A 56,089-nucleotide genomic window follows, 5' to 3' on the forward strand; every position below is an offset into this window, starting at 1 on the left:
GGCGGGGCGGGGCCGCTCCACGTCAATGCAGTGGCGCGCCTCATGGGATCATGGCCCGCGATCTCGCCGGTCAGTCCCGGCGTGCTCTGCGCGCTTGGCGATGCCACCACCCGCATGCGCACCGAAACCGCCCGCTCGTTCAGCCGCCGCGTGGACGAGACCGAGGAGGCCGAAGTCATCGCCCTCCTCGACGAGATGGCCGCGCAGACCCGCGCCGAACTGACCGCCGAGGGCATCAGCGACGCCGATGTCACGAGCCTGTTCGAACTCGACATCCGCTATGAAGGTCAGGCCTTCGAAGTGCCGCTTTCGATCGACGCAGACGTGCTGCGCCGCGATGGCCTGAAAGGCGTGACCGACCGCTTCGATGCCGAACACAAGCGCCTGTTCACCTTCAACATGGATTGCGCGCACGAACTGGTGAACCTGCGCGCCGTGGCGCTTGGCCCCGCGCTCGATCTGCCCGCCCCCGCGCTGGAGGTGGGCAATGGCGATCCTTCGGCGGCAAAGATCCGCGACCACGAACTGTGGGCGGATGGCGCTATGGTCCCGGCCGTGATCTACGACCGCGCCCGGTTGCGCGCCGGAGACGTGATCCCCGGCCCGGCCATCGTCGTTGAGATGGACTCCACCACGCTGATCGAGGCGGGCTGCGCCGGTCGCGTCGATCATGTCGGCAACATCCTGATCACCCTTGCCTGAGAACGGATAAGCACAATGCCCGCACAGATCATCCAGGCCAACCAAACCCCCTTCGCCACCGTGCCGGTCGATCCGGTCACGCTCGACATCATCGAGAACGCGCTGAGGAACGCGCGCATCGAGATGGACGCAACCCTCGTGCGCACGGCGATGTCTCCCGGCATCCGCGAGCAGGGCGATGCCTTCCCGCTCATTGCCGATCACACCGGCAAAATGATCGTCGGCCAGTTCGGATCGTATATCGGCCCGTTCCTCGATGGATATGACGGCACGGTCGAGGATGGCGACCTGATCTTCCTTTCCGATCCCTATTCGGTGGGCGGCGCGATCAGCCATTCGAACGACTGGCTGGTGCTGCTGCCCGTGTTCAAGGACGGACGCCTCATCGCCTATACCTCGATGTTCGGCCACCAGTCAGACATCGGCGGCATGGTGCCGGGGTCAATGCCGATCCATGCCTCCACCATCTTTCAGGAAGGCGTGCGCATCCCGCCCGTCAAGATCTGGAAGAGGGGCGAATACAACGAGGACCTCATCCGTCTGGTCATGCACCAGACCCGCACACCGGACTGGTGCAAGGCCGATCTCAATGCCCTGATCGCCTCGTGCCGCGTGGCCGCGCGCCGCGTGATCGAAATGGCCGAACGCTTTGGCGACGATGTTTTCGTCTCGGCCACCGATCTCCTGCTGGAACGCAACCACCGCGCCATGAAGCAGCTCATCGAAAGCTCGATCGGGGAAGAACCGGTCAGCTTCGAGGATTACATCTGCGACGATGGCAAGGGCTTCGGCCCCTACCGGATCAAGTGCACGATGTGGCGCGAGAACGGGCGCGTCGTGCTCGATTTCGCGGGCACCGATCCGCAAAGTCAGGCATCGATCAACATGTTCCTCAACGAGAACATGATGCGCATGTTCTTCGGCATCTACATGATCATGGTCTTCGATCCGCAGATCCTGTTCAACGATGGCTATTATGATCTGATCGATGTGCGGATCCCCGAAGGATCACTGCTCAAGCCGAAGTTCCCCGCCGCGCTTTCGGGCCGCACCCACGTTCTGGGGCGTCTGTTCGATATTCTGGGCGGCCTTCTGGGGCAGAAGACGCCGGAGTTCCTCAACGCCGCCGGATTTTCGTCCAGCCCGCACCTGTTCTATGCGGGCAACGACCGGAACGGAAAGTGGTTCCAGCTTTTCCAGATCGGCTTCGGCGGCATTCCCGGACGGCCTCTCGGCGATGGCCCGGATGGCCACTCGCTGTTCCCCGGTTTCACCAATGTGCCCAACGAGTTCCTCGAACGCTACTTCCCGCTGGTGATCGAACGCTATGAAACCGTGCCCGACAGCGGCGGGGCGGGGCTGCACCGGGGCGGCAACGGGATCGACATGGTCTATCGCTTCCTCGAACCCGGCACCATCGCCATTCACGACGACCGCTGGTTCGTGCCGCCATGGGGCGTGAATGGCGGCGAACCGGGTGCGCGCGCGCGCAAGGTGCTGGTCAAGACCGATGGCACCGAGATCGTCGTCGGCAACAAGATCGAGGACTATCCGGTGGAACCGGGTGATCGCCTGCACTTCATCACCTGGGGCGGCGGGGGCTGGGGCGATCCGCTGGAACGTGATCCCCAGCTTCTGGCGAAGGAACTGAAGCAGGGCCTTGTCACCGAAAAGGGGGCGCTGCGTTATGGCGTGGTGCTGAAGGACGGCGCGGTCGACGCTGCCGCCACCGCGGCCCTGCGCGAGAGGATGCGCGCCGAGCGCGGGCCGGTGGGCGTGTTCAACTTCGGTCCCGACATCGAGACGCTGCGCGCCAACTGCCTTGCCGAAACCGGCCTGCCCGCGCCAATCCCGCCGCGCTGGGCAAACGCATAAGGAGCTGAAAACCCGTGGCAAATCCCATCCTCCGCGAAAAGCTGAACGCGGGCAGGTTCTTCGTCGTCCCCGGCATTCAGGACATGATCGCAGCGGTCATCGCCAACAAGGTCGGCTTCGATATCGTCTATGGCACCGGCTACTGGCTGACCGCTTCGGCCTGGGGGCTGCCCGACGCGGGCATCGCCACCTACACCGAAATGCGCAACCGCATGGAAACGCTGGCGCGCACCAGCAATGCCGCCGTGATTGCCGATGGCGACACCGGCTATGGCGGGCTACTCAACGTGCATCACACGGTCAGGGGCTATGAGGCCAGCGGCGTCACCGCAATCCAGATCGAGGATCAGGAGTTCCCCAAGAAGTGCGGCCACACGCCGTTCAAGCGCCTGATCTCGACCGAGGACATGGTCGAGAAGATCAAGGTCGCCATCGATGCGCGCTCGTCCGAGGACTTCGTCGTCATCGCCCGCACCGATGCGCGCGAGAGCGAAGGCCTCGACGGAGTGCTGCGGCGCCTTGAAGCCTATTCGAAGGCCGGTGCCGACGTGCTCTTCCCCGAAGCGCTGCACAGCGAGGAGGAAATGCGCAAGGCCTGCGGCGTGCTCGACAAGCCCTGCATGGCCAACATGTCGAACCACGGCAAGACCCCGGTGCCGCCCGCCGAAGTCCTCGCCGAGATCGGCTATGCCTATGCCATCTACCCCTCGCTCACCAGCCTTGCGGCCTGCGCCGCGATGGAGCGGGCGCTGCGCGATCTCAAGGACAAGGGCATCGGCCAGCCCGATGGCCTGTTCGATTTCAGCGAGTTCTGCTCGCTCATCGGCTTTGAAGATGTCTGGGCGTTTGAAAGGAAGTGGGGCAAGGCAGGCGCATGACCACACGCAAGATCGCCGCCGCCGTCCTGCATCAGAGCGGCGAAAACCCTGCGCCCTATGGCCGGCACAAGCCGCTTGAGGTGATGACACTCGACCTTGCCGATCCCCGCCCCGGCGAGGTTCTGGTCCGCATCGATGCAGCGGGGCTGTGCCATTCCGACCTTTCCGTCATCAATGGCGACAGGCCCCGCCCCATGCCCATGGCGCTGGGCCATGAAGCCGCAGCCACCGTGCTCGCGCTCGGCGATCAAGGCGACGGTTCGCTCGCGGTGGGCGACCGGGTCGTGCTGGTGTTCCTGCCTTCGTGCGGCCACTGCGTCGCCTGTGCTTCGGGTCAGGGCTATCTGTGCGCCAATGCCGCCGCCGCCAACGGCAAGGGCGAACTCATGCAGGGCGGATCGCGCCTTTCGTGCGAGGGGGGTCATGTCCATCACCACCTCGGCGTCTCGGCCTTTGCCACGCAGGCCGTGGTCGATCGCCGCTCGGTAGTGAAGATCGACAAGGACATCCCGCCCGAAACCGCCGCCCTGTTCGGCTGCGCGGTGCTGACGGGTGTCGGCGCGGTGATGAACACGGCCGCTGTCCGGCCCGGCGAATCGGTCCTGATCTATGGCCTTGGCGGGGTCGGTCTTGCCGCGCTGCTGGGCGCGCTGGCCGCAGGTGCGCAGCCGGTCGTCGCGGTCGATCCCTCGCCCGAAAAGCGCGCGCTGGCGCTTGAACTTGGCGCGGCTGCCGCGGTCGCTCCGGGCGAAGATGCAGCCCTGTCCGGCACCGATGTGGTGATTGAAACGGTGGGCAAGGCCGCCGTCCTCGCCCAGGCCTACCGCGCTGCACGGCGCGGCGGACGCATCGTTACGGTGGGCCTGCCCAATCCTGCCGAAATGCTCGAAATCAATGCACTTTCATTGGTTGCCGAAGGCAAGGTGCTGATGGGCAGCTACATGGGTTCGGCCATCCCCGCGCGCGACATCCCCCGCTACATCGCGCTGTGGCGGGCCGGACGCCTGCCCGTCGAACGGCTCCTGACCTCGGTCAGCCCGCTGGAGGAAATCAACGACCTGATGGACAGGCTCGCCGAAGGCAAGGCGATCCGGCAGGTCATTGTCCCGGCATGGTAGGGGCCGGACAGGCCGATTGTTCCGGCTTTCGGACAGATTTATCCGACAGGCGGATAAACTCTTGAACAATTCGGTCATATGACATTCTCTTGTCACTCTGTGGCCAACCACGGAATGGCAAGGGGAGTCGTATCATGGAAAAAGGCGTTCCTATCCGGTCGATCACGCGGTCCATTGCCGCGCTCAAGGCAATCAACCGCCACGGCTCGCTTTCGATGATGGAAATCGCCAAGTCCGCCGAAGTCCCCTATCCCACGGCCTGCCGCATCGTGCAGACCCTGCTCTACGAAGGGCTGATCGAACAGGAACCGGCGCGCAAGCGCTATCGTCCGACCGCGCTGGTCCAGACGCTGGCCACCGGCTTCCAGCATGACGATGAACTGGTCCGCATCGCCCGCCCGCATATCGTCGCGCTTACCGCGCGGGTTGGCTGGCCGGTTTCCATCGCCATCCGCGTGGGCCGCGAGATGATGCTGCGCGACAGCACCCACGCCAATTCCTCGCTCACCTTCGAACACTATTACCCCGGCTTCACCCTGCCGATCCTCGACAGCGCATCGGGCAAGGTCTCGATGGCCTTTGCCGACGACGAGGAGCGCGAGATGATCCTGCGCTTCATGCGCGTGTCGCAGGACATCGATCTCAACTACCTCGCCACGGCCGAAGTCAGCCTCGATGTGGAGCGTATCCGTGCCGATGGCTACGCCGTGCAGGGCCGCAACCACTTCAACCTGACGCCGGGCAAGACCTCATCGATCGCCGTGCCGATCTTCCGCAACGGCCACTACGAAGCCGCCATGACCATGGTGTTCTTCGTGGCCGCGATGAAGCTGTCGGCCGCGCTCGAAACCTACCTCGATGATCTGAAGGCCACCGCCGCCGCCATCAGCCACGATCTTTCGAACGTGCCCCTGGGAAGCGCCTAGGCTTCGGCGGGGAACCGGTTCATCGCTGCTTCTTCGTGATCGGGGCGGTGAAATCCGGTTCCTTGTTGGCCACCCAGTCAACGAACTTGCGGATTGCCGGGTTGGCCAGCAGCATGTCCACATCCATGCCGATGCGCTGAAGCTGCGAATTGGTGAAGTTGGCGATCAGGGTCTGCTGGCAGATGCCGTGCATCGGCACCACGTCGCGCCCGCCCCGGCTCTTGGGCACGGGATGATGCCATACGATCGTGCTGCCGGTCGGCCGTCCGCACAGCCAGCAGGGCACCGGCGGCGGCGCTTCTGGCGCGTCCGGCGTGTCGAAGTCGTCATGACGACCGTGCTTGGAATGCTTGCGGGCCATGGCGCTGCCTTACAGCAACCACGGCCTCATGCAATCGCGCGCGCCGATCACAGGCGCGCCGTCACCGCCTTTGTCTCAAGATAGGCGTCCAGCCCTTCCTGCCCGAACTCGCGCCCCCAGCCTGACTGGCCATAGCCGCCAAAGGGAATGTTGGTGCCCACCGCCCCGTGGCAGTTGATCGAGACATGGCCTGCCCGGATACGCCTGACCAGCCGGTGCGCGGTTGAAAGATCGCGCGTCCACACACTGCCCGACAGGCCATAGGGCGTGTCGTTGGCCAGTGCGGCAATCACTTCCAGATCGTCGCTCTCGAACTTCTGCACGGCCATGACCGGGCCGAAGATCTCCTCGCGCATCAGCGGCATGGCATTGTTGCACCCGGTAAAGACCGTGGGCCGGATGAAGTTGCCCGGCCGGTCAAGTCTTTCACCGCCCGTCACCAGCACGGCGCCATCGGCTCCGGCCCGCTCGATATGGCCCATGACTTTCGCCGCGTGCGCGGCAGAAATCATCGGGCCTTGCATGGTTGCCGGATCAAGCCCGTGGCCCAGCGTCATGCCCTGCGCAAATGCCGCCACGCCTTCGATCAGGGCATCGTGGATGGCCGCATGGGCGAAGATGCGCGTGCCCGCCATGCAGTTCTGCCCCTGAAGGAAGAACGTCGCCATCGCCACGCCCGGAACCGCCAGCGCCGGATCGGCATCGGGCATGACCACCACCGGGCTTTTGCCGCCCAGTTCAAGGCTGACCTTCTTGAGATTGCCCAGTGCTGCCTGAATGATCCTGCGCCCCGTGGCGGTGGAGCCGGTAAACGAGATCTTGTCCACCCCCGGATGTTCGGCCAGCGCCTGCCCGGCTTCGCCGCCCGCGCCGTTGACGATATTGACCACGCCCGCGGGAAGCCCCGCCTCAAGGATCATGCCGCCCAGCGCCAGCGCGGAAAGCGGCGTTTCCTCCGATGGCTTCATCACCACGGTGCAGCCCGCCGCCAGCGCGGGCGCAAGCTTGAGAATGGCGGTGGAAAGCGGCACGTTCCACGGCACGATCTGTCCCGCCACCCCGATCGGTTCCCGCAGGGTATAGGTCAGCGCTTCGGTTTCAGCGGCGATGTGGCGCGGCGGGGCGGTGGTCGTCCCTTCGATCCGCATGACCGCCCCCGCATAATAATCGACCATCTCCACGCAATTGGCCGTGGTCAGCCCGGCGATGAAGCGCGGCATCCCGTTATCGATCACGTCGAGTTCGGTCAGCAGCGTGGCATTGGCTTCCATCACCCGCGCCAGCCGTTGGAGAAGCGCGGTGCGTGTCGCCACGCTCATCCGCCCCCACGGCCCTTCGAAGGCGGCGCGCGCGGCCTTCACCGCCCGGTCCACTTCTGCCGCGCCGCCGGTGTGGAACCGGGCCAGCACCAGCCCGGTCGCCGGATCGCGCGTTTCCAGTTCGCCCGATCCGTCAACCCATTCCCCGCCAATCAGCAGCCGGTGCGCCTCGCCAAGGAAGCGTGCGGTTTCCGGCGCGATGACAAGGCCATCGAAGGGAACGGGCTGTGCGCTCATACGGCAACGGTCCTCGGATCATAGGTGAACAGGCCGAGCGATTCCTCGTCCTTCATCTCGCCCAGCCCGAACAGGTCGGTGTCCTGCCCCTGCATCCGGTCGGCATTGGCGTTCGATTCCTGCTGGATGAAAGTGGCCCTCTCGTGCCGCGCCGCCTCGTAGCGGGCCAGACCTTCGGCCGCGCTGTCCGATGCCGCCAGCGCCCGCGCCAGCACCACCGCATCCTCGATCCCGCAGGCCGCGCCGTGGCCAAGGAACGGGGTCATCGCGTGGGCGGCATCGCCGATCAGCGTCACGTTGCCATCAAGCACCCAGGTATCCATCGGCTTTCGCGCATTGATGGCCCACTTGAACAGGGGCTGCGCGGTTGCCGCCCGCAGCAGGGCTTTTGCATCGTCGCACCAGTGGCCAAAGATGCCTTGCAGTTCGGCCGGATCGGCAGGCGTGGTCCAGCCCTCCTCGTTCCAGCCTTCCTGCCGGGCGAAGAACACGAAGTTCATGATCTTCGAGCCCCTGACGTTATAGCGGTTCATCATCGCGCCGGGGCCGATGATGATGCCGGGAAAGTCGGAAAGTTCCTGAAGCTCCGGTGTCACCGGCACAAGGCAGCGCCAGGCCACATGGCCGGTGAAGTGCGGCGCATCATCGCCAAAGCGCTGCCGGATCACGCTTTTCACGCCGTCGGCCCCGATCAGCACGTCCGCGCCGAAGGTGCGGCCATCGGCCAGCGTCACTGTCGTGCCCTTGCTGGAAACGACCTGCGCCCCGGCGATCATCTCCACGCCCGAACGCTCTGCCGCGCGGGTCATCACGGCGTGAAGGTCGGCGCGGTGCACGGTGATGTAGGGCGCGCCATATTTCGCGCGCTGGGTGGAACGGTCCATCTCCACCAGGGTGCGGCCATCGCGCCAGTGCTGGATGCGCTGGCGGGTGGGTTCCACCGCAACCGCGGCGGCCTCCTCGCAGATGCCGATGAAATCAAGGCCCTTCATCGCGTTGGGCGTCAGCGTCAGCCCCGCGCCGATCTCGCCGAACTGGGGTGCGCTTTCCAGCAGCGTGACCCTGAAGCCCTGCTGGGCAAGCGCGGCCGAAGCGGTCATGCCCGCAACACCCCCGCCCACGATCAGGATGGTTTCGGGCCGGCTCATTTCGCGCCGCCTTCAAGCTGGCCGGGAATATGCGATTCATGGTTGGCCAGATACCACGCGGCAATCTCCTCGCGCGTGGCCCACCACACGCCGGGCAGCGATTTGGCGTGTTCGATGAACTCGCGCAGCGCCCGCACCCGGTGCGCGCGGCCCGAAACGTGCGGATGCAGCCCAAGGTTCATGATGCGGCCCGTCTTCGCGCCTTCGGCATAAAGCACGTCCAGTTCCTCGATCAGGGCGTCGCGGTATTCGTTCGTGGTGTAGTTCTTGCGCGTGATGAAGGTGAAGTCGTTGATCTCGTTCGAATAGGGCACCGAAACGATCGGCCCGTGCGGCGTGCGCAACAGATAGGGCTGATCGTCGTTCATGATGTCGCAGTAGAACGTGCAGCCGTATTCGGCGAGGATGTCGGCCGTCTGCATCGTGCCGCGCAGGGAGGACGAGAGCCAGCCCTTGCTCTTGCGGCCGGTGAACTTCTCGAACTGTTCAAGGCTGCGCAGGATGATGTCGCGCTCCTTTTCCGGCTCGTGCGCAAAGCTGGAAAGCAGTTCGCCCTGCTCCCAGTTGTGCGTCAGCAGTTCCCAGCCACGTTCCAGCACGGCATCGGTCATCGCCTTGCGCCGTTCGAACGTCACGGCATTGGTGGTGCAGCTTGCCTTCACCCCCAGTTCGTCGAACAGGTCGATCAGCCGCCACAGCCCCACCCGCTGGCCATATTCGCGCCAGGTAAAGTTGGGGAAATCGGGCGTGTTGCCGGGCAGCACATCGGGCAGGATCGCCGGGCCGCCCGCGTAATAGGGCTTGTCGGTATCCTTGGTCAGATCCCACGTTTCCAGATTGAACGTGAGGATCAGCGCCACCCGCGCGCCGTTCGGCCAGATCAGCGGCCTGCGCTGCGGCAGCGGGATGTAATCGTATTCCATCAGTATCTTACCCCTGAACCCGGATACCGCCTCAGGCGGTCAATCTCTTGCCTGACGGCCTCAGGCCGTCAGAATCTCAAGCGCCACGCGCTCGGCCGATTCCAGCGCGCCTTCCAGCCCGCGCGCGGCCTGTGCGGTATGCTCGCCGCAGAAATGCACACGCCCGGCCGGCTGCATCATTGCATCCAGCCATTTCACCTGTCCGGGGCCGAAGTAGGACACATCGCCCCCGTTGAACCGCTCGCCCGCCCAGCTGAAATAGCTGTGCGCCGCAACCTTGCCCCTTGCCGCCGGGCGCAGGCGCTCGATCTCGCGCACCACCATGGCCTTGGCCGTTTCGGCGCCCATGCGGTCCCAGTAGAGCGCCAGATTGCCGCGTGCCTGCACCACGAAGCCGGTGATCTCCTCTGGCGTGGCACCATAGCGCTGCGGCATGACATTGCCCAGAACGCCGTCGGTCCACATGCCGGGGGCAAGGCCATCCTCGTCCCAGAAGGGCGCCGTGGCGGTGACGAAGACCATCGAGATCGGCTGATAGCCAAGCTGCGCCACGGCCTGCGCCTGCATGCCTTCCAGCGCGGGCAGCACCTTCACGTTGCGCAGCGCCGAGAACGGCAGCGAGCACACCACGTGCCCCGCGCTGAAGGTCGCCCCATCGGCGCAGTGCACCGTCACGGCCGCGCCGTCCTGCGTGATCGCCACCACCTCGCGCCCCAGCAGCACATCGCCCTTCAGCAGCCGCGCCATGCCCGTGGCAATGTGGATGTTGCCACCCCTCGCCGAAAGCGAGCCCGTTCCCGCCGCCATCTGGCCTTTGATGAAGCCGTCGTTGTATTCCATCATCAAGGCCGAAACGTCCCAGGCATTGATGCCGTAATAGGGCGCAATGTCGTTGCACAGGCGGATCGCCGCCTCCGAAAGCCCCTGCGCCTTCAGGAAATCATGAAGCGAGATGTCCAGCGCGGCATTGGCCGGTTCATGCCAGCTCATCCAGTCGGCCAGCCGGGTATTGTCGGAAACCAGCTTGCCCACCACTTCGCCGGGCATGAGCATCTTCAGCCGTTCGGGCAGGGGATTGCCGGGAAAGGCCGCCCATTCGGCGCGGGTCATGGGCTTGCCGTTGATCCACAGCAGGGGCGGCGCCCCATAGCGATAGCGCGCGCCCACCTCGACCATCTGAACGCCTGCGCGATGTGCGGCATCAAGGCCCCGGCCATAGCCTTCGGCCATCGAATTGAAGCCCATTTCGGGATAGCCCGGCTGATCCAGCAGGGTCCAGATCCGGCCGCCCACCCGATCGCGCGCTTCGAGCACGGTCACGGTCTTGCCTTCCTGTTCCAGCATCCATGCCGCCTGAAGGCCCGAAACGCCTGCGCCCAGCACGATCACGTCGCTCTGCCCCGGCTTGCGCGTGGGGGCAGAGGGCGCGGCCTTCCTCGCCCGGCGCGCGGCCCATGCGGGCTGGCCCGCCGCCAGCCCGGCAAGACCAAGGCCAAGGCCGCCAATCGAGAATGTCCGCCGGTCCATCATCATGGTCGTCATGTTCCCTTGGGCCGTTGCCGCAGGGCAGGCCGCTTCACGCTGCCAATCGCCACAGCCGGGAGGCCCGTGTCGATTGCGCGGGTGGTGCTCACCACCTGTCGGATAGACAAGCATGGCTTTCGGAAAATACGCCAATCATGGATAGGCGATACCCATTGCTTCATGCGAAACGTCCGCACCGGAGGCCCCATGAACCCCCTGAAAGTGCTGCTGGCAGCGCTGATCCTCACCCCCGTGGCAAACCTGCCCGCAGCGGCGCAGGTGGCCGCGACCGCGCCCGATTCGCCCGCCACCCCGCGCCTGACGGTGGCCCAGTTGCGCGCCCGCTATGCCGACCGGCAGAGCCGCTACATGACCGTCAGGGGCATGGAAATCCATTACAAGGACGAAGGCCCCCGCAAGGCGCCGGTCCTGCTGATGATCCACGGATCGCAAAGCAGCCTGCGCACGTGGGACCGCATCGCCGTGCTGCTCAAGCCGCGCTACCGCATCATCCGCTTCGACATTCCCGGTTACGGCCTGTCCGGCCCGGTCAGCGACGAGGCCGCCGCAAGCGTGCTGCCGGTGGAGATCACCGAAGGTCTGCTCGACGGTCTTGGCGTGAAGCGGCTCGCCGCTGCCGTCGGCGTGTCCAGCGGCGGGACCATGGCGATGTATCTGGCCGCAAGGCGTCCCGAAATGGTCGCGCGGCTGATCCTTTCGAATACCCCGTCCGATCCGGTCGATACCAGCCACATGGTCCAGACGCCCGCCTTCCTTGCCGCACAGGACCGCGCGCGCCGGACCGGTTATCAGGACTACGACTTCTGGGACCAGTATCTGTCCTTCTTCGCGGGCGATCCGGCGCGGATCAGCAGGCGCACGCGCATGGAATACTGGGATTTCAACCGGCGCAGCCCGGAACGGCACCCCATCGCCATGGTCGCGCGCATCGGCGATGGCAAGCAGGCCGCCATCGAGATGGCGAAGATCACCACGCCTACCTTCCTCGTCTGGGGCGGCGGCGATCCGCTCCTGCCCGAAGCGGCGGTCAACGCGATCACGCGCTATCTGAAGAACGCCACGATTTCCAAAGTGCTGATGCCCGATGTCGGCCACTATCCGCCGCTCGAAGTGCCCGACCGCTTTGCCCGCTGGATCGAGACTTACGTGGAAGCCGGGGTTCCGGGCCAATGAAGCCGCGCACGCTCTACGAAAAGCTCTGGGATTCCCACGTCGTTGCCGATCTGGGAGGCGCGGATGCGGCAGGCGGGGAGGCGCTGCTCTATATCGACCGCCACATCGTGCACGAGGTTTCCAGCCCGCAGTCCTTCGTGGCGCTGCGCGCAAGGGGCCGCCGCCTGCGCCGCCCGGAAACGCACCTTGCCGTGGCCGATCATGCCATCCCCACGCGCCAGCGCGGCACGATCGACGATCCGCTGGCCGCATCGCAGATTGCCGAACTTGAAGCCAACGTGCGCGAGTTCGCCGTGCCCTATGCCGCGCTCGACGGTCCCGAACAGGGCATCGTGCACGTCATCGGCCCGGAAACCGGCTTCACCCTGCCCGGCACGACCATCGTCTGCGGCGACAGCCACACCACCACCCACGGGGCGTTCGGCGCGCTGGCCTTCGGCATCGGGGCAAGCGAACAGTCCACCGTCATGGCCGCGCAGGCCCTGCGCCAGACGCGCGCAAGGACGATGAAGGTGGAACTTGTCGGCACCCGCCATCCGCTTGTCTTCGCCAAGGACATCGCGCTTGCCCTCATCGCGCGGATCGGGGCCAACGGGGCGGTGGGCCATGCGGTGGAATATGCCGGGCCTGCCGTCAGTGCCATGGCGATGGCCGAACGCATGACCTTGTGCAACATGACCATCGAGGCCGGCAGCCGCATCGGCCTCGTCGCGCCCGACGAGACGACCTATGCCTTCATCAGGGGCCGCCGCCTTGCCCCGCAGGGCGAGCTGTTCGCGCGGGCCTGCGCCTATTGGGACACGCTGCGCAGCGATCCCGGCGCCGCCTATGACAGGCACGTGACCATCGACCTTGCCGAAATCGAACCGCAGGTCAGCTGGGGCACCAGCCCCAACCAGACCCTTCCCGTCAGCGCCCGCGTGCCCGACCCGGCGCAGATCACCGAACCATCCCAGCGGCGCGAGGCGGAAAAGGCGCTGGCCTACATGGGCCTGACGCCCGGCGCGCCGCTGCTGGGCACGCCGGTCAGCCATGTCTTCATCGGTTCATGCACCAATGGCAGGATCGAGGACTTGCGCGCTGCGGCCGCCATCGCGCTGGGGCGCAAGGTGGCGCCGGGCGTCAGGGCCATCGTCGTGCCCGGCAGCATGGCCACGCGCGCGGCGGCAGAGCGTGAAGGACTGGACCGGATCCTCATCGAGGCGGGGTTCGAATGGCGCTTTTCGGGCTGTTCGATGTGCGTTGCCATGAACGATGACCGGCTCTCGCCGCAGGACCGCTGCGCCTCTACCAGCAACCGCAATTTCGAAGGCCGGCAGGGCGCGGGCGGGCGCACCCACCTGATGAGCCCGGCCATGGCCGCCGCTGCCGCCATCGCGGGCCATATCGCCGATGCGCGCGAGTATGTGGCATGACCTCCCTCACCCCTTTCACCACCGTCACCGGCCATGCCGCCGCCATGCCGGAAGAGAACATCGACACCGACATCATCTTTCCGGCGCGCTTCCTGCTGCTGACCGCGCGCGACGGCCTTGGCCGCCACGCCTTCCATGACCGCCGCTATCATCCCGATGGCACCGAAGTGGCGGGCTATGTCCTCAATGCCGAGCCGTTCCGCGCGCCTGCGGTGATCGTGGCGGGCGCGAACTTCGGTTCGGGATCAAGCCGCGAACAGGCGGTCTGGGCGCTCCAGGGCCTGGGCGTGCGCGCGGTCATCGCGCCTGCGCTGGGCGAAATCTTCCATAACAACTGCCTGCGCAACGGCATTGTTCCGATCATCCTGCCGCCCGCCACCGTGGCCGCGATGCTGGAAGCCGCCGCCGCTGGCGCGCCTTTCACGGTCGATCTAGAAGGCCAGACCGTCACCGCGGGCAAGGCCGATCCGGTGCCATTTGCCATCGCGCCCGAAAGACGGCTTGCCCTCCTCAACGGATGGGACGAAACCGACCTCGTGCTGGCCCGCTTCGAAGGCGCCATTGCCGCCTTCGAGGCCGGACAGCGCAGGATCCAGCCATGGCTTTACCCTGAGGACACGACTGCATGAGCGAGAATGACGACCTGCTGGCCAACTACAAGCGCGCCTATGACCGGCGGGTGGGCTTCGGCAGCAAGCCAGCGCTGATCCTGATCGACTTCTGCATGGGCTATTTCGACGAATCCTGCGAACTTTACGCCGATGTCGATGATGCCCTCGCCTCGGCGCTGCGCGTGCGCGCGGCGGCGCGCAGCGCGGGCGTGCCGGTGATCCTCACCAATGTCGTCTATCACCCCAGCGCCATCGACGGCGGCCGCTTCTTCGAAAAGGCCGCGCCGCTGAAGAACTTTCTCAGGGGCAGTCCGATGGGCGCATGGGGACCGGGGCTGGAACCCTTCGAGGATGAACTGGTCGTCTCCAAGCAATACCCCAGCGCCTTTTTCGGCACCTCGCTGGCCTCGACGCTCACCGCGATGGGCATCGATTCGGTCCTGCTCACCGGTCTCACCACGTCGGGTTGCGTGCGCGCCTCGTGCGTCGATGCGATGAGCCACGGCTTCCGCACCGCCGTCATCGCCGATGCCTGCGGCGACCGGCACGCCGCCCCCCACGAGGCCAACCTGTTCGACATGAACGCCAAGTATGCCGACGTGGTGAGCGAGGCCGAAGCGCTGGCCTTTCTCGGCAGCCTCAAGGGCTGAACCCGCGCCGCACCGGTGCAGTCCCATCCGACAGGCGGACAAATCCCGGCCCGGTCCTGCGCGGTGAACGGCCGGGCGCCATCTTCGGCAGGAAGCAAGGGCGGCACTGGGCTGCCCGCACAGGTCGGCCTCACAGGCTGGCCCGGAGATTTTGGCCGATGTCCGCAGATCTCACTCGCCGTTCGCTTATGTCTGCCCTGCCCGCCGCCGCCGGTCTGGCCGCAGGGATGGCAACCGCGCCCGCATCGGCTGCCGCAGGCAGGGCAAGGGCGCCCTCGCCCGCCATTTCAGATGCCGAAGCGACCGCGCGCCTGCGCGATCCGGCGACCCGCGCCCGCGTGCGCGCCCGCGTTGCCGGATCGTGCGAGGCCGAAACGGTCAACATCTTCTATCGCCTCAACCTCTATGGCTTTACCGGCGACGGCAATCTCGTGCCCTTCTTCACGCTCAACCACCTCAGCGTGAACGAATGGACCCCGCTGCCCGGAAACCGCTATCAGGCCAGAACCTTCGAATGCGGTGTCTATTGCGCCTTCGATACCGACGATGTGCTTGACGAATGGCAGAACCCGCTGACGGGAGAAGTGCGCAAGCCCTTTCAGTTCCTCGGCGGCCCGTTCACCGTCACCCACGGACCTGACGGCATGGTGGCCATGGGCGCAGAGCTGACCCCGCGCCCCATGCGGATGGAAGCCTTCGGCGGCTCGCTCTTCGTCAGCGCCATGGCCGACATGGCCCGCCCCAACCCGGTCAGCCCGGAAAAGCATCCCAAGTTCTCCTCCGGCCCGATCGCCTACTGGGATACGCTGGCCACCACCGTTGCCCCCGTGGCGCAGGCCTTCGATGAAGGCGTCAGTTCGGCCGATGCCTTCCATCACTTCCAGAACCTCGGATCGTGGCATCCCTGGCTTGGCATGGGATCGCGCGCGGGCCGCACCTATGGCCGCGCCGCCGGGGTCAAGGTCCGCTCGCTCGATCAGATCCCTGCACAGGCGCTCAAGGGGCTGCAAGACCGCACCCCGGAGATCTTCGACCGCAAGGGGTGGACCGCGCCGCGCTTCGACATTCTCGAATACATGGCCACCAACCCCGCCTGACTGGGCGGCCTGTCGCCGCGCTGCGGTGCCCGCTCGGAACGCCGCGCCCTAGCCCATGCTGTCGCGGGCAGCCGCCTTCACCCGGTCAAGCAGGTCGATCAGCCGCGCCGCATCGCGCCCGGTTGGGCACAGGTTCGGCTGCCCCCTGATGGCGGCCACGAAGGCGCGCAACTGCTGCCGGAAGAAATGATCCAGCCGCCGCCCGCCCATCCGGCGCGCGTCGTCGATGATCCCCGGCGGCGGGGATACCAGCACCTCGCCGTTCCACGTCAGGAACTCGCCATCGGCGATTTCCGCCACGCCTCGCGCGAAGTGCAGCACCTTGCGATCGAACACGCTGCGCTGGTTGTAGGAAATGTGGATGCTGGCCATGCGCCGCCCCGGATAGCGCAGCAGGATCATCGCCTCGTCCTCGGCCCGCCAGCCCGATTGCCAGCGCGCCGTCTCGGCATGGACGCGCAGCGGATCATCCTGCCCCATCACGAGCTGCACGAAATCCAGCGAATGGGGCGCAAAGAGCGAAAGGATCAGCCCTTCGGCAGGCGTGCGCGCGGCCCACCATGGCGCCTGCGGTCCGTCCCAGAACACACAGGCCGAAACCTCGACTGCGTGCAAGGCCCCCCATTGCGGCATCCGCCTCACCAGTTCGGCCACGGCTTCGTTGTGGCGAAAGGTATGCCCGGCGGCCAGCACCAGCCCGCGCGCTTGCGCCAGATCGGCCAGCGCGCTCGCCTCGGCACCGGTTTCGGCCAGCGGCTTTTCCACCAGCACATGCTTTCCCGCCGCCAATGCAGCGGCCGCCTGCGCGGCGTGAAGCGCATTGGGGCTGGCAATCAGCACGGCATCCACGCCGGGCATGGCAAGCGCCTCGTCCAGATCGGCAAAGGCGGGCACGGCATGGGCCGCCGCCGCGCGGTGCCGCGCGCCTTGATCCGCATCTGCCACGCCAGCCAGCCGGATTTCCCCCTCCAGCCCGGCCAGCGCGCCAAGGTGCGCGGCGGATATGCGCCCGCAACCCACCAGCAGCAGCCCGACCGGATCAGCCATGCGCCACCTGCGCCGTCAGGGCCGGTGCCTTCTCGTGCACGAACAGCCAGATCACCAGCGCCGCCACCAGCTTGGTCACGCCCGGCACCACCGAATAGGCGACAACCGTTCCCGCCACCGCCTGCGCCGATTGGGCAATGCCGGCGCGCGCCGCCGCTGCATCGAAGCCCCAGCCCGAAAGGATGGCGCCCACCACCAGCGTGCCGCCCAGCGCAATGCCCGCCTTCTCGATGATCGACCAGATGGCCGAATAGGTTCCCGCCCGGTTCTCGTCATGCTCGTCGCGGGCATGGGCAATGCAATCGGCCAGAAGCGAAAGCACGATCGTGCCCCACCCCGCATTGCAGGCGGCCATCAGTGCAGCCAGGACATAGGCCACCTCGATCGGCACCGCGCCAAGCTGGCCCCAGACCAGCGTGACCAGCCCGTGCCCGGCAGCGGCCAGAACATAGGTCGGCTTCTTGCCGATGCGGGCCGCCACCATGACCCAGAGCGGCGATCCCGCCATGACCGCAACCGCCATGATGGCCGACATAACGCCGATATCGTGCAGGGGTTCGGGCCGCGCCATCGCGTATTTCACGAAGAAGGGAAAACCGGCATAGGAAATCCCCGCCCCCACCGTCATGATGACCGCCGAAAGGCACAGCACGGCAAACCGCCGGTCGGCAAAGGTGCGGGGCAGATCCTTGAGCAGGAACGGCTTTGCGCAGCGCGCGCCATCGGGGATGCGCGCGGCAAAGCGCCACGCGATCAGCAGGCAGCCCATCGAGATCAGCCCCAGCACCGCCATTGTCTCCAGATGCCCCGCCCGGTCCATGCCCAGACGGTTCACGAGCATCGGCGCGAACGAGGACGACATCAGCACGCCAAGCCCGGTAAACCCGTGCTTCCAGCCCATCAGTTCGGTCCGCTCGACCGGGTCCGCAGACATCTCCGAGAACTGCGCCAGATAGGGAACCGAGAAGGTCGAATAGATCGCCATGTAGGCGCTGAAGGTCACGAAGACCCATGCCACCTGAAACGCGGTGGCCGCGTCCGGCACGGCAAACGGCCCCAGCATGGCAAAGGGCGCTGCCGCCGCACCGACCAGCAGCCACTGCCGACGGGGAAACGGACGCGGCGTTCTGCTCGCCAGGCGGTCAGATGCAAGACCGATCCACAGATCGAACACCACCCCGAAAACCACCTTGGGCACGAATATGGCCGCGCCCGCAATGGCAGGGGCAATGCCCATGACATTCGTGAGGTAGAACAGCAGCAGCAGGGATGGCACATCGCGGAACAACTGGCCCGCCACCTGACCAACCCCGAAACCAGCCTTGACCGAGCGCGGCAGACGTGCCGAAAACGCAGCGTTCTTCGCCATTTGCTGCGCTTCGTCCGGCGTGATGGAGCCTTGATCTGTAGCACTCATTCCAATTATCTCCGAAGCGCACCGTCCCTCGCCGGAAAGGAGGAACCAGGGCGCGCCCTCGCGCCGGGGCGCATGGCGTGCCGGAAGCATGCCTGTCGATGATTGCGAGCCGATGGCCGAAGAACGAATGTCCGATTGGCGGATAGTGCTTTTTCCCGCCGTTGTTTTCAAAGCCCGCAAGCACAAGCCTCACGATCCGAGAGCAGGGCAGTCTCCACAAGGCGCCTCACAAGCGCTGGCGGCATCGGGATCAACGGGAACTGATCCCCAACTGCGCTCCGAGTTTGGAACACGCCAGGTATTCCGGGCCTTACACTGCATCCGGTCCATGACATCGGGTGAACAGGGGGGAAAAATGAACGTATATCGCACTTCCATTTCCAAGACCGCGCTGCTGACCGCACTGGCATCGTCAACCATGCTGGCAGCCCAGCCCGCGCTGGCCGCCGACGAACCGCAGGCCAGCGAGGACACCTCCTCCGGCGCCTTCGGCGAGATCACCGTCACCGCCCGCAAGCGTGAGGAAAGCCTCCTCAAGACCCCGATCGCCATCTCGGCGCTGACCACGCAGGACATCGAGAAGCGCGGCATCACCTCGGTCAACGATGTCGTGCTCAACACGCCCGGCATCAACGTGTCGAACACCAATTCCGGCCGCAACGACCGTTCGTTCCAGCAGATCAGCCTGCGCGGCATGACCCCGTCGACCACCACCTCGACGCTGACCGCCAGCTTCATCGACGGCGTGCCCGTGGCCTCGGCCACCGCGCTCAATGCGGTGATCGATCCGGCGCGCATCGAACTGCTCAAGGGGCCGCAGAACGCCTACTTCGGCCGCAACGCCTTTGCCGGGGCCATCAATGTCGTGACCAAGGCGCCCGCAAGCGATTTCGGCGGCTCGATCTCGGCCATGGGCGGCACGCGCAGCAACTACGATGTCTCGGCCGCGCTCGATCTTCCGGTCGTGGCCGATGTGCTCAGCTTCCGTATCACCGGCCGCACCTTCTCGAAGGACGGCTCCTATATCAACGCCGCCAACCCCAACCAGACGCTGGGCGATCAGCAGACCCGCACCGGCACCCTGCAAATCATGTTCAAGCCCGCATCGAACCTCTCGATCCGCGCCATGGGCATGTATTCGGAAGACGCCGACGGCCCGTCCGCGCAGGGCATGCTCTCGGCCTATGAACTGCGCGCCAACAACGGCAGCATCAACATCCCGTTCCGCAGCGGCAACACCAACGGCACGGTGATCGTCCCCAGCCTTGCCAACTGCACGCTGAACGGCACCAATCCCTTCATCTGCGGCGCGGCACCTTCACTGCCCGCAGGCTTCAGCCCGGCGCAGAACACGCTGGAAGATGCGCTGCTGGCGCGGATCCTTGCCCGTCCCGATCTGCGCGTTGCCGATCCGTCGAAGGGCACCAAGGGCTATGGCCTCGTCCGTCAGTATTACCACCTGCACCTCAACATCGACTATGAACTGGGCGACACGGGCCTGACGCTGTCCTCGCTCACGGGATACAACAACGAGCTGTATTCCCAATTGGCCGACCTCGACAACTACGACAGCTCGCTGCTGCGCAATGCGGTTGCCACCACCGCCAACGGCCTGCGCACCTACTGGACCTTCCCCTTCCTGGTCGAACGCCGCAACAAGGACTTTTCGCAGGAGCTGCGCCTTTCCTATGACAAGGGCGGCGCCTTCAAGGGAATGCTGGGGGCAAGCTACCTTGAAACCGAGGCGCGCGGCGCCCTGCTCAGCGTATTCAACGAGGAACAGTTCGGCGCGGCACGTTCGGCCGGCACGCTCACCCCGCCGGCGCGCGCCGAAACCTGGGGCGTGTTCGGCAGCCTCAGCTATGACGTGACCGATGCGCTGAACATCAGCGCCGAAGGTCGTTGGCAGCGCGACAAGGTCTTTGCCTTCGCCGGTGGCCGCCCGGTAACGATCAGCGCGGCCGCGGCAACAACCTACGGCCTGCCCGCAGGAACCTTCGCCCCGCTGACCACGTTCTTCAACAAGTCGTTCGACAACTTCATGCCGCGCATCATCGTAAACTACGATGTGAACCCGGACATTATGGTCTATGCGTCATGGTCGAAGGCGGCCAACGTCACGCTCAGCTCGTTCAACACGCAGTTCCTTTCGGGTTCGGCGGGCGAGTTCGCAGCCGCCCAGTCGATCGGCCTCAGCGTGATCGTCCGCCCGGAAAAGCTCACCAACTATGAAGTGGGCCTCAAGGGCAAGTTCCTCGATGGCAAGCTCTATGTCTCGCTGGCTGGCTACATCGCCGACTGGACGGACCAGCACAACAACCGTTCGGTGATCTTCCTCGACACCTCGATCCCCAACGCGCTGCCCTCGATCGTCAGCGGGGTTGCCAATACCGGCAAGACGCAGGTGCGCGGCATCGAACTGGACATCAACGCCGAACCGTTCAAGGGCTTCACCATCAACGCATCGGGCGCCTTGAACGAAAGCAGCATCCGCAGCTTTGCCGATCCGGCGATCACCCGCCTCACGGGCGTGACCGGCGATGGCTTCAAGGGCAAGCAGCTTCCGCTCACCTCGAAGTATTCGGCCAACCTCGGCGCGCAATACACCGGCGATCTGGCCGAGGACATGACCTGGTTCGTGCGCGGCGATCTGTCCTACAAGTCGCGCCAGTTCGTCGATCCGGCGAACCTCACCTGGATCAAGGGCCGCGCGCAGGTCAACGCGCGCATCGGCTTCACCAAGGGCAGCTTCGGGCTGGAAGCCTTCGCCACCAACCTGTTCAACGACCGCAACTATACCGCAGTCGCGCAGAACAACCTGCTTGAACCCAGCTTCGCCCTTTCGGGCGCGGCCTTCGGCTATCTCAACGTGGGTCTGCCCGAACTGCGCACCTTCGGCATTCGCGGCAACTACCGCTTCTGAGCGGTCCTGCCACGGCGCTTCTGCCCAAGAGGCGGGCAATCAACGGGGGCGGTGCCATGTGGCACCGCCCCCCTTTTGCTGTCCGGCCCTTCTTGCTGTCCGGCACCGCAGGCAACAGGCAGACGAGTCCACTCGTCAGGCCCATGCGCGGATGGCCCGGCCCGGCATTGCGGGACAGGCAGCGCGGCTATCGAGGCAGGTCCGGTGATGCCGGGATCTTGACGCCGGGACTTTGACGCTGGGACTGGTATCCTGGCCGGGTGCGGCGCGCGTTCAGCGCCGCCTCACCCCTTGGCATCCCACAGCGGCTGAAGGATGGCGGCCGGGTTCTCCAGCACTTCCGGCCTGCGCGCTCTGGTTGCCTCGACCCACGCGGGCGGAAGCGATTCCGGGGCGGCGTTCTGACGGCCGATCCCGGTGGCGGTAAGGTGGCCGGGGTGGTCGCCCATTTCCAGCCACGGGCGCCACGAACAGACATTGGTATAGCTTACCTCGCTCGTCACCCGTGTCGCGCCGGGGCGGGCCAGATCGGCGCGCCTTGCGTGAAAGGTATTGCTTTCCGAATAGCGGAACGGCCTGGCCAAGCCGGGGATCGGCATGGCCGTGCGCGAACGCTCCAGCACCCACACGTCATCGCCGCGCGCCTCGAAAGGCAGGACATCATGCTCCATCTGCAATCCTGGCACGGTGCGGCCCAGATGGAACGACAGATCCCGCCCGATCCGGAACTTCGCCGGGGCAAGCCCGCCGGTCGGCACCTTGCAGTCCTTGCCGGTATAGGGGTTGCGGAAGGTGTCCATCGCCTTGCCCGTCACGGCATCGGTGAACCACGCCAGTTCATAGCTGACCGCCTCGTAGCCATCGGCCACCGCACGCCAGCGCGCGAAGGTGGCCGAAACCACCGCGAAAAGCGGGTCCATGCGATCTTCGATCACGCCGTAATAGCGCGCCGAGGCCCAGCCGATGACAAGGCCCTCATCAAGCGCGCCGCGAATCCGGATGAAATTGCGCAGGCGGCCTTCCGGGCTTTCAAGATCGAGCGCGGCCCCGGCGCGCGCGCGCCTTGGGCGCGCCGCCAGCGCCGGTGCGCCTGCGGCCATGGCCGCCCCGCCCAGGAAAAGGCCCCCAAGCATCATACGGCGGTCGATCATCGCAAGCTCCCCATGCTTGATTGTCTGCCAGCCCACGCTGTTGCGGCGCCCGCGTGCAGGCCATCGCCGCCCTGCATCTATCCGCAGCGCGGACAGGCGCAAAGCCGCATCGCACCGCGCCTGTCCGCACACCGGATAGAACCCGCCCCCCGTTTCATGCTGGCAGCAGGCATGGCAAGAAAGCGCTGCACGATGCGAAGCGATAGGGGCGATGCCGTGCGATGCGGGGCGCAATGACAATGGCCGATCTTCTCCACTCCCTCAGGCAGGCACTCGGCAGCGCGGGCGTAGAGACCGGCGCCGACCGGCTGCGCTACTTTGCCAGCGATGTCTATCGCACCGGCGGCCTGCCGCTGGCCGCGGTCCGGCCCGCCACGGTCGAGGCCCTGCAAGAAGCGGTGCGCCTGTGCGCGGCGGCGGGCGTGGCCATGGTCCCGCGCGGCGGCGGCGCATCCTATACCGATGGCTATGTTCGCCCCGAAGGCGGTCACGTGCTGATCGATACGGGCGCGCTCGATGCCATCATGATCGACGAAACCAATGCCGTCGTCACCGCGGGCGCGGGCGTGACCTGGGCAAACCTCAAGACCGCGCTAGAGGCAAAGGGCCTGCGCACGCCCTTCTGGGGGCCGTTTTCCGGCCTTGCCGCCACGGTCGGCGGATCGATGAGCCAGAACACGCTCAGCCACGGCAGCACCGCGCACGGCATTTCCGCGCAATCGGTGATCGGGTTCGATGTGGTGCTGGCCAACGGCGATCTTCTCACAACCAACGCCTGCGATGCCATGCGCTGGTATGGGCCAGACCTGACCGGCCTGTTCACCGGTGATTGCGGCGCCTTCGGGATCAAGGCGCGCGTGCGCCTGCCGCTGCTGCCGGTCCTTGCCGAAGCGGTGCCGGTGTCCTTCGCGTTCGACAGCTTTGCCGATTACCATGCAGGCGTGCGGGCCGCGCAGATCGCCCGGCTCGACGACAGCCACTTCGGGCTGGACCTTGCCCTCTCGCAGGGGCAGATCGCCCGGCAGGAAGGCATGGGCGCACGGCTGAAGATCGCGCTTCAGGTGATGCAGAACGCGCCGAGCAGGCTCAAGGGGCTTGCCAGCCTGGTGAAGATGGCGATTGCCGGGGAAAACCCCATGCGCGCCGGGCAATACATGTGCCACTTCATCGTCGAGGGCTTCGATGCCGGGGACGCCGCGCACAAGGCCCGGCAATTGCGCCGCATTGTCGGCCGCCATGGCCGCGAGATCGCCAATACCGTGCCCACCTTCGTGCGCTCGGTCCCCTTTGCGCCGCTGTTCAACATCCTTGGCCCCGGCGGCGAACGCTGGGTGCCGGTCCACGGCGTGCTGACGCATGACCGCGCGGTTGCCTTCAACGATGCCTTCCACGCGCTGCTCGCTGCGCGCAAGGCCGAGATGGACCGGCTTGGCGTGTGGACCGGCACGATGTTCTCGCCGGTCGGACCGTCGGGCTTCCTCTATGAAATCGCGCTCTACTGGCCCGATGCGCGCACCGACTATCACCTGACCACGCTTGGCGCGGATTACATTGCCGGTCTGGCCGATTTTCCCGCCAATCCCGAAGCCGCCGCCTGTGCCGACGATCTCAAGGAAGCCATCGTCGACCTGTTCCAGCAGTTCGGCGCAGGCCACTTCCAGATCGGCCGCGCCTACCCCTATCGGGCGCGCCTGCCGGAAAGGGCAAGTGGCCTGCTGGCTGCGGTGAAGCGCGAACTCGATCCCGATGGCCTGATGAACCCCGGCGCGCTAGGCCTCTGAACGATAGCGCCCCAGCGTGGCGATCAGCACGACCACCACTGCCAGCACCGCCGCCGATCCCAGCAGCGCCGCGTCATAGCCGCCCAGCGCATCGTAAGCCTTGCCGAACAGCATCGGCCCCAGCCCTGCGCCAAGGCAGAACACGCCCAGCACCCCGCCATAGGTGGCGCCATAGTTGGCCAGCGCGGCATAGCGCCCGGTGAAGTAGGCCAGCATGTCAACCTCGGCCCCGGCGGCAAGGCCCAGCATGAGCGCGGCAAGGATCACCGGCCCTCCGCCATGGAGCACCAGCGCGGCGATCACCGGCGAAAGCAGGAACAGCGCCGCCACATGGGGCGCGTGGAACCGGTCGAACAGGTAGCCCACCACCAGCCGCGCCACCAGCACCGCCACACCCACGCCCGCCGCCACCTGTGCGGCATCGGCCGCGGCCATGCCCCGGTCAACCAGCATCGGCACCAGATGCACGATCAGCCCGGCCACGATCAGGCCCAGCAGAAACGCGATGAGCATGAGCATCAGCGTCTGCCGGTTGGCCTCGAACCGGCCGCTTGCGCGCTGGTCCGGGGCGGGCCTGTCGGCCGTGCCGACCAGCAGGCTGGCGGGCAGGCCGATCATCAGCGTGGCCCCCGCCATGACCAGCAGCGCCCTGCGCCAGCCGCTTGCCGCAAGGACCGGCCCCAGCAGTGCCGGGGCAAGGATCGCGGCCGTGCCCGTGCCCATCAGCATGAGGCCCAGCGCCAGCCCGCGTGCATGGTCGAACCGCAGCGAGACGATCCGCGCCCAGATGGCGGGCGTGGTGCCCGCGCCGGCCAGCGACACCATCAGCCACAGCCCGTGCCACGCCGCCACCGAACTGCCCGTGCGCGAAAGCAGGACCAGCGCCAGCGGCGCGGCGATGAAGCTGGCCAGCGCTATCGGCCGCGCGCCCCAGCGGTCCGCCAGCCAGCCAACCAGCGGGGCCGACAGGAAGATGCCGAACTGCTGGAACGTGGCCGCGCCCGAAACCGCCGCGCGGCTCCAGCCGTATTCGGCCTGCAAGGGCTTCACGAAAAGGCCCAGCGAATAGAAGCCGATGCCCATCGTGCCCACCCCGATGGCAAGCGCGGCGGCCAGCACCACGGGCCACCCGCGCGCGAGTTCGACCCTGGCTTCGGGAGAGAGAGCGATGCTCAGCGTCCGGTCACTCCGGCTTCTTCACCGCAAACGGCGCGGGCGCCGGCGGCGGCTTGGGCGGGGTCCACCCCGCAGGCACGGGCGCGGGGGTCTGCTCGCGGGCATAGTTTTCAAGGCTGGACAGCGACGGGCCGTAGTCCTCGGTCGGCGCGTGGAGCCACTTCTCGCCCATCGCGCGGGCGGCGGCAACCAGATCGGCGGGCAAGTCCTTCTCGCCGTTCTCGGCGGTCTGGAAATGGGTGAAATAGCTGACGTGGCCTTCGGCCTGCCCCATCAGCATCCACGGCAGCCACGGGGTGATGCGGCTCCACGCGCCGATATGGGGGATATGGGTAAGATAGGGGTTCTCCACGTCTTCCTTCTTCACCACGTAGATGAAGTGTTCCGACACGCGGTTCATCACGCCCGAACTTTCGCGCACCCACTTGTCGGGCTGAAGCGCGTTGGGATACTGCATGTCGATGCCGGTGTGCAGCACCATCGTGCCGTTGGGACCATATTCCCAGTCCTGAAGAAAGGGCTGGGGCGGGCGCTTTTCGGTTTGCAGCCCGCCATAGGAGGGCGGCTGCGGCACGAACTCGCTGATCGTGAAGTTGAACGGATCATTGGCGATCGGCACCACCTTCACGCGCTCGCCGGTATAGGGATTGTCCCATTCCTTCATGATCTCGCCGGTTTCGAGATTGCGGTAGAACACGATCTCGCGCAGCATCCGGCGATAGGCGCCATCCTCAAGCCGCTTGGTCCGCACGAAGCTGAAACCTTCCACGCCGAACAGCGGGCGCACTTTCTCGTTCGGGCGCACGCCAAAAGCCTTGCCCTTGATCCAGCCGCACTTTTCCTTGGCGGGATCAACATCGGCATCGATCCGCGCATAAGTATCGCGCGTCCACTTGGGATCCTTGAAGTCGATCTTCGTGATGAAATCGACCGGCGGCTTGCCCTTGCGCCTGGCCTTGCTTGCCGCGGCGGCAGAGGCCGTGCCCGGCAGCGCCGCCATGCCCGCCATGCCCGCCATGAGCGCGGCGAAACCCATGCTTTCGCGCCGGGAAAAGTTCTGGTCGTCCATCGGTGCCCATTCCTTGAAGCTGGGGGAATCTCTAGGATCAAAAATGCCGTGAATCAAAACGGCCGCACGGCCGACCCTTGGCCTATCCGCCCAGCGGACAGCGGTGCGGGGCAGGTCTTGCCCGCAAGGGGCTTGAGGCCCCATGCATGTCGGCGCGCAAGTGCGAAGCGGAGTCGCTCAGATGCTCAACACGTTCCAGCAGGCCGATCATCCGATCCTGCCCAAGGCCACTGCCGATGAAGCAGCAAGGCAGGAGTTCACCAAGAGCTTCAAGGGCTTCATCCAGTCCAGCCTGCTCCCCGGCCTGACCCCGATCTACCAGACCCGCGTGGCCCGCCGGTTCGAGAAGGAGCACGGCCACGCCCCGCAGGACCGCCGCGACATCCGCACCGGCATGGTGGATGACATCTATTTCCAGCACTATGCCGCAGCCAACCGCATCGCGCAGGAACTGCTGTGGGAATCCGTCGGCGTTTCGATCGACCGCCAGCTTCCCGAACTGATTGCCAGGGCGAAGGAACTTTCCGCCGCCACCAGCGCGCAGCTGGTCATGCCCGAAGGCTTCGAACCGCCGCGTTATGTCACCGCGCTCGACATCCACTGCATGCCCGGCGGCTATTGCAGTGAAGTGTGCTCAGACGACGTTTCGGTCGGCGCGCTCTATGATCGCGGGGTCTATCTCTATTCGATGGGCTATACCGGCCCGAACAACGATGACATGGGCCGCTCGGTGGTGAACTACATCAAGCGCCACATGCCCGATTTCCGGCCGCGCCGCATTCTCGACATGGGCTGCACCGTGGGTCACTCGACCCTGCCCTACAAGGAACTGTTCCCCGATGCCGAAGTGTGGGGCATCGATGTTGGCGGGCCTTGCGTGCGCTATGCCCATGCCCGCGCCGCAGGTTTCGGGCTGGAAGTGAACTTCGCGCAGATGAACGCGGAAGCGACGACCTTCCCCGATGAGCACTTCGATCTCGTCGTCAGCCACATCCTGCTGCACGAGACATCGGGCAAGGCCATGCCGAGGATCTTTGCCGAAGCCCACCGCGTGCTCGCCCCCGGCGGCCTCATGATCCATGCCGATCTGCCGCCCTTCGACCTGATGGACCCGTTCACCCAGTTCATCCTCGATAACGAGACATGGTATAACAACGAACCCTTCTGGGGCGCGATGCGCGACATGGACCAGATCGCGCTGGCCGAAAAAGCCGGTTTTGACCGCGCCGACGTGCGCTTCGATACCGCGCCCATGGCAGTGATGGAGTTTGCCGCCGCCGCCGAAGGCTACAGTCAGGAAGCAAGCGAAGCCGTGGCCGAGCGCGACTTTACCGCTGGCGAATTTGCTCCCGGCGGCGGCTGGGAAGTGCTGATCGCGCGCAAGCCCCTCGCCCGGAAGATCGCGGCATGAACGGAGCCGACACAATGAGCCAGGAACACCCCCACGTCATCCGCCACGCCCGCGGCAAGCGCCCCCAGTTCTACGCAACGCCGGGGCTGGATCAGGTCATGTCGATGGTCATGGTATTGGCCAACGAAGTGTCGGTCCTGCGTGACCGCATCGACAGCGCCGAGCGCGTGGCCAAGGCCCACGGCATCGATCTGGCCGCGGGGATCGAGACGCTCGAACTCGATCAGGCCGCGCTGGAAGAGCGCGAGGAACGCCGCCAGGATTTCCTGCGCCGCCTGTTCTATCTCCAGCTCAAGGACGCCGACGAGGCAGCCCAGGCCCAGACCGCCGAAGGCTTCAACGCGACCATCGCGGAAATCGCGCTTCAGGACTGAACCGGCCCATCGCGCCCCGGCACGATCAGTTCACCCGGTAGAACCGGATGGATACCGAAGGGGCATTGGTGTTCCTGCCGGGCACCAGCGCGCCGATGAAGGTCTGGCGGTTCAGCCAGTCATATCGGCCCGCGGGCGCCTCGAACACGGCATGGGTGCGCACGGGAAGCGACCTGCCTTCCCCGTCCTGACAGGCAACCGCGGTGTTGACGATGTTGATGATCACCCCGTCATCGGTCTTCAGGAAATAGTCCGCCTTCAGCTGCACGCAGCCATCGGGGCGCACAAGCTGCCAGTCCCAGCCGCCGGGCATGACCGTGCCGCGCAGCGCCGGTCCGCTGAATGTGCCGCCAGTAATGGGAATGATCTGGCGGCCGCCCAGCGGGGTGGTTCCCGCCGTCATGCCGGAGGCCAGTGTCACCTCTTCCTCGAACACGAACTCCAGCGAAGGCGAAGCCACGGCGGCATCCGGCGCGGGCGCATCCGGCGCGGCAAGGGCCTTGGCGCTCGCGCCCGCCGCGATAGCCAGAACAGGGGCCAGAACCGCGCCCGCAACCAACCCTGCAATGCCTGCCTTCATCCTGTCTCCCCTCGCAGCCGTCACTTGCGCAGGAGCATCACCGGCAGGCGTTCTGTCAACATCGCATCGAGCCGCCGCTGCGCTGCGGCCTGTCCGCGCCCCTGCGCCTCGATGAACAGCGCGGAAATGCGCGCGGCAATGGCCAGTTGTTCAAGCTGGCGCGGCCCCGGCAGATCATGGCGGCAGATCGCGCCGCCGAAGTAGTGGTCCACCCCTTCCAGCACCAGGCCATAGCGGTTTGCGCCGGGGACGGCAGCATCATAGGGCACCAGATGGCCGCGCCAGCCTTCACCATCGGTTGCGGTGATGCCGGGCACGATATCCTTGGTGCCGGTCTGGATCAGCGCGGGCACGGCAAGGCTGGCATAGCCTTCGGCCGTGCACAGCACCGGGATCGGCGCAGGCGGACTGAAGGCGAGGACCGCGCGGGCATTCGGATCGCGCAAGGGGCCGCTCAGCCCTTCGGGCAGGGATGCCGCTGCGCCGCCCATCGTCAGCGCCACCAGCCCGCCATAGGAATGGCCTGCCGCGATCCACGGGCCTTGGCCGACATGGCGGCTCAGGGTCCGCATGTCCTCGATCCGCGCCCGCCAGCTTGCAAGGCCGGGAAAGTCCTTCGTGCGCGGATGCTCGGCCGAATCGACGTGGAGCGGGGCAAGGATGCGATACCCCGCCGCCAGCCACGGGGCGAACAGCGCCTCGTAGAACCGGGGCGCGGAACCCGCGCCATGGCTGAACAGCACCAGCGCCCTTGCCCTGCCGCGCGGCTTCCACTCGGTAATGCCGATCTCGCGCCCGTCCGGGCCTGACAGCACGAACCCGCGCGCGATGAAAGGGGCGGTGGAAGAAGGCGCAGCCGCTGCGCGCGCCGCAACCAGCGCCGCGCCCGCGCCCGCCATGAACGAACGGCGTCCCAGTATCACCGTCTTGCCTCCTTGCGGTGGGCGGCCAGCCATGCCCTGGCCCTTAGCGCGGCATTGGCGGATATGTCGGCCCAGAACAGGCCCACATCGTGATAATGCATCGACCCGCCTGGCAACGGCTTCAGGCCAAGCGCGGGGCTGGTCCAAACCGTCAGCAGGCCATCGCGGCATTCGGCGGCAACCGCGCCTGCCACCAGCGGCCCAGGCGCACCAAGGCCCGGATCGCCCGCCACCGCGCCCCTGGCCTCGGCCGAAAGCGAAAGCGGGCGGCGCGCATCGAACGTCACCGGGTTCACGCACAGCGGCTGGCCGCCGTCCCTGCCGCCATTCTGCGCGGCAAAGGCACCGGCATAGGCCTTGAGCACGGGCGCGGTGTCGCTGCCTGCCAGCACCGCATTCCACTGCACGAAGCAGCCGGTCTGGGCAGGCTTGCGGCACAGCGGTATCCCGGCAAGGCGCGGGGCCAGATCGCCCTCCATCAGATTGATGCCGATGACATAGGCCGCCACCAGCCGCTTTTGCAGCGCCGTGCCCTTGATCCGCTTTTCCAGCAGTGCGGCCGTGTGGGCCGCCCCCTGGCTGTGGCCCGCGATGATGAAGGGGCGGCCCTTGCCCTCGTGCGCCAGATACCGGTCGAACGCGCGCTCGATATCGGCATAGGCCAGCGCGAATGCGCTCTCGCGGCTCTGCGCATTCATCAGCGCCATGGTGGTCGCCGCCCGGTAGCGCGGCGCAAACACGCGGCAGCACGCCGAAAAGGCGCTGGCCTGCCGCTGCACCGCGCTTTCCTCGGTCCACTTCAGCCCTTCGGGATCAAGCGGATCGTGATTGAGCGCGCTTTGCGACCGGGTGGTCGTGGGGTGGATCCAGAACACGTCAACGAACCCTGGCACCGCCCTTGCCCCCGTTGCGGGCGCCGCGCCCTGCGGCAGGCTTGCCACCGTGCTCCAGCTTGCCGCCTCGGCATAATCGGGCGCAGGCGGTTCTGCCTGCGCGGGCAACGCAGCAAGCGCCATGGCCGCGCCCAGCATCCGTTTCAGCATCATGCCTGCACCTCGTAGAACACCAGCCGCGCGGCCCACGGCGTCATCATCCAGCCGGCCCGAACCGCGCCCCGGCCCGCCCAGTCCACCATGCGCGGCGCGCCGGTGGCGCAGCCTGCCCCGTCCGCCCGCGCCAGAATGCCTTGCAGATCGCGCACCGGAAAGCACAGTGCGGCAATGCCCCGCCAGTGCGTCTGATCGCCGCGAAAGTCGAGCGGCTCGCACGGATACTCTATCAGTTCGATCGAACCTTCCATGCGGCCTTCCTGCTGCACGATGGCCAGCCTGACCGGCCTTTCGCGCGCCAGATTGCGCGGCAGGCCCATCACGTTGCGTCCATCGGCATGGACCAGCGCGGTATCGACCACCACCTGCCAGCCCAGACCATCGATGAAAAGGTGCTTGGCCGCCTCAAGGCTCTCGACCGTTATCACCGAATTGAAGGGATTGCTCGCGGGCCCTTTGATATGGTCCCACCCGGCAAGCGGCGGGGCGATGCGCTGCGCCATGGCAAAGCACAGCCCGTCCGCGTCGTGCGCCAGCGCCTCGCGCACGCAAAGGCCCGCCATCTCGAAATCGGCCACCGGTGCGAAGGCCGAAAAGCCGTTGCGGCAAAATGCCGCCAGCAGATCGTCGATCGGCCCCAGCGCGCGCACCGACACATCGAAAAAGCCCCCCACGTCCCACGGCTGCGCGCCCATGCGCCGCACCGGCGGCACCGGCCCCGGCGGCTCGATCAGCCGCATCCGCCCGCGCGCGGCCTGGGGCTGGAGCACCGTGACCTCGCGCCAACCCCCGCCCTGCACCCCATCGATGCCCAGCAGGGCAAGAAAACCCGGATCACACGGGCCGCGATGGACCACGCCATAGCCCAGCACCGCATCCAGCCGCCGCGCGGTCGCTTCGGCATCGGCCACGATGCACACCGCCTCGTCATAGCCGTTGTCGAGCGCTTCGGGCATCATGGTGCTGCGGTTCATGGTGTCGCTGGCGTTCTGCATGTCATTTCCCGATGATCTCGGTTTCGATCCACCAGCCGAACTGCTCTATCCACCGGTCGGCCGTGGTGCCGCGCGTGGCCATGCCGAAGCCATGATTGCCGCGCTGGTAAAGGTGCAGTTCGGGCCGGTATCCGGCGGCGAAAAGCCTGTCGTAGAATGCCCGGAAACCCTGCCCCACCGCCAGATCATCCTGCGCCATGGCCATGAAGACCGGCGGCAGGCGGCCGGGGGCGGGGGTGGGCTTTGGCTGAAGCCACGGCTCCTTGGGCGTTCCTTCGGGAAAGGGCAGGTTCGCGGGCGGTATCACCGGATCGGGCGTTCCGAACGGCATGCCATAGATCAGGCCGGCAAAGGCGGGGCGGCTGGCCGGATCGGCGGCGAACATCGTCATGCCCGCCACATGCCCCCCGGCGGAAAATCCCACGATCCCCACCTTGCCCGGATCGATGCCCCATGAGGCGGCATTGGTGCGCACGATGCGCAGCGCCTCGGCCGCGTCCTCCACGCCGGGAATGCCGCCCGCGCCGCTGTTCATGGCCTGCACGCGGCTGCGCATCTGCGCGTCGGTTTCGCCCGGCGGGGACTGGATCACCCGGTATTTGAGGACGAACGCGGCAATGCCCCGCTCGGCCAGCCATCGCGCCGCGCGCGTGCCTTCATGATGAATGGCCAGCAGGCGAAAGCCCCCGCCGGGCGCCACGATCACCGCCGCGCCCGTCGCCCGCTCCGGATCGGGCAGAAAGGGCTGGAGCGTGGGCACCGTCACGTTCAGCACCTGCTCGCCGTTCTCGCGCAGCTCTTCGGACACGGGAATGTCCAGCTTGCCCGGCCAGCCCTCCATGCTCGGCACGCCGCCCGGCCAAACCGGAACCGGCGCCAGTTCGCGCACGCCTGCCGCCTTCGCGGCCATGCCCGGCAGGATGGCCAGAAGCAGCACGATGGTGCGGATCATGCAAGACATGCAGCGTTCCCCGTCGGCGCAGGCATTTTCAGCGCCGGGCATTGCCAACCGGGGCAGTCGCTCCCCCAAGCCCATCGCGCGTCATGATGCCGATACAGAAACAGTGCTGTCTCGTGCCTGCGGCGCGAGCATCGCCTTGCGCTCTATCCGCCAAGCGGTCAGCCTTCCGTCCGGGGCCATTTGCGGCCGGCCGGGCGCGGGGCTAAGGTTCGGGACCGGATCGCACGGGTCTCAGGAGTTTTTCCGATGCAAGCAAAGGTCGTCCGCCTCACCGCCACGGGAGGCCCCGAAGTCATCCAGTGGGCCGAGGTCGATCTGCCCGCACCGGGCGCGGGCGAAGTGCTGGTCGAACATACCGCGGTCGGCCTCAACATGATCGATACCTATCACCGGCGCGGCATCTATCCCGTGCCCCTGCCCAGCGGGCTTGGCGTCGAGGCGGCGGGCCGCGTCGTGGCCGTGGGCGAAGGCGTGAACACGCTGGCCGTGGGCGACCGCGTGGCCAGCTTCGGGCCGGAGCTTGGTGCCTATGCCACCGCGCGCATCTACCGGGCCGCCAGCCTGTTCCTTCTGCCCGATGCGATCGGCGATGACGTGGCCGCCGCCGCCATCCTCAAGGCCTGCACGGTCGAGTTCCTCGTCGAACGCTGCGCCCGCGTGCAGGCCGGGATGCCGGTGCTGGTCCATGCGGCGGCGGGCGGAGTCGGGCTGCTGCTGGTGCAGTGGCTCAAGCACGTGGGCGCCACGGTGATCGGCACGGTTTCCAGCGCGGCCAAGGCCGAGGCCGCCCGCGCTGCGGGGGCCGATCATGTCATCAACTACAGCACCGAAACCGTCGCCCCCAGGGTGCGCGAACTGACCGGCGGGGCGGGCGTGCGCGTGACCTTCGACGGGGTGGGGCTGGATACGTGGGAGGCCAGCCTCGATTCCACCGGCAAGCGCGGGCTGATCGTCAGCTATGGCAATGCCTCGGCCCCGGTCACGGGCATCAGCCTTGGCGTGCTGGCGCAGAAGGGTTCGCTCTTCAACACGCGGCCCATGCTCTACCACTATTACGAAGATCCTGCCGAACGCGCCGCGGGTGCCGCACGCGTCTGGGAAATGATCGCCGATGGCACGCTTGATGTGACCATCGGCCAGACCTACCCGCTGGCCGACGTGGCGCAGGCGCACATCGATCTGGAAGCGCGCAGGACCACAGGCTCGACCGTGCTGGTGGTCTGAGGCGCCTTGTGCTAGGTTGTACACACCTCAATACAGGCGATTGCACATGAGCAGCATGACCATGACCATCCGCGTGCCAAGCGATGTGCACGATAAGCTCGCGCGGCTTTCGGCAGGCACCCGCCGCAGCCGCTCCTACCTCGCGGCCGAGGCAGTCGCTGCCTATGTCGAGCGCGAACTCGCGATCATCGAAGGCATCGAGGAAGGTCTTGCCGATGTCGCAGCAGACAGGCTCGTGCCGCATGATGTGGCGATGGACCGTCTCGATGCGGCAATTGCCGCCGCCGCTGCGGCGCGTTCTTCTGGATGAGGCAGGTCCGTTGGTCCGAGTCTGCGCTGGCAGACGTTGAAGCCCAGCTCGTCCACATCGCACGAGACGATCCCGCAGCAGCCCGCAAGGTGGCGCTGCGCCTGCGCGAAACCGGCAATGCGCTTGGCGTTTTCGCCACCGGACATCCGGGCAGGGTCAGCGCAACCTACGAGAAGTCCGTGCGCGGCCTGCCCTATCTCGTGGTCTATGCCCTCACGCACAATGACAGCACCGTCAGCATCCTGCGCGTGATCCACACATCGCGCCAGTGGGACAGTGCCGGTTTCCCCGAAGGCTGATGGCCGAAAAACACACTACCCGCCCACTTCCACCAGTTCCACCAGTTCCCCGGCAAGGCCGCGTGTCGTCCCCGCGCGGCGGCCTTCATAGGGCGCTCCCGCGCGCCGCGCCGGTTCTGCCAGCCATTCCACCCGGCAGTCGTCCAGACCGGGCACCGCCAGCGTCACCATGGCGTTGCCCGGCGGGAGCATTCCGGCATGACGCGGCCGTTCGGCCACGCCCTGCGGATAATCGTCCACTTCCACCACGGGCATCGTGCCGCTGGCCACCATCGTCAGCGTCGTCTGGTGATCTGCGGGAAGGCCGAAGGCGCGGTTTATCATCGTATAGGGGATGGTGAAGGTGGCGCTTTCCTCCAGCCCCAGCGCCTCGACATACCAGCGCACCGATGCGGCGCGGTCCCTTGCCGCCAGCACCACGATGAATGCCTTGTCCACCGGGCAGGCGGCGCGCGGCAGATCGAAGCCCGGCATCGTGCCGACAACCTCGTTGAGGTAAACCATCTCGCGCCCCGGACCCAGCACCTGCATGGGGATGAACGCCGGCTCCATGTTGGCGATGGTCCTGGGCGGCCCGATGATCTCGAAGGCCGATCCCGCCAGCCGCCGGGGCCAGCCGAACACGTCCTCGACCGTCAGTTCATAGGCCGCCCAGCCATATGTGGTCGTCGGCACGAAATCGGGGTGCGCTGGCTGTTCCACCAGCCTGATCCGGAAGGGCGCGCCGCTTGCGGGCCGCAGCGTGGCAAAGCGCCGCCCCGCACAGGCGGGCGCCCCCCAGCTTGCCGCAAGCCCGGCATCCACCACGCCCTCATCGCACGGCAACAGGCCCAGCACGCCGCGCCATGCCGCAATCGCATCGGCCAGATCGGGCACGGTGATCGTGCCCGCCAAAATCGTGCCCCTGGGAATCATTGCCCGAAAACCGGCTTGCGCTTCTCGACGAAGGCGCTGGTCCCTTCGCGGAAGTCCGCGCCCTCGAAGGCCGAGGCAAAGACCCGCAGCGACGCCTCGTCATCGGCCACCTGCCCGTCCAGCACCTTGCGCACGAAACCCTTGATGGCCTGCGTGGAAAACGGCGATGCCGCCAGAAGCTGGGCCACCAGTGCGTCCTCGCTCTCGGCCAGTTCCTCGATCAGGCCGATCGCCTTGGCCTCCCCGGCGCCCAGCAACATGCCGGTATAGAGCATCCGGTGCGCCTGCCCCGGTCCCACCAGATCGACCAGCAGCTTCACATCGTGCAGCGGATAGACAAGCCCCAGCCTTGCGGGCGTAATGCCAAAGCGCGCCTTCGGCCCCGCCACGCGCATGTCGCAGGCCAGCGCAATGCCGCAGCCCCCGCCCACGCAATCGCCTTCGACCATGGCCACGGTGGGCAGGCGAAAGCGGGTGAGTTCGTATTGCGCGCGGTTGATCGCCTTCTGGTTTTCGGCGCGCCATGCGGCATCGTCCTTGTTCGCCAGCAGTTCGGCAATGTCGGCACCGGCGCAGAAGGCGCCGCCCTGCGCCGATTTCACCACCAGCACGCGGCAATCGGCATCGGCCGATGCCTGCGCCAGCAGTTCGGGCAGAAGCTGCCACATGTCGATGGTAAAGGCATTGCGCTTGTCCGCCCGGTCGATCAGCAGGCGCGCCACCTGACCGTCTTTCTCCAGCCGCAGCGTCATGCCGGGTCCACCGCCGCAAGGTGCTGCGCAATCTGGTGGCGCGTGGCCACCCACACCCGGTCGTGTTTGCGCACATGGCGCAAAAACGCCTCCAGCGCCCAGATCCGGCCCGGTCGGCCGATGATCCGCAAATGCAGTCCAAGGCTCATCATCTTGGGGTTGCCCTCCATTCCTTCGCGATAGACCTGATCGAAGTTCCGGATGGCATAGGCAAGCCATTGTTCAGGACCGAATGCCTGATCGGTCCACATCTTCATGTCATTGGAATCGACCTGATAGGGCACCACCGCCAGCGGCCTTCCGGGAACGCTCGTCCGGTCCCAGAAGGGCACGTCGCCCGAAAAGTCGTCCATCGTATAGGCAAAGCCCTCCTCGATCAGCAGGCGCCGGGTGTTGTCGGTGTGCAGATAGCGCGAAAGCCAGCCGTATGGCCGCACCCCGCAGGTGCGCGTGATCGATTCCACCGCCTTGCGGATGAAGGCGCGTTCGGCCTCCTCGTCCATGCGGAACTGGTGGACCCAGCGCCAGCCATGGCTGACCGGTTCATGCCCCAGCGCCGCGATGGCCGCGGCCAGCTGCGGATGCGCCTCAAGGCTCATCGCCGCCACGGTCCAGCTTGCCGCCATGCCATAGTGCTCAAGCAGCTTCACCACGCGCGGCGCGCCCGCCTTCACGCCGTAAAGATAATTCGATTCATTGGCATGGTTGCGCAGCGGCCCCTTCACGAAGACACCCAGTTCATCGACCGGCTCCATGCCCCGGTCGCCGCGCGCAAGGCTCTGCTCGGACCCTTCCTCCACGTTGACCACGATCGACAGCGCCATGACCGCGCCGTCCGGCCAGTCGATCCGTTCCTCGGCCAACGAAGACCCAGCCAGCGAAGACCCTGCCAGCGCCATCAGTGCATCTCCTCCCCGCCCGAAACGTTGATCGCCTCGCCGGTCACGTAGAAGGCATCCTCCGATGCCAGCCAGGCGCACGCCGCCGCCGTGTCGGAAGGCAGGCCGGGGCGGCCCATCGGGTTGTTGGCGGCCATATTGGCAAGGTATGCCTCCACGCTCGCAAAGCCCAGGAGCTTCGAAAAGTAGGCGTTCTGCTCCGCCCCCAGCGCGGTCGTCACGTGGTTGGGGCAGACGGCATTCACCGTGATGCCATGCGCGCCCAGTTCCACCGCGCTTGCCCGCGTCAGGCCGATCATGCCGTGTTTGGAACTGACATAGGCGGCAAGATGGGGAAAGCCGGTCTTGGCCGCCTGACTGGCAATGTTGATGATGCGCCCGCCCTTTCCGGCCGCCACCATCGCGCGCGCGGCAGCCTGCGTGCAGTGGAACGCGCCCGATAGGTTGACGGCGATGACCCTCGCCCAGTCATCCGCCACCACCTCCAGCAGGGGCTTCATCATGAAGCCGATCCCGGCATTGTTGACCATCACGTCGATCCGGCCGAATGCGGCCACGGCCTGCGCCACAAGGGCATCGCACTGCGCCGGGTCAGAAACGTCGCAGGCAATCGCCGCCACCTGCGCCCCGCGCCCGCGCAGTTCGGCCGCCACTCCTTCGGCCTCCTCGCCGATGGCAACGTCCGAGACGACGCAGTTCGCGCCCTCGTCGGCAAAGCGCTGGAGAATGCCCTGCCCCAGCCCCTTTGCCCGCCCCGATCCGGTAACGACGACCGTCCGCCCCGCAAACCGGCCCACGGTCACAGATCCTCGGTCAGGATGAACTGCGGATTGTCGGCAAATTCGCCAAAGGCGGCGGCCACGGTCTGGAAGTCCGGCGTGGTCACATCGGCCACGAACGGGTCCATTGCCGTGATGTCGATCACCTCGATATACTGGCAGGGCGAAGGGGCCTGCGATCCGAACAGGCCGGTCGCCTTGTGGACGGTATAGCCTGAAACCGAGGCAAGCGCCCTCACGCCCGGAATATCGGTGCCCCGCGCCCATGCCTCGTAGGCTGCGGGATCGACACCGGGCTTCAGGTTGAACAGCACGATGATACGCACGGGCATTTCTCCTCTCAGCAATCGGGAAAGACCGCGCCGCCGAGCGCTGGCTCGATCCGGCGGGCAAGGGAAATCAGGCGCGCTTCCGATCCGCGCGGCCCCGCAAGCTGCACCGAAACCGGCAGGCCATCCGCATCGCGCCCGGCGGGCACGGCCAGGGCCGGCAGCCCCGCAACAGAGGCAAGCGCGGTGAAATCGGCCTGTGAGGACGGCGGCCGCATGCCATGCGCAAAGGCAGCATGGGGCGTTGTCGGCATGACCAGCACGCCATCGTCGCCCAGCGCATCGTGAAGCTGGCGCGCGGCGGCGCGCAGCAGGTCCATGTCGGGCACATGGCGCCCCACGGCATTGAGCGTGGCGCGCAATTCATCCGATGCCGCCGCCAGCGCCTGGCCCATGGCCTGCCTCAGGTAATCGGCCGCCAGCACCAGTGCGCTCAGGCGCAGCGTTCCGGGCGTTCCGGCAAGGCGCAGGCCCTCCGGCACAAGGCCGATCGCCGCCTGCGCCCGCGCATAGCCTGCCAGCACGCCGGGCTGGCATTCCACCCCGCCCAGCCCTTCCAGCACCAGCATCCGCGCAAAGGGCGCGGCATCGGTGGATGATCGCGGCGCCATGACGCGCCAGACCCGTTCCAGCTTGCCAAGGTCCATCGCCAGCGGGCCGATCACGTCCCATTCGGGCCGCAGGAACAGCAGCCCCTCGGCGGCCACCGCGCCGTGCGTGGGTTTCAGCCCATAAGCCCCGCAATAGGCGGCGGGAATGCGGATCGATCCCAGCGTATCGGTGCCCAGCGCCACATCGCACAGGCCCGCCGCCACCGCCGCGCCGCTCCCGCCTGATGAACCGCCCGGCGTCCAGCCCTCGCGGTGGGGGTTGATGGTGCGGCCGAAGAAGGGATTGTCGCTCGTCGCGCCCAGCGCCGCCTCGTGCATGTTGAGCGTGCCGATCACCGCCATGCCTGCGCCGCGCAGGGCTGCCACCACCGGGGCATCGGCATCGGCCACCACGCCGCGCCGATGCCCCATGCCGCCCGTCCAGCCTAGCCCCCGGACCGCGACATTGGCCTTCACCCCCAGCGTGAGATCATCGAGCGGTCCTCTGCCGAAGTGCGCGCCCCGGTCGAACGCGACAAAGGCGTGCACTTTCGCGTTCGCCGCTTCAAGGTGCGGCCAGTCGATCATGCGCGCTCGTCGATCAGGCGGATCGGCTTCTGCCGCGTATCCACCTGTGTTGCCGCGGCCGTCCCGCCCGGCGCGCACAGCGCCACGCCCACCTCCACGCCAAGCCCGCGCCGCAGCAGTTCGGCCAGCGCGCCCGCATCGGTCCCGCCCCGGCTTTCGAGGATGACTTCCATCTCCTCGCGCCCGCTCGCATCGCGGCTGAGGCGGCACACATATTCGCCGGTCAGATCGGCGCGCCCCTCGATCAGGCCGGCAATGGCGTGGGGGAACAGGTTGATCCCGCGCAGCTTCACCATGTTGTCGCTGCGCCCCCGGAAGCCCGCAATGCGCCGGAACGCAATCTCGCCCCGGCCGCCCACTTCGCGCGTCACGTCGTGCGTGTTGAAGCGGATGCACGGCGCGATGTCGTCCTTGAACAGGCAGGTGACAACCATGTCGCCCATGCCGCCCGCGTCCACCGCCGCGCCGCTGTCGATGTCGAGCAACTCAAGGAAATGCGCGTCCTCCCACACGTAAAGGCCATCGCGGTCCGGCCCTTCGGCGGCAATCGGCCCGGTATCGCCCACGCCATACCAGTCAAACGCCCTTGCCCCGCCCCATGCCGCTTCGATGGCAGAGCGGTCCTCGGTTCCCAGATGCCCGATGATGAGCCGCGCCGGGATGCGCTCGAACACGCCTTCGGCCCTGGCCACTTCGGCCAGCTTGCGGATGTAGTCGACAAACCCCACCACCACGCTCGCGCCGAAATCGGCCATCAGGTGCACCTGCTGCACCGATCGCGTCTCGATCCCCGTGCCTGCCGAAAGGAACAGGGCATTGGTGAAATGCGTCACCGCCTCGCGGATGAAGTGGCCGCCGTTGATCATCCCGTGGCCATAGACGGAATGGACCACATCGCCCGAATGCACCCCCAGCCAGCGATAGAGTCGCCCGACCAGCAGGTTGATGACCTCGCGCCCCTTCGGCCCGAACAGCAGCGGCTGCGGGCGTCCGGTGGTGCCGCTGGTGGTGTGCAGGATCACCGGCGGACGGCTTGCCCCGCCCGCGCCGAATGTCTCCAGCCCGCCGAAATCGCCCAATGGGGGGTGTTCGGCAATCGACGCCATGAGGTGCTGCTTGTCATAGACTGGCAGCTTGCCGATGTCGGCAAGGCCGCCGATGTCGCCCGGCTCGATCCCCTGCGCGCACCACAGCCGCTGATAGAACGGGATTTGCCAGCCGCGCGCCATCACCTTGCGGAACTGCGCATCCTGAAGGGCGAACAGCTCGTCCCGGCTGATCGCGCGGAACTTGTGCACGAAGGCATCGCCCACCGGGTGATCGGCAAGCACCTGCCTGATGTCCAGCGTTTCGAAATAGGTCGGGAAGGTCATGCAGGGTCCGTGATGAAGGAAAGCGGATCGGCAAGAAGGCGCGGGTCCGGGTCGGCAAAGGCAAGACGGCGGCACAGGACGCGCTTGGCCTCGGCCTGCGCGGCCGAAAGCGGCGCATCGGGCGCGCCCAGCGTTGCCGGAACGGCGCATTCCACGCGCGATCCATCGGCCAGCACAATCACCAGCCGCTGCGGCGAAAGCGCGTTGGGATCGGCATTACCATCGTCATGCAGCGCAAATCGGGCCGCCAGCGCGGCAATCTGCGGATCGGCAAAGGTTTCCGGTGCAAACCGGCGCGGGTCGATCTCGCCATCGCGCAGCATCAGCGCTGCCAGAAACGGCAGGCACAGCCGCGCGTAGGCGGGCGTCATCGCCGGGTCGTGGGGGCGGCCCACCAGGTGGCGGATCAGCGGCGGGACATGCGCCTCCACGCGCGCCACCTCCTGCCCGGCAAAGGGCTGAAGCGTGCCCAGCACCGCATGGCTTGCCCGGCCCGATGGATAGGGCTTGGTGCTCACCTGCGAGATCAGCCAGCGCTGGCCCAGCGTGCGGGTGTAGGTCTCAAGGCTGCCCCGGTCGAACAGCCTGAGATGCCCGAACGGCCCCTCGATCACGTCATGCGCCGCCGTCAGCCCGTGGCGCACGAGATCAGCCGCGTGGATCGCGCCGCGCGCGGCATTGGCAAATTGCAGCGGCAGCGCGATGGAGCCTTCGCTATGCGCCTGCATCGTGCCCGCCGCATGGGCATGGGCCATGCCCAGCACATCGGCAAACCGGCCTTCCGGCAATCCCGCGATCCGCGCCACCGCCAGCGCCGCGCCGTATATCCCGGCGGTGGCGGGGCGGAAGAACGTCAGCGCCGTTTCCGCCGCCACACCCAGCCCGGCGGCCACATCCACCCCCACCGCAATCGCCGCCAGCACCGCTTCGGGATCGGCCCCGCCCTTGCGGTCGGCGGCCGCCATCACCGCCGGAACCACTGCCGACATGGCATGAACCACCGCGCCTTCATGCACCGCGTCCCATTCCAGCGCGTGAATGGCAAAGCAGTTCACATAGGCCGCGCCCATCGCGGGAAGGCGCTCGTCCCGCGCGATCAGGCGCGCATCGCTGCCCTTGCCCCAGCTGCGCGCCACCGCCAGCACGCCGTCCATGCCCGGCGCGGTCGATCCCGCCGCGCCCACCGCCAGCGTATCAGCCAGGAGCCGCAGCGTGTCGGCGCGCACCGCCTCCGGCAGCACGTGGCGCGCCGCGGCAAAGGCCAGCAGGTGTTCGGTCGGTGTCATGCAGGCCCTTGCCCAGAAGCAATCCGATGGGCGATAACCGTGCCACCGCAGGCTTGGCTTTTCCCGTTGTCCGGACATAATGACCGGAGAATGGATAGTCGGCGCCGGAGAGTGATGTGACAGAGTGCGTTCCTCTGGCTAAAGACCGCGAACCGCCGCGCTATCTGCAACTTGCCGGCGACCTGCGGCGCAAGGTTCTGGCGGGCGGTTTCCCCGCCGGGTTTCCCACCGAGGCAGAACTTTGCGCGCACTATGGCGTCAGCCGCTTCACCGTGCGCGAGGCGCTGCGCCGTCTTCAGGCCGAAGGGCTGATCTCCCGCCGCCGCGGCTCCGGCACCAGCATCCAGCCCGCCGCCGCGCGCGGGCGCGCGCTGCACCAGCCGTTGTCCAACATTGGCGAACTGCTGCAATACGGGCGCGGCTCGCAGATCACCTACCGTCCGCTGGGCCGTGTCGATCTGCCCGGCCTTGCCGTCAGCCATCTGGGCCAGACAAGAGCGGACGAACAGTGGATCGGCTTTTCCGGCCTGCGCACCCTGCCCGGCGACCCCCGTCCGCTGGCGCTGACCGAAGTGTTCTTCGCGCCCCGGCTCGAAGCGGTCTGCGCGCGGCTCGATCTTTCCAGCGGCACGCTCTTTGCCCAGCTTGATGAACTGGCCGGGATCAATGTCGGCAAGGTCACGCAGGATATTCAGGCCATTCCCGCCGGGTCCGAAGCCGCCCGCCTGCTCGGCCTCAGGCGCGGCAGTCCGGTGCTGCGCGTGATCCGCTGCTATCACGATCTTTCCGGCCGCCTGTTCGAGATTTCCGTCACCCACCACCCCGGCGACCGCTTCGTCTATTCGATGCACATCGACGTGGAAGGCTAGGGCCCAAACCGCTCCGGATCGGGCACCGGCCCCGCCGCCCAGCTTTCACCCGAAAAGCGGATAGGCGGGGCAATGTGGTGGCGTCCATCGGCCTCCACCAGCAGCCCGCGATGCGCCACATGGGGCTGGTCGAAGGCTTCGCGGAAATCGAGCACGGGCGCAAAGGCCACGTCGATGGCCTCCATCCAGTGCATCCATTCATCACGCGTCCTGGTCAGGAACGTCTCGCGCAGGAAGGCGATGGCCGGGGCCTGCCCCTCGCCCGCCTCCGCCATGGCCGATGCCAGCAGATCCTCGCGGCCCAGCGCCCTCAGCAGGTTGCGCGCAAACTTTTCCTCGCGCCCGCCCAGCACAACGTGCCTGCCATCGGCCGTTTCATAGACCTGATAGAACGCCGATCCGCCCAGCGAACGCTGCGTGGCCGAACGCGGCGCCTCACCCCCGGCAATCGCGCCGCTGGCCATGTGCACGCACCACGGCAGCATGGCATCGAACATGGCAATATCAAGGTAATCGCCGCTGCCCGTCCTCTCGCGCCCGATCAGCGCCATCAGCACGGCCGAAAGCGCGGTCAGGCCCGCCCCCATGTCGGCGGCGGGCACGGCCGGGATCACCGGCGTCCCGTCCGGCCCGTCGTTCACCGAAAGAAACCCGGCCAGCGCCTCCACCGCCACATCGTGCGCCGGGTGGTGTGCCAGCGGCCCGTCCTGCCCGAAGGCCGATATCGAGCAATAGATGATGCGCGGGTTTGCCGCGCGAACGGCGGCGAAGTCGAACCCCAGCCGCGCCATCACGCCGGGGCGGAAACTTTCGGCAAAGACATCGGCCCCGGCAATCAGGTCCCACAGCCGCGCCTTGCCCTCGTCGGTCTTGAGATCGAGCGTGACCGCTTCCTTGCCCCGGTTGAGGTTGGCAAACCACACCGAATGCCCGTTTTCGAACGGGGCCATGGCGCGCACGGGATCGCCTGCGGGCGGTTCCACCTTGATGACCCGCGCGCCGTGGTCGGCCATCATCCCGGTCATCGCCGGGCCGGGGAAGAACTGCGTCAGATCAACGACCGTGATGCCCGAAAGCTTGCCCATCACACCACGCCCTTCGCCTTCAGCGCTGCGGCATCGGCGGCGGAAAAGCCCAGTTCGGCAAGGATCGCCTCGCTGTCTGCGCCCAGCAGCGGCCCGGCGCGGTTGGGCAGGCGCTTGCCATCCAGCCGGATCGGGCTGGCCAGCACATGCAGCCCGGCGCGATCGGGATGGTCCACCGCGGTGCGCATGCCGATCTCGTCCAGCCAGGGATTGTCCATCGCCTGATCCAGCCCATAGACCGGCGCCACCGGCAGATGCCCTTGCAGCAGCGCCAGCCAGTGCGCCACCGGCGCTTCGCCAAATGCCGCATCCAGCACCTGCGTCAGCGCCTCGCGGTTGGCCAGCCGGTCGGCATTGGTGCGAAAGCGCGGGTCCGATGCAATCTGCGTCCAGCCGGTGCGCGCCATCAGCACGTCCCAGAACTTGGGCAACTGGCACATCACGAACATCCAGCCGTCGCTTGCCTTCACCATCTGGCTGGGCGTGGCGGTGGGGTGGGCCGAACGCGGGGTGCGCCCGGTCACGTCGCCTTCGTTCATGTACCACAGCGCCGGATAGCTGGTCTGGTGCAGGGCCGCGGAAAGCAGGTCGGTATCCACATCGCGCCCCAGCCCCGATCGCTGCGCATCGACAAGCGCGGCCAGAAGGCCCACCGCCATGATCGTGCCGGTCATGAAATCGACCATGGACAGCCCCATGCGCTGCGGCTCGCCATCGGGATCGCCGGTCAGCATGCAGTATCCGGCCTCGGCCTGCATCAGATAGTCATAGCCCGGCCATTTCGCGCGGGCATTGTCGCGCCCGTAGGCCGAAAGGTGCGCACAGACGATGGCCGGGTTGATGTCCTTCAGCGCGTCATAGGTCACGCCCATCTGCGCCGGAAGATCGCCGCGCATGTTGTTGGCAACCGCGTGGGCGCTGCGCACCAGCCGATGCAGCACGTCCTGCCCCTCCGGCGTTGCCAGATCCAGCGTGAGCGAACGCTTGTTGAGGTTGAACGCCTGAAAATAGAGGCTTTCCCCCTCGCGCAGGAAATGCGGCCCCACCGCGCGCGCGGTATCGCCCCCGCCCTTGCCGTCCTTCGCTGGCGGCTCGATCTTGATGACCTCTGCCCCAAGTTGCGCCAGATGCATCGTGCCATATGGCCCCGCGCCATACTGCTCGATCGAAACGATGCGAAAGCCCGCAAGGGGCAGTGCGCGCGTGCTCATGCCGGGTTCCGCTTCACCCACTGCCGGGAAATGATGATGCGCTGCATCTCGTTGGTCCCTTCCCCGATGCACATCAGCATGGCGTCGCGGTAGAAGCGCTCGATCTCGTATTCCTTGGAATAGGAATAGCCACCGAAGATGCGCATGGCCTCCTGCGCGTTGAGAAAGCCGGCTTCGCTGGCAAAATACTTCGCCATGCCCGCTTCCATGTCGCAGCGTTCGCCCCGGTCATAGGCGGCAGCGGCATCCAGCGTCAGCAGGCGCGCGGCGCGCGCGCGCGTCACCATCTCGCCCAGCTTGAGCTGGATCGCCTGATGATCGGCAATCGGCTTGCCCATGGTCTGGCGCTCCTGCGCATATTGCGTGGCAAGGCGCAGCGCGCCCTCGGCAATGCCCACGCCGCGCGCGGCCACATTGATGCGGCCCAGTTCCAGCCCGCCGGTTGCCTGAAAGAAGCCCTGCCCCTCGACCCCGCCGATGAGCTGATCGGCCGGAACGCGGTAGTCGTCGAACACCAGCTCGGCGCTGTCGATCGCCTTGTAGCCCAGCTTGTCGAACTTCTTGCCGATGGTGAAGCCCTCGCCATCGCCGCCGCGCTTGTCGCACAGGAAGAAGCTCATCCCCTTGTAGCGCGGATTGGCATCGGGATCGGTCTTGGCGATCACGGCATAGCATGATCCGTTGATCGAATTGGTGATCCAGGTCTTCGTGCCGTTGAGCACGTAATGGTCGCCCTCGCGCCGCGCGGTGGTGCGGATGGCCTGAAGATCGGTGCCTGCGTTCGGTTCGGTCAGTCCCAGCCCGCCCCGGATTTCGCCGCTGGCAAACCGGGGCAGCCATTTGCGCTTCTGCTCCTCGGTGCCGAACCGTTCGACTGCGGCCGCCATGATGAGGTGCGAATTGAAGATGCCGGTCAGCGCCATCCAGTGCGATGCCACCTTCATCACGATCTTGGCATAGGTGGCAGACGGCAGGCCCAGCCCGCCGTATTCGGTGCCGATGGTCGCGCCGAACAGGCCCATTTCGGCCATCTGGTTCACCAGATCCGCGGGCCAGATGTCCTTGTGATCGTGCGCCATCACCACCTGCGGCGTCACTTCACCAGCCACCCACTTGTCGATGGCGTCAAGCAGCGCGGCTTCTTCTTCGGGGTCCATGGGCGGACGGGCAGTGCTGGGTCCGGTCATTTCCGGGCGCTCCTCATTCGTCCATCGGGCCGAAGCCGCGCTTCCAGATCAGCATGACGCGCACGAAATCGCACACCACGTCGCCGTGCTGGTTCCGGCCCACGGTCTTGATCGTCACGATCCCCTGTGTCGGGCGCTTTTCGGACTCGCGCTTTTCCAGCACTTCGGTTTCCGAATAGATCGTGTCCCCGGCAAACACCGGCTTCAGCAGGCGGATTTCCTTCCACCCCAGATTGGCCACGGCCTTCTGCGAAACGTCCGAAACGCTCTGCCCGGTCATGATCGCCACCGTCAGCGGGCTGGCAACCAGCGGCTTGCCGAACTCGGTCTTGGCGGCAAAGGCGTGGTCGCAGTGCGATGGATGCTGGTTCATCGTCAGCAGGCTGAACCAGATGTTGTCGTTGTCGGTGATCGTGCGTCCGGGGCGGTGCTCGTAGATGTCCCCGACGTTGAACTCCTCGAAATAGCGGCCATAGGTTTCCCGGTAGCGGCCGGGGGCCACTTCGACGGCGCCTTCACGCATTGGTCTTGCTTCCTTTCCGCTCGATCACGGCGCGGTAATTGCGGATCACCGGCGCTTCGAGCATTCTGCCCTTGAAACGGATCGCCTTGCCGCCAGCGGCGTCATAGGCGGCAATGGCTGCCTCGGCCTCGGCCACGTCCTTGTCGGAAGGGGCAAAGGCCACCTCGATGGCGGCAACCTGCGAAGGATGGATGGCGGCCTTGGCGGCAAAGCCCAGCGCGCGCGCCTTCGCGCATTCGTCGGCCAGGCCTTCGGGATCGTCCAGCCCGATGAAGGGCACGTCGATCGCCGGCACTTTCGCTTCGGCGCAGGCGATGATGAAGGCCCCGCGCGCGGTCAGCAGCGGCTCCCATGCCAGCGCCACCCCCAGTTCGCCGGAAAAATCGCCCCCGCCGAACATCATCGCCGCCACTCCCGGCGCGGCGGCGATGCGGTGGGCATGGCGCAGCCCCCTGGGCGTTTCCACCAGCGGCACCAGCGCCGGGCAGCGCTCGCCCAGCACCCGCGCGACGATCTCCACCTCCACAGGGCTTTCCACCATCGGCAGCAGGATGGTTGCGGGCATGATCGCGCCGGTGGCCAGCGCGTGCAGATCGGCAATTCCCGCCGCGGTTGTCACCGCATTGATCCGCAGGCCCCAATCCTGCCCGCCCCAATCCTGCCCGCCCCAATCCTGCTCGCCCCGGCCTGTCCCGTCACCGCCGATCCGGGCCAGCGCATGGCCGCGCGCAGCGTCCTTGTCGGCTGCGGGAACCGCATCTTCAAGATCGATCACCGTCAGCCCAGCACCCGCCGCCTTCGCCTTGGCAAAGCGGTCGGGCCGCGAACCGGGCACGAAGATCAGGCTGTTTGCTGCGAACACGCGAGATGCCCCCGTCAATTGATCGTCCGTTGATTTGTCCGGACAACTTGAAAGTCAACTGCACGCCCCTGCCCTCGCCGGACTCTGTCCGCCAGTCGGACAGATCCTCCCGCAGCACGATCATGCCCCATCGCCGCTAGCACTCGCCGCGCGCGCCGGGTGCGAACGCGCCGGATCATCCGGTGGGCGGATAGATTCGCGCCGGAAGCGGCCATTTGCGGCGCGGCGCCTAAACCTCGTGTCCGGACAAACCGGGGACCGATGGCGCATGGCTCAATCACCTACGAAAGCGGAGTTTCGCGCCGGGTGGAAAGTCCTGGCGGCCGGGCTTGTCGGCGTGGCCTGCGGCGCATCGCCGGTGCCGTTCAACACCATCGGCTTCACGATTGACCCGATCCATCAGGAAACCGGCTGGTCCGTTGCCCGGATCAGCCTTGGCATCACCGTGTTCGGCGTGGTGGCCGCACTCATGGCTCCGGTCTTCGGCTGGCTCTCGGACCGCATCGGCGTGCGCCGTGTCGCGATTGCCTCGACCGTGGGCTTCGCGCTGTCCTTTGGCGCGCTTGGCCTCGTTCCCGCCACTTCGATCGGGTGGTATTTCGGCGCGTGGCTGCTGGTCGGCCTCGTCGGCATCGGTTCCACTCCCGTCACGTGGAGCCGCGCCATCAACATGTGGTTCCACACGAGCCGGGGCCTCGCGCTCGGCCTCCTGCTCATGGGCACCAGCGTCTGCGCGATCACCGTGCCGCGCCTTGCCGTCTGGCTCATCGGGCAATGGGGCTGGCGCGGGATGTATTTCGGCCTTGCGCTGCTGCCGCTGCTGATCGCCGCCCCGCTTGCGTTCCTCTGGTTCCGCGAACCCCGCCCCGAAGAATTGCCCCTGCGCGATGGCCAAGCCGCCATCCTCACCGGCCTCAGCGCGGGCGAAGCCTTGCGCAGCCGCCGCTTCTGGACCCTGTGGATCTCGATCGCGCTTGTCGCCCTCGCCTATGGCGGGGCGCACGTGCACATGCCGCGGATCATCGGCCAGCACGGCCTCCCGCCCGAAACGGCGGCAGGCGTCATGGGCATGATCGGGGTTGCGGTCATGGCCGGGCGCATCATCACCGGGATGCTGTTCGACCGCTTCTGGGCGCCGCTCGTGTGCCTGCCGATCCTGCTGATCCCGGCGCTGGCCTGCTGGCTGCTGACCGGCACCGCCGCAAGCGAGCCGACCGTGCTGGCCGCGGCCTTCATGCTCGGCTTTGCCGCCGGGGCCGAGGCCGACGTGATCGCCTTCCTCGCCAGCCGCTATTTCGGCATGGCCCATTACGGCAAGATCTACGGCCTGCTCTACATGCCCTTCGCAATGCTCTCCGGCCTCTCGCCCGCCATCTACGGCGCCATGCGCGATGCGTCGGGCAGCTATGACAGCGCGCTGCAACTTGCCGCCGCGCTCTTTGCCATCGGCGCAGTCCTGCTGCTCACGCTTGGCCGCTATCCCTCCTTCAAGCCTTCGGAGACCCCGGCATGAATGCCGCGCTTGCTTCTGCCATCCCCGCTGCCGAACTCCTGACCGATCCGGCCGAAACCGACCTTTTCCGCCATGATGTCTATGCCAGCGGCCCCGCGCCGCTTTGCGTGTTCCGGCCCGCTACGGTCGAAAGCCTTGCCACGGGCATCGGCGCTGCCACGCGCGAAGGCATCGCCATTGTCCCGCGCGGCGGCGGGATGAGCTATACCGGCGGCTATCTCGGCCCGGACCGGCCCTTCCTGCTGGTCGATACTTCGGCGCTGACCCGCATTGTCGAGATCAACGAAGCCGACATGACCGTGACGGTCGAATGCGGGATCACGTGGAAGGAACTGGCCGCTGCCCTGCGCCCAAGGGGCCTGCGCGTGAAATCGTGGGGCACGCTTTCGGGCATCAACGCCACGGTCGGCGGCGGGATGAGCCAGAACGGCGTGTTCTGGGGGGCATCGGGCGGCAGCCTTGTCGATGCGGCGCTCTCGTTCGATGTCGTGCTCGCCGATGGCACGCTGCTCACCACCGGAAGCGCCTTCTTCCGCCCCTATGGCCCGGACCTTACCGGGCTGTTCGCGGCCGATTGCGGTGCGTTCGGCGTCAAGGCCCGCGCCACCTTGCGTCTCGTGCGCGAAGGGGCGGCCTTTGCCTATGGCAGTTTCGCCTTCGATACGCCCGAAGGCGTCTTCGGCGCGATGGCCGCCGTGGGCCGCGAAGGGCTTGCGGCGGAATGCTTCGGCTTCGATCCCTTCCTGCAAGCACAGCGCATGAAGCGCGACAGTCTGGCGTCCGACGTCAAGAGCCTCGCCGCGATGATGAAGGCGCAAGGCTCGGTGTTCAAGGCGCTGAAGGAAGGGGCAAAGGTGGCACTTGCCGGGCGCTCGTTCCTCGATGACGTGCCCTTCTCGCTCCACACCATCGCCGAGCGCCGCCGCCAGGCCGATGCCGATGCCGACATGGCGGAAATCACGCGCATCGTCGAAGGCTTCGGCGGGCGGCAGATCGAGAACACCATCCCCAAGATCCTGCGCGCCAGCCCCTTTCCGCCGGTCAATTCCATTGTCGGCCCGGCGGGCGAACGCTGGGTTCCGGTCCACGGCTTCCTGCCCGGCAGCAGGCTGGTCGAAGGCTGGGCCGCCATCCAGCAGCTCTTTGCCGAAAACGCCGCCGCGATGGAGGCCCACGGCGTGCAGGCCGGCGCCCTGCTTGCCGTGGTCAGCCCGCAGGTCTCGCTGATCGAACCTGTGTTCTTCTGGCCCGATGAACTCAATCCGCTGCACCGCCACGCGGTGGAGCCTGCGCACCTGGCAAGGCTCAAGGGCTTTGCCGCCAATCCCGCCAGCACCGCCTTCGTCGGCCAGTTGCGCAAGGATCTCATTGCCCTGTTCCAGCGCCTCGGCGCCGTCCACGTCCAGGTGGCGCGCAGCTATCCCCTCAAGGCCGCGCATCAGCCCGAAGGCTGGGCGGCGCTCGAAGCGCTCAAGGCCCAGCTTGATCCGCAGGGTCTGATGAACCCCGGCGTTCTCGGCCTCTGATCCCTTTCACGGACCACGCAGGAAGCACCTCATGAAACACCGCAGCGTCACCGGCAGGATCCTCTACACCTCCGCCAAGCCCGGCATGGAAGGCAAGGAGCGCGGGCGCGAATGGTTCGCCTTCACCCACCATGGCGATGGCAGCACCATCCTGCGCGCGCGCTGCGAGATCGAGGAGCCGGACCCCACGGTCCTGCGCGATGTGACCTATCACATCGGTCCGGGCATGGTGCCGCTGAACCTGCATGTGCACCTCACCATCGGCGATGCCTTCATGGGTTCGGGCTGGCTGCGCCACGATCCGCAAACCGCCACGATCGAATGCGAAAGCCATGGCCCCTCGATCGGCCGTCTCTCGCAGGCCATGCCCGCAAACGGCGCATTCGATGGCTTCGGCACGCATCCCATCGTCGGCGACGGCTACCTGACAAGGGTTCTCGACGTGACGGGCGGGCCGCACCGGCGGCTCCTGCGCGTGTTCATGCCCAGCCCCGATCATCGCGGCGCCACCCCGCCGATGATCAGCGCGTTCTCGATCTTCTGCGATTACGTGGGAGACGAGGAAATGACCGTGGCGGCGGGCACCTTTGCCTGCCGCCACTTCCGCTTCGTCGATGAAAGCGCCGAAGGCATGGGCGGCAAGACCCATCCCGCCTACGACATGTGGGTAACGGCCGACGATGACGCGATCCTCGTCTATGGCGCGATCGACGGCTACATGATGAACCGCTACGAGCTGGTGGCGCTGGAACGCGATGGCTGAGGCGCCCTCCGACGATATAGACTGAAGCATCGCGTTCAGTCTATAATCGGGGCAATGATGCCCCCTCCCCTGCCCTTGTGCGCCGTGCCGTGGACGGCGGGCCTCGCCTGCGCGCTGGCCGATGCCAGCGCCGCAGTGGCACGGCTCGATGCCCGGATAACGGCGAGTTCGCTCACACCGGCATGGCTCCTGCGGGCAAGCTGGATGGGCTATGGCGCAGCCCTGCGCCTCCAGAAGTTCGAAATCGACGAAATCGATATTATTGCGCACGAATGCGGCCTGCGTCTGGCCGGAAGGCCGCGCCTTGAAACCGTGGCCGATCCGTTCTCCGCGCTCGATGCCTGGCGCGCGCGTCTGGGTGAGGGCGATGGCCGCCACTGGCGCGAGGATCTGCCCTTCACCTTCACCCCGCCAGAGGGCTGGAGCGAGGCACCGGCGCTTGTCCGCGCGCTGGCCCTGCTGGACGAATGGGCGCGCCGCGACGGGTCCATCGCGCCCTGGCTGGCCTTTCCGGTGATCCTGCGACGCATGGGGTTGAGCGCACGCGCCCTGCCCTGTCTGGCCATGGGCGATGCCGCCCAGCGTTTCGCGCAAGAGCCGCGCGCCGCGCTCCTCAAGCGGCTGCTCAGGCAGGTCCGTCACAATGCCGATGAAGGTCTTGTCCGGCTTGACCGGCTTGAGAACGCCGTCCGGCGCAGCGCCGGTGCGATTGCCGCCGAACATCGCCCCGGAAAGCTGGCAGAGCTTGCGCGCATCGCGCTCGCCCGTCCCTGCCTTGCGCCGCGGTCTGTTGCCCCGCTGCTCGATCTTACCCTTTCGGGCGCGGGCAAGCTGCTCACGCGTGCGTCCCGCCTTGGCCTCATGGTCGAAACATCGGGGCGCGGCACATGGCGCTCCTACGTGATGAGCGATGTCGCCGCAGCGCTCGGCCTTGCGCTGCCTGCACGCGGCCGCCCGCGCAATCCCCCGGCTCCCTCGCCCGCGCTCGATGCCTTGCTTGCGGCCTTCGATGCGGAAATGGCCGCGATCGACGCCCGCCTGCACCAGCGCGGCATAGAAACCTGACCCATCTCACCCCTCAACGGAGAAACAGGCTTCAATTGCCGGTTAGAAGGCTTTTAGAGAGAGTTAGAAAGGTTAAGCGCGGCGGTGCGCAGTGCGACTCGCCGGTGCTTCGCGAGTCGGGTCAGCCCTTGCGTTCCGGATATGTCGATGCAGCGTTCCTGTTGGGTCGATCGATCGTTCCCGAAGGGTCGGCCCGGCGTTCCCGGAGTGTCGACAGGCGGCAGCAGCGCGTTCCTGATAGGTCGATGCTTCGGATCAGAGGTGGAACATCGCTCGCCGGTTGAATCAGTTTGCCTCGCTTGGGCCGGTTTGATGTTCAATTTTCGGGCGCGAGGCAAATGCCGTTGGCGCGTTCGCTCATATCCCCACCTCATTGCCGACACTTCAGGAACAGCAGGCAGCAACAGGCGCGGTTGTAGAGCGCATGAAAAGCCCCCGTCCTGAAAGGCGGCCTCGGCCTAGCGACGCAGGGTGTGGCCGTGCTTTTCGTGGTGACGCCTGACAAAGCCGATGAAGGCCTTCTGCCAGTTGGCAGGCAGGCGGGCCGGATCGGCGTTGACCCAGCGCTCGAACTCGGCGTGAAGGGCATGGAGATCCCATCCGGGACACTGGGCGCGCAAGGTGGCGATGGTCTCGTCGGTCATGAAGCCGCGCGTGGCATTGTCGCTCAGCCCCGCAACCGCGCGGCGGATGAGCGCTGATGCGTCGATTGCCTGGGCGTCGGTTGGCCGGGTGTCGGTTGGCTCATGCGGCACCCCAACCGCCGCGCCCGATGCCGTGGCCGGTGTCAGGGTTTCAGGCGATGGAGCCGGGTCGCTCGCGCCTTGGCCTGCCCGTGCTTCGCTGCGCTTGGCTGCGCCGAACTGCGCTTCACTTCGTTTCCCTGGGGAAACATCGGCGGTCTGGCCGCCCCGCGATGGATCGGGCAGGCGGGCTTCGGCACCATCCTTTCCGTCGATCCTGCGCATCCGCAGCATCGGTTCGCCCCCCTTGGCGGTTTCCACCGAAAGGCCATAGCCCGGCAATGCGTCCTTCTCGGCCAGTTTCAGGATCTCGAACTTGAAGCGGCGATATTCGCCTTCCGCACCCGATTTTTCGAACAGGGTCGGCATGGAGATGGCAAAGCCTTCCTCCCCTGCCCCGCCCGCGTGCTTGCGTGCCACCTTGTAGAGCCAGCGTTCGCGCCCGCCGGTGATGTCGAAATAGGCGCGGTCGATCGAAAGCACCCCGCCTTTCATCATCACGCCTTCCCAGAACCAGTTGGACAGTTCGATGGTCATGCCGCGCGAACGTTCTGTCCTCTCATCGACAAGCTGCGTCCACCCGTCGAGCCAGGAAAATGTCGCTTCGCGCCTCCCCCGGCCCGGAGGGGCCGAATTGTCAGTGTCGGCCCGGATGTTGGTCTTGATCGTGGTGGCCACCAGCCGGTCGAGCGCCTGGCCCAGCAGTTCGTAGGCGCGGCCCGTGGTGGGCCTGCCGATGGCGCGCAGCAGGTCATAGGGCATGAGATGCAGCTTGCGCGGCACATCGTTGACACCGCGCCGCGCCATGTCGGCCAGAACGCTGGCGCAATAGATCAGGATGTCCGCATCCCAGATCGTGGCCATGCCGTAATCGGGATTGGCCGAAACGTGGACCCATAGCTTGCCGTCGGGCGAGGTATAGTCGATGGGCTTCACGCGCTTCGATTTGGCAAGGCTGAAAAAGGGCCGCTCCATCATCTCGCGCTGGTCGCGCAGCGGCATGTCCGCCACATAGGGCAGGAACAGGTCGAACTGGTCGTTGACGGGGGCAGTGCGCGTGCGGCTCATCGCTGGGGAACCGGGGAAGGTGCAGGGGGGTGATGATGCGACCTTCCAGCGCCTGAGGCAGTGCCGGACGGCGCTGAACTTCGCTGCGCTTCGTTTAGCTGCGCTGAACTTCGCTTCGCTTCGTTTCCCTGGGGAAACATGCCAGCCGTCCTTGCGCGCTGCCCCGCGGTTCGGACGCGGCGGAATGTGGCGCGACGTGCCGGAGCAGGCCCGTGCCCGCAATCCTTCATGCCATGTTTCCCTGGGGAAACATGGGGCAGGGCAGGGCGGCAAGGGCCGCTGCCGACCATCAGCTGATGAAGCTCCGGCCTTCGTCTTCCAGCGCGTTCAGCGCTTCGAGCGCCATGTCCAGCATCCCTTCAAGGTGCACCCCCGACCCGGCATGAAGGCGCAGCGTCACGCCCTGCCGGTTGATCGAGCGGATGGTGACAGCGGGGCGCCCAGCCCGGCCAAGCAGCACGATCTCCTTCGCAGGCGCGTCCTTGTCCGTCTCCGGCGCGGCCAGCAGGCGCTGGATCACCTGCGCCGGGGGCACGGCAGGCCGGCCCGATCCGCGGCGTTCGGCCTGCTCGCGCGCCAACGCCCTGGCCTCGCGCAGGATGGCCGGGGCCTTCTCGCGGTTGTCGAGCGCCTGCGCAAGCGGATAGGCCGGTTTGAGCTGCACCTCGGCAGGGCTGGCAAAGGCCGCCACGACCTGATCGGGCAGGCCCGCCACCTTGAGCATCTTTGACAGCCAGCCCTTCGAGAGCTTGAGCCGTTCGGCCATGCGCGTCAGATGGTTCCCGTAGTGGTCTTTCAGCGCCTGCGCATAGTTGCGCGCCCGTTCCAGATCGGAAACGTCCTTGCGCGCGCGGTTCTCCAGATCCGCAAGCCGGAAGGCGGCTTCATCGTCAAGCTGGACGACCTGCGCCAGAAACTGCATTTGCGGCCACGAATTGGCGCGCAGCCATGAAATCGACCAGTGCCGCCGCGTGCCCGCGATCACCTCGTAATCGTGGTCGGGGTCGCCCTCGATCCGGCGGACCACCGCGGGCACTTTCTGCCCCCCTTCGGCAATGATCGAATCGATCAGTTCGCGGCAGGATTCCTCGCTCAGGTGTTCGTAGGACCGGGCATTGCCCGTCCACACCCGCACGCGCGCCGGATCGAGCAGAAGCTGCGTCACCTGCCGCACTTCGCCCGATGCCACGCGCGCCAGAGCACTTTCCCGGCCCAGCAGCGTGGTCCCGCGCAGCCGCTCGGAACGGGGGGGCTGGGCTGGTGATGCGGTTTGCCCGGCGGCCTGCGGCGCGGGGGAGGGGGGTGCCGATTCGCCGCTGCCTCCGGCTTGCGGGAGATGCGGCGATTTTGCTTCGGTTTCAATGACTTCTTCATCCGCCAGAAGGCTGGCGAGATAATCGGACTGCTTACGCGCCATGGGTCATCTCCCTTGTAATGACGCGGAACATAAAGCGAACATGGCCCTGTAGGAAAGCGGCGGCGTCAGACATGGATC

At 66.7% G+C, this 56,089-nt stretch carries 52 protein-coding genes and 1 pseudogene (1 of these 53 cut by a window edge); 22 read left to right on the forward strand and 31 right to left on the reverse strand.

Going from position 1 to position 56,089, the window contains the following annotated elements:
* From DKM43_RS00005 to DKM43_RS00025, 5 genes and pseudogenes are all read left to right on the forward strand, one after another.
* Positions 1–702 (forward strand): annotated as a pseudogene (locus tag DKM43_RS00005) (hydantoinase/oxoprolinase family protein); the annotation flags it as partial.
* A gap of 15 nt (positions 703–717) precedes the next feature.
* A complete protein-coding gene (locus DKM43_RS00010) occupies positions 718–2,577 on the forward strand; it encodes a hydantoinase B/oxoprolinase family protein (RefSeq protein WP_109796444.1) in 1,860 nt (619 codons plus the stop codon).
* A 14-nt stretch (positions 2,578–2,591) separates the two neighbouring features.
* Complete coding sequence (locus DKM43_RS00015; RefSeq protein ID WP_109796445.1) at positions 2,592–3,455, forward strand: isocitrate lyase/PEP mutase family protein; 864 nt, start codon at positions 2,592–2,594, stop codon at positions 3,453–3,455.
* Positions 3,452–4,573 (forward strand): zinc-binding dehydrogenase, encoded by a 1,122-nt coding sequence (locus DKM43_RS00020; RefSeq protein ID WP_109796446.1) that lies wholly within the window; start codon positions 3,452–3,454, stop codon positions 4,571–4,573. Before DKM43_RS00015 ends, DKM43_RS00020 begins: the two co-directional genes overlap by 4 nt.
* Positions 4,574–4,707: 134 nt before the next feature.
* The gene (locus DKM43_RS00025) at positions 4,708–5,499 is read left to right on the forward strand and encodes an IclR family transcriptional regulator (RefSeq protein WP_109796447.1); all 792 of its coding nucleotides are present in this window, start codon (positions 4,708–4,710) and stop codon (positions 5,497–5,499) included.
* Positions 5,500–5,518: 19 nt separating this feature from the next.
* On the opposite strand, the gene DKM43_RS00030 is transcribed toward DKM43_RS00025, so the two are convergent.
* From DKM43_RS00030 to DKM43_RS00050, 5 genes are read right to left on the reverse strand one after another with little or no spacing between them, the layout of a single operon-like run.
* Entirely contained in the window at positions 5,519–5,860 is a 342-nt protein-coding gene (locus tag DKM43_RS00030) for a hypothetical protein (protein WP_109796448.1), read from the reverse strand.
* Positions 5,861–5,907: 47 nt separating this feature from the next.
* On the reverse strand, positions 5,908–7,416 hold the full coding sequence (locus DKM43_RS00035) for an aldehyde dehydrogenase family protein (RefSeq protein WP_109796449.1): 1,509 nt from the start codon (positions 7,414–7,416) through the stop codon (positions 5,908–5,910).
* Complete coding sequence (locus DKM43_RS00040) at positions 7,413–8,564, reverse strand: FAD-dependent monooxygenase (protein ID WP_109796450.1); 1,152 nt, start codon at positions 8,562–8,564, stop codon at positions 7,413–7,415. Before DKM43_RS00040 ends, DKM43_RS00035 begins: the two co-directional genes overlap by 4 nt.
* Complete coding sequence (locus tag DKM43_RS00045) at positions 8,561–9,487, reverse strand: polysaccharide deacetylase family protein (protein ID WP_109796451.1); 927 nt, start codon at positions 9,485–9,487, stop codon at positions 8,561–8,563. Before DKM43_RS00045 ends, DKM43_RS00040 begins: the two co-directional genes overlap by 4 nt.
* Before the next feature lie 60 nt (positions 9,488–9,547).
* Entirely contained in the window at positions 9,548–11,029 is a 1,482-nt protein-coding gene (locus DKM43_RS00050; protein WP_236632298.1) for a flavin monoamine oxidase family protein, read from the reverse strand.
* A 189-nt stretch (positions 11,030–11,218) separates the two neighbouring features.
* Here DKM43_RS00050 and DKM43_RS00055 point away from each other — a divergent pair, with 189 nt between their 5' ends.
* The 5 genes from DKM43_RS00055 to DKM43_RS00075 all read left to right on the forward strand — a co-directional run bounded on the left by DKM43_RS00055 (position 11,219) and on the right by DKM43_RS00075 (position 15,978).
* Positions 11,219–12,205 (forward strand): alpha/beta fold hydrolase, encoded by a 987-nt coding sequence (locus tag DKM43_RS00055; RefSeq protein ID WP_109796452.1) that lies wholly within the window; start codon positions 11,219–11,221, stop codon positions 12,203–12,205.
* Positions 12,202–13,620, forward strand: a complete 1,419-nt coding sequence (gene leuC / locus DKM43_RS00060; protein WP_109796453.1) for a 3-isopropylmalate dehydratase large subunit — start codon at positions 12,202–12,204, stop codon at positions 13,618–13,620. The genes DKM43_RS00055 and leuC overlap by 4 nt, the downstream gene beginning before the upstream one ends.
* Positions 13,617–14,249 carry a 3-isopropylmalate dehydratase small subunit gene (gene leuD, locus DKM43_RS00065; protein WP_109796454.1) on the forward strand — a complete coding sequence of 211 codons (633 nt, stop codon included), beginning with the start codon at positions 13,617–13,619 and terminating at the stop codon, positions 14,247–14,249. Before leuC ends, leuD begins: the two co-directional genes overlap by 4 nt.
* Complete coding sequence (locus DKM43_RS00070) at positions 14,246–14,881, forward strand: isochorismatase family protein (RefSeq protein ID WP_109796455.1); 636 nt, start codon at positions 14,246–14,248, stop codon at positions 14,879–14,881. Before leuD ends, DKM43_RS00070 begins: the two co-directional genes overlap by 4 nt.
* A gap of 158 nt (positions 14,882–15,039) precedes the next feature.
* A complete protein-coding gene (locus DKM43_RS00075) occupies positions 15,040–15,978 on the forward strand; it encodes a DUF1838 family protein (RefSeq protein WP_109796456.1) in 939 nt (312 codons plus the stop codon).
* A 48-nt stretch (positions 15,979–16,026) separates the two neighbouring features.
* Here DKM43_RS00075 and DKM43_RS00080 read toward each other — a convergent pair whose 3' ends face one another.
* Together DKM43_RS00080 and DKM43_RS00085 are read right to left on the reverse strand one after the other, a co-directional pair.
* On the reverse strand, positions 16,027–17,025 hold the full coding sequence (locus DKM43_RS00080) for a Gfo/Idh/MocA family protein (protein WP_109796457.1): 999 nt from the start codon (positions 17,023–17,025) through the stop codon (positions 16,027–16,029).
* On the reverse strand, positions 17,018–18,442 hold the full coding sequence (locus DKM43_RS00085; protein WP_161554005.1) for an MFS transporter: 1,425 nt from the start codon (positions 18,440–18,442) through the stop codon (positions 17,018–17,020). The genes DKM43_RS00080 and DKM43_RS00085 overlap by 8 nt, the downstream gene beginning before the upstream one ends.
* 355 nt (positions 18,443–18,797) lie before the next feature.
* Between DKM43_RS00085 and DKM43_RS00090 the strand changes: the two genes are divergently transcribed.
* A complete protein-coding gene (locus DKM43_RS00090) occupies positions 18,798–21,365 on the forward strand; it encodes a TonB-dependent receptor (protein WP_161554006.1) in 2,568 nt (855 codons plus the stop codon).
* A 284-nt stretch (positions 21,366–21,649) separates the two neighbouring features.
* On the opposite strand, the gene DKM43_RS00095 is transcribed toward DKM43_RS00090, so the two are convergent.
* Positions 21,650–22,516, reverse strand: a complete 867-nt coding sequence (locus DKM43_RS00095) for a DUF1838 family protein (RefSeq protein WP_145960447.1) — start codon at positions 22,514–22,516, stop codon at positions 21,650–21,652.
* A 239-nt stretch (positions 22,517–22,755) separates the two neighbouring features.
* On the opposite strand from DKM43_RS00095, the gene DKM43_RS00100 reads away from it, so the two are divergent.
* The gene (locus tag DKM43_RS00100; protein ID WP_236632299.1) at positions 22,756–24,297 is read left to right on the forward strand and encodes an FAD-binding oxidoreductase; all 1,542 of its coding nucleotides are present in this window, start codon (positions 22,756–22,758) and stop codon (positions 24,295–24,297) included.
* Here DKM43_RS00100 and DKM43_RS00105 read toward each other — a convergent pair.
* Together DKM43_RS00105 and DKM43_RS00110 are read right to left on the reverse strand one after the other, a co-directional pair.
* A complete protein-coding gene (locus DKM43_RS00105) occupies positions 24,286–25,419 on the reverse strand; it encodes an MFS transporter (RefSeq protein ID WP_236632300.1) in 1,134 nt (377 codons plus the stop codon). The two genes, DKM43_RS00100 and DKM43_RS00105, sit on opposite strands and share 12 nt — an antisense overlap.
* A gap of 61 nt (positions 25,420–25,480) precedes the next feature.
* The gene (locus DKM43_RS00110) at positions 25,481–26,542 is read right to left on the reverse strand and encodes a DUF1838 family protein (RefSeq protein ID WP_109796462.1); all 1,062 of its coding nucleotides are present in this window, start codon (positions 26,540–26,542) and stop codon (positions 25,481–25,483) included.
* A 181-nt stretch (positions 26,543–26,723) separates the two neighbouring features.
* On the opposite strand from DKM43_RS00110, the gene DKM43_RS00115 reads away from it, so the two are divergent.
* Positions 26,724–27,953: a class I SAM-dependent methyltransferase gene (locus DKM43_RS00115; RefSeq protein ID WP_109796463.1), complete on the forward strand. Its 1,230-nt coding sequence runs from the start codon at positions 26,724–26,726 to the stop codon at positions 27,951–27,953.
* Positions 27,954–27,967: 14 nt separating this feature from the next.
* The gene (locus DKM43_RS00120; protein ID WP_236632301.1) at positions 27,968–28,327 is read left to right on the forward strand and encodes a hypothetical protein; all 360 of its coding nucleotides are present in this window, start codon (positions 27,968–27,970) and stop codon (positions 28,325–28,327) included.
* Between the two features lie 25 nt (positions 28,328–28,352).
* Here the strand turns inward: DKM43_RS00120 and DKM43_RS00125 are convergent, their stop codons facing one another.
* The 5 genes from DKM43_RS00125 to DKM43_RS00145 are packed head-to-tail and all read right to left on the reverse strand — an operon-like array spanning position 28,353 to position 32,826.
* Positions 28,353–28,931, reverse strand: a complete 579-nt coding sequence (locus DKM43_RS00125; RefSeq protein WP_236632302.1) for a DUF3237 domain-containing protein — start codon at positions 28,929–28,931, stop codon at positions 28,353–28,355.
* Positions 28,928–29,830: an alpha/beta hydrolase family protein gene (locus DKM43_RS00130; RefSeq protein WP_236632303.1), complete on the reverse strand. Its 903-nt coding sequence runs from the start codon at positions 29,828–29,830 to the stop codon at positions 28,928–28,930. Before DKM43_RS00130 ends, DKM43_RS00125 begins: the two co-directional genes overlap by 4 nt.
* Positions 29,827–30,876 (reverse strand): DUF3089 domain-containing protein, encoded by a 1,050-nt coding sequence (locus DKM43_RS00135; protein WP_109796467.1) that lies wholly within the window; start codon positions 30,874–30,876, stop codon positions 29,827–29,829. Before DKM43_RS00135 ends, DKM43_RS00130 begins: the two co-directional genes overlap by 4 nt.
* The gene (locus tag DKM43_RS00140; RefSeq protein ID WP_109796468.1) at positions 30,873–31,874 is read right to left on the reverse strand and encodes a VOC family protein; all 1,002 of its coding nucleotides are present in this window, start codon (positions 31,872–31,874) and stop codon (positions 30,873–30,875) included. Before DKM43_RS00140 ends, DKM43_RS00135 begins: the two co-directional genes overlap by 4 nt.
* A gap of 1 nt (position 31,875) precedes the next feature.
* Positions 31,876–32,826: an alpha/beta hydrolase gene (locus DKM43_RS00145; RefSeq protein WP_236632304.1), complete on the reverse strand. Its 951-nt coding sequence runs from the start codon at positions 32,824–32,826 to the stop codon at positions 31,876–31,878.
* A gap of 255 nt (positions 32,827–33,081) precedes the next feature.
* Between DKM43_RS00145 and DKM43_RS00150 the strand changes: the two genes are divergently transcribed.
* The 3 genes from DKM43_RS00150 to DKM43_RS00160 are packed head-to-tail and all read left to right on the forward strand — an operon-like array spanning position 33,082 to position 34,668.
* On the forward strand, positions 33,082–34,059 hold the full coding sequence (locus DKM43_RS00150; RefSeq protein WP_109796470.1) for a quinone oxidoreductase family protein: 978 nt from the start codon (positions 33,082–33,084) through the stop codon (positions 34,057–34,059).
* 46 nt (positions 34,060–34,105) lie between these two features.
* The gene (locus DKM43_RS00155; RefSeq protein WP_109796471.1) at positions 34,106–34,369 is read left to right on the forward strand and encodes a CopG family ribbon-helix-helix protein; all 264 of its coding nucleotides are present in this window, start codon (positions 34,106–34,108) and stop codon (positions 34,367–34,369) included.
* Positions 34,366–34,668 (forward strand): type II toxin-antitoxin system RelE/ParE family toxin, encoded by a 303-nt coding sequence (locus DKM43_RS00160; protein ID WP_109796472.1) that lies wholly within the window; start codon positions 34,366–34,368, stop codon positions 34,666–34,668. Before DKM43_RS00155 ends, DKM43_RS00160 begins: the two co-directional genes overlap by 4 nt.
* Positions 34,669–34,683: 15 nt before the next feature.
* On the opposite strand, the gene DKM43_RS00165 is transcribed toward DKM43_RS00160, so the two are convergent.
* The 8 genes from DKM43_RS00165 to DKM43_RS00200 are packed head-to-tail and all read right to left on the reverse strand — an operon-like array spanning position 34,684 to position 42,179.
* Complete coding sequence (locus DKM43_RS00165) at positions 34,684–35,583, reverse strand: VOC family protein (protein ID WP_109796473.1); 900 nt, start codon at positions 35,581–35,583, stop codon at positions 34,684–34,686.
* Positions 35,580–36,335 carry an enoyl-CoA hydratase/isomerase family protein gene (locus DKM43_RS00170; protein ID WP_109796474.1) on the reverse strand — a complete coding sequence of 252 codons (756 nt, stop codon included), beginning with the start codon at positions 36,333–36,335 and terminating at the stop codon, positions 35,580–35,582. The genes DKM43_RS00165 and DKM43_RS00170 overlap by 4 nt, the downstream gene beginning before the upstream one ends.
* Complete coding sequence (locus DKM43_RS00175; RefSeq protein WP_236632305.1) at positions 36,332–37,234, reverse strand: polysaccharide deacetylase family protein; 903 nt, start codon at positions 37,232–37,234, stop codon at positions 36,332–36,334. The genes DKM43_RS00170 and DKM43_RS00175 overlap by 4 nt, the downstream gene beginning before the upstream one ends.
* Positions 37,234–38,031 (reverse strand): SDR family NAD(P)-dependent oxidoreductase, encoded by a 798-nt coding sequence (locus DKM43_RS00180; protein WP_109796509.1) that lies wholly within the window; start codon positions 38,029–38,031, stop codon positions 37,234–37,236. Before DKM43_RS00180 ends, DKM43_RS00175 begins: the two co-directional genes overlap by 1 nt.
* 2 nt (positions 38,032–38,033) lie before the next feature.
* Positions 38,034–38,345: an REDY-like protein HapK gene (locus DKM43_RS00185; RefSeq protein ID WP_109796475.1), complete on the reverse strand. Its 312-nt coding sequence runs from the start codon at positions 38,343–38,345 to the stop codon at positions 38,034–38,036.
* A gap of 8 nt (positions 38,346–38,353) precedes the next feature.
* Entirely contained in the window at positions 38,354–39,520 is a 1,167-nt protein-coding gene (locus DKM43_RS00190) for an amidase family protein (RefSeq protein WP_109796476.1), read from the reverse strand.
* On the reverse strand, positions 39,517–40,893 hold the full coding sequence (locus DKM43_RS00195; RefSeq protein WP_109796477.1) for a phenylacetate--CoA ligase family protein: 1,377 nt from the start codon (positions 40,891–40,893) through the stop codon (positions 39,517–39,519). The genes DKM43_RS00190 and DKM43_RS00195 overlap by 4 nt, the downstream gene beginning before the upstream one ends.
* Positions 40,890–42,179, reverse strand: a complete 1,290-nt coding sequence (locus DKM43_RS00200; RefSeq protein ID WP_109796478.1) for an MmgE/PrpD family protein — start codon at positions 42,177–42,179, stop codon at positions 40,890–40,892. The genes DKM43_RS00195 and DKM43_RS00200 overlap by 4 nt, the downstream gene beginning before the upstream one ends.
* A gap of 116 nt (positions 42,180–42,295) precedes the next feature.
* Here DKM43_RS00200 and DKM43_RS00205 point away from each other — a divergent pair, with 116 nt between their 5' ends.
* Complete coding sequence (locus DKM43_RS00205) at positions 42,296–43,048, forward strand: GntR family transcriptional regulator (protein WP_236632306.1); 753 nt, start codon at positions 42,296–42,298, stop codon at positions 43,046–43,048.
* Here the strand turns inward: DKM43_RS00205 and DKM43_RS00210 are convergent.
* From DKM43_RS00210 to DKM43_RS00230, 5 genes are read right to left on the reverse strand one after another with little or no spacing between them, the layout of a single operon-like run.
* Positions 43,045–44,133 (reverse strand): CaiB/BaiF CoA transferase family protein, encoded by a 1,089-nt coding sequence (locus DKM43_RS00210; RefSeq protein ID WP_109796479.1) that lies wholly within the window; start codon positions 44,131–44,133, stop codon positions 43,045–43,047. The genes DKM43_RS00205 and DKM43_RS00210 overlap by 4 nt on opposite strands.
* A complete protein-coding gene (locus DKM43_RS00215) occupies positions 44,133–45,344 on the reverse strand; it encodes a CaiB/BaiF CoA transferase family protein (RefSeq protein WP_109796480.1) in 1,212 nt (403 codons plus the stop codon). Before DKM43_RS00215 ends, DKM43_RS00210 begins: the two co-directional genes overlap by 1 nt.
* Entirely contained in the window at positions 45,341–46,531 is a 1,191-nt protein-coding gene (locus DKM43_RS00220) for an acyl-CoA dehydrogenase family protein (protein ID WP_109796481.1), read from the reverse strand. The genes DKM43_RS00215 and DKM43_RS00220 overlap by 4 nt, the downstream gene beginning before the upstream one ends.
* Positions 46,532–46,544: 13 nt before the next feature.
* Positions 46,545–47,054: a MaoC family dehydratase gene (locus DKM43_RS00225; protein ID WP_109796482.1), complete on the reverse strand. Its 510-nt coding sequence runs from the start codon at positions 47,052–47,054 to the stop codon at positions 46,545–46,547.
* Positions 47,047–47,916 carry an HpcH/HpaI aldolase/citrate lyase family protein gene (locus DKM43_RS00230; RefSeq protein WP_109796483.1) on the reverse strand — a complete coding sequence of 290 codons (870 nt, stop codon included), beginning with the start codon at positions 47,914–47,916 and terminating at the stop codon, positions 47,047–47,049. Before DKM43_RS00230 ends, DKM43_RS00225 begins: the two co-directional genes overlap by 8 nt.
* 268 nt (positions 47,917–48,184) lie before the next feature.
* On the opposite strand from DKM43_RS00230, the gene DKM43_RS00235 reads away from it, so the two are divergent.
* The 4 genes from DKM43_RS00235 to DKM43_RS00250 are packed head-to-tail and all read left to right on the forward strand — an operon-like array spanning position 48,185 to position 52,783.
* Positions 48,185–49,429: an MFS transporter gene (locus DKM43_RS00235; RefSeq protein WP_109796484.1), complete on the forward strand. Its 1,245-nt coding sequence runs from the start codon at positions 48,185–48,187 to the stop codon at positions 49,427–49,429.
* Positions 49,426–50,955, forward strand: a complete 1,530-nt coding sequence (locus DKM43_RS00240) for an FAD-binding oxidoreductase (RefSeq protein ID WP_109796485.1) — start codon at positions 49,426–49,428, stop codon at positions 50,953–50,955. The genes DKM43_RS00235 and DKM43_RS00240 overlap by 4 nt, the downstream gene beginning before the upstream one ends.
* Before the next feature lie 31 nt (positions 50,956–50,986).
* Complete coding sequence (locus DKM43_RS00245) at positions 50,987–51,718, forward strand: DUF3108 domain-containing protein (protein WP_109796486.1); 732 nt, start codon at positions 50,987–50,989, stop codon at positions 51,716–51,718.
* Positions 51,719–51,772: 54 nt separating this feature from the next.
* Complete coding sequence (locus DKM43_RS00250) at positions 51,773–52,783, forward strand: hypothetical protein (RefSeq protein WP_236632307.1); 1,011 nt, start codon at positions 51,773–51,775, stop codon at positions 52,781–52,783.
* A gap of 458 nt (positions 52,784–53,241) precedes the next feature.
* On the opposite strand, the gene DKM43_RS00255 is transcribed toward DKM43_RS00250, so the two are convergent.
* The 3 genes from DKM43_RS00255 to DKM43_RS00265 form a co-directional block, all read right to left on the reverse strand.
* A complete protein-coding gene (locus DKM43_RS00255; RefSeq protein ID WP_109796487.1) occupies positions 53,242–54,594 on the reverse strand; it encodes a replication initiator protein A in 1,353 nt (450 codons plus the stop codon).
* Between the two features lie 289 nt (positions 54,595–54,883).
* Positions 54,884–56,011 (reverse strand): ParB/RepB/Spo0J family partition protein, encoded by a 1,128-nt coding sequence (locus tag DKM43_RS00260; RefSeq protein WP_109796488.1) that lies wholly within the window; start codon positions 56,009–56,011, stop codon positions 54,884–54,886.
* 65 nt (positions 56,012–56,076) lie between these two features.
* On the reverse strand, positions 56,077–56,089 hold the end of the coding sequence (locus tag DKM43_RS00265; protein ID WP_109796512.1) for an AAA family ATPase. It continues 1,190 nt past the right edge of the window; the window shows 13 of its 1,203 coding nt (coding positions 1,191–1,203); its start codon lies beyond the right edge, outside the window — the gene reads right to left on this strand; the stop codon is at positions 56,077–56,079.

Source organism: Novosphingobium meiothermophilum, from assembly GCF_003171715.1.
In the GTDB taxonomy this organism is placed as follows: Bacteria; Pseudomonadota; Alphaproteobacteria; order Sphingomonadales; family Sphingomonadaceae; genus Novosphingobium; species Novosphingobium meiothermophilum.

What these genes read in the sequence shown, in the direction of transcription:
- DKM43_RS00010 (WP_109796444.1), top strand. Translation starts at nt 718, where the DNA reads ATGCCCGCACAGATCATCCAGGCCAACCAAACCCCCTTCGCCACCGTG.
- DKM43_RS00020 (WP_109796446.1), top strand. Translation starts at nt 3,452, where the DNA reads ATGACCACACGCAAGATCGCCGCCGCCGTCCTGCATCAGAGCGGCGAA.
- DKM43_RS00025 (WP_109796447.1), top strand. Translation starts at nt 4,708, where the DNA reads ATGGAAAAAGGCGTTCCTATCCGGTCGATCACGCGGTCCATTGCCGCG.
- DKM43_RS00030 (WP_109796448.1), bottom strand. Translation starts at nt 5,860, where the DNA reads ATGGCCCGCAAGCATTCCAAGCACGGTCGTCATGACGACTTCGACACG.
- DKM43_RS00035 (WP_109796449.1), bottom strand. Translation starts at nt 7,416, where the DNA reads ATGAGCGCACAGCCCGTTCCCTTCGATGGCCTTGTCATCGCGCCGGAA.
- DKM43_RS00040 (WP_109796450.1), bottom strand. Translation starts at nt 8,564, where the DNA reads ATGAGCCGGCCCGAAACCATCCTGATCGTGGGCGGGGGTGTTGCGGGC.
- DKM43_RS00045 (WP_109796451.1), bottom strand. Translation starts at nt 9,487, where the DNA reads ATGGAATACGATTACATCCCGCTGCCGCAGCGCAGGCCGCTGATCTGG.
- DKM43_RS00050 (WP_236632298.1), bottom strand. Translation starts at nt 11,029, where the DNA reads ATGACGACCATGATGATGGACCGGCGGACATTCTCGATTGGCGGCCTT.
- DKM43_RS00055 (WP_109796452.1), top strand. Translation starts at nt 11,219, where the DNA reads ATGAACCCCCTGAAAGTGCTGCTGGCAGCGCTGATCCTCACCCCCGTG.
- leuC (WP_109796453.1), top strand. Translation starts at nt 12,202, where the DNA reads ATGAAGCCGCGCACGCTCTACGAAAAGCTCTGGGATTCCCACGTCGTT.
- leuD (WP_109796454.1), top strand. Translation starts at nt 13,617, where the DNA reads ATGACCTCCCTCACCCCTTTCACCACCGTCACCGGCCATGCCGCCGCC.
- DKM43_RS00070 (WP_109796455.1), top strand. Translation starts at nt 14,246, where the DNA reads ATGAGCGAGAATGACGACCTGCTGGCCAACTACAAGCGCGCCTATGAC.
- DKM43_RS00075 (WP_109796456.1), top strand. Translation starts at nt 15,040, where the DNA reads ATGTCCGCAGATCTCACTCGCCGTTCGCTTATGTCTGCCCTGCCCGCC.
- DKM43_RS00080 (WP_109796457.1), bottom strand. Translation starts at nt 17,025, where the DNA reads ATGGCTGATCCGGTCGGGCTGCTGCTGGTGGGTTGCGGGCGCATATCC.
- DKM43_RS00085 (WP_161554005.1), bottom strand. Translation starts at nt 18,442, where the DNA reads ATGAGTGCTACAGATCAAGGCTCCATCACGCCGGACGAAGCGCAGCAA.
- DKM43_RS00090 (WP_161554006.1), top strand. Translation starts at nt 18,798, where the DNA reads ATGAACGTATATCGCACTTCCATTTCCAAGACCGCGCTGCTGACCGCA.
- DKM43_RS00095 (WP_145960447.1), bottom strand. Translation starts at nt 22,516, where the DNA reads ATGATCGACCGCCGTATGATGCTTGGGGGCCTTTTCCTGGGCGGGGCG.
- DKM43_RS00100 (WP_236632299.1), top strand. Translation starts at nt 22,756, where the DNA reads ATGGCCGATCTTCTCCACTCCCTCAGGCAGGCACTCGGCAGCGCGGGC.
- DKM43_RS00110 (WP_109796462.1), bottom strand. Translation starts at nt 26,542, where the DNA reads ATGGACGACCAGAACTTTTCCCGGCGCGAAAGCATGGGTTTCGCCGCG.
- DKM43_RS00115 (WP_109796463.1), top strand. Translation starts at nt 26,724, where the DNA reads ATGCTCAACACGTTCCAGCAGGCCGATCATCCGATCCTGCCCAAGGCC.
- DKM43_RS00120 (WP_236632301.1), top strand. Translation starts at nt 27,968, where the DNA reads ATGAGCCAGGAACACCCCCACGTCATCCGCCACGCCCGCGGCAAGCGC.
- DKM43_RS00135 (WP_109796467.1), bottom strand. Translation starts at nt 30,876, where the DNA reads ATGATGCTGAAACGGATGCTGGGCGCGGCCATGGCGCTTGCTGCGTTG.
- DKM43_RS00140 (WP_109796468.1), bottom strand. Translation starts at nt 31,874, where the DNA reads ATGCAGAACGCCAGCGACACCATGAACCGCAGCACCATGATGCCCGAA.
- DKM43_RS00145 (WP_236632304.1), bottom strand. Translation starts at nt 32,826, where the DNA reads ATGATCCGCACCATCGTGCTGCTTCTGGCCATCCTGCCGGGCATGGCC.
- DKM43_RS00150 (WP_109796470.1), top strand. Translation starts at nt 33,082, where the DNA reads ATGCAAGCAAAGGTCGTCCGCCTCACCGCCACGGGAGGCCCCGAAGTC.
- DKM43_RS00155 (WP_109796471.1), top strand. Translation starts at nt 34,106, where the DNA reads ATGAGCAGCATGACCATGACCATCCGCGTGCCAAGCGATGTGCACGAT.
- DKM43_RS00160 (WP_109796472.1), top strand. Translation starts at nt 34,366, where the DNA reads ATGAGGCAGGTCCGTTGGTCCGAGTCTGCGCTGGCAGACGTTGAAGCC.
- DKM43_RS00165 (WP_109796473.1), bottom strand. Translation starts at nt 35,583, where the DNA reads ATGATTCCCAGGGGCACGATTTTGGCGGGCACGATCACCGTGCCCGAT.
- DKM43_RS00170 (WP_109796474.1), bottom strand. Translation starts at nt 36,335, where the DNA reads ATGACGCTGCGGCTGGAGAAAGACGGTCAGGTGGCGCGCCTGCTGATC.
- DKM43_RS00175 (WP_236632305.1), bottom strand. Translation starts at nt 37,234, where the DNA reads ATGGCGCTGGCAGGGTCTTCGCTGGCTGGGTCTTCGTTGGCCGAGGAA.
- DKM43_RS00185 (WP_109796475.1), bottom strand. Translation starts at nt 38,345, where the DNA reads ATGCCCGTGCGTATCATCGTGCTGTTCAACCTGAAGCCCGGTGTCGAT.
- DKM43_RS00190 (WP_109796476.1), bottom strand. Translation starts at nt 39,520, where the DNA reads ATGATCGACTGGCCGCACCTTGAAGCGGCGAACGCGAAAGTGCACGCC.
- DKM43_RS00195 (WP_109796477.1), bottom strand. Translation starts at nt 40,893, where the DNA reads ATGACCTTCCCGACCTATTTCGAAACGCTGGACATCAGGCAGGTGCTT.
- DKM43_RS00200 (WP_109796478.1), bottom strand. Translation starts at nt 42,179, where the DNA reads ATGACACCGACCGAACACCTGCTGGCCTTTGCCGCGGCGCGCCACGTG.
- DKM43_RS00210 (WP_109796479.1), bottom strand. Translation starts at nt 44,133, where the DNA reads ATGGGCAAGCTTTCGGGCATCACGGTCGTTGATCTGACGCAGTTCTTC.
- DKM43_RS00215 (WP_109796480.1), bottom strand. Translation starts at nt 45,344, where the DNA reads ATGAGCACGCGCGCACTGCCCCTTGCGGGCTTTCGCATCGTTTCGATC.
- DKM43_RS00220 (WP_109796481.1), bottom strand. Translation starts at nt 46,531, where the DNA reads ATGACCGGACCCAGCACTGCCCGTCCGCCCATGGACCCCGAAGAAGAA.
- DKM43_RS00225 (WP_109796482.1), bottom strand. Translation starts at nt 47,054, where the DNA reads ATGCGTGAAGGCGCCGTCGAAGTGGCCCCCGGCCGCTACCGGGAAACC.
- DKM43_RS00235 (WP_109796484.1), top strand. Translation starts at nt 48,185, where the DNA reads ATGGCTCAATCACCTACGAAAGCGGAGTTTCGCGCCGGGTGGAAAGTC.
- DKM43_RS00240 (WP_109796485.1), top strand. Translation starts at nt 49,426, where the DNA reads ATGAATGCCGCGCTTGCTTCTGCCATCCCCGCTGCCGAACTCCTGACC.
- DKM43_RS00245 (WP_109796486.1), top strand. Translation starts at nt 50,987, where the DNA reads ATGAAACACCGCAGCGTCACCGGCAGGATCCTCTACACCTCCGCCAAG.
- DKM43_RS00250 (WP_236632307.1), top strand. Translation starts at nt 51,773, where the DNA reads ATGATGCCCCCTCCCCTGCCCTTGTGCGCCGTGCCGTGGACGGCGGGC.
- DKM43_RS00255 (WP_109796487.1), bottom strand. Translation starts at nt 54,594, where the DNA reads ATGAGCCGCACGCGCACTGCCCCCGTCAACGACCAGTTCGACCTGTTC.
- DKM43_RS00260 (WP_109796488.1), bottom strand. Translation starts at nt 56,011, where the DNA reads ATGGCGCGTAAGCAGTCCGATTATCTCGCCAGCCTTCTGGCGGATGAA.